At 71.3% G+C, this 54,377-nt stretch carries 48 protein-coding genes; 17 read left to right on the top strand and 31 right to left on the bottom strand.

The features are described 5' to 3' along the window. Window positions 1-222: 222 nt before the first annotated feature. The 3 genes from RMN98_RS01475 to RMN98_RS01465 are packed head-to-tail and all read right to left on the bottom strand — an operon-like array spanning window position 223 to window position 4,197. The gene (locus RMN98_RS01475) at window positions 223-1,665 is read right to left on the bottom strand and encodes a carboxyl transferase domain-containing protein (protein WP_309647026.1); all 1,443 of its coding nucleotides are present in this window, start codon (window positions 1,663-1,665) and stop codon (window positions 223-225) included. Then, window positions 1,662-2,849: a CoA transferase gene (locus RMN98_RS01470; RefSeq protein WP_309647025.1), complete on the bottom strand. Its 1,188-nt coding sequence runs from the start codon at window positions 2,847-2,849 to the stop codon at window positions 1,662-1,664. The genes RMN98_RS01475 and RMN98_RS01470 overlap by 4 nt, the downstream gene beginning before the upstream one ends. Window positions 2,850-2,877: 28 nt before the next feature. Continuing rightward, window positions 2,878-4,197, bottom strand: coding sequence for an SLC13 family permease (locus RMN98_RS01465; protein ID WP_309647024.1), 1,320 nt, complete (start codon window positions 4,195-4,197; stop codon window positions 2,878-2,880). A gap of 103 nt (window positions 4,198-4,300) precedes the next feature. Between RMN98_RS01465 and RMN98_RS01460 the strand changes: the two genes are divergently transcribed. Beyond that, window positions 4,301-5,005: a FadR/GntR family transcriptional regulator gene (locus RMN98_RS01460; RefSeq protein WP_309647023.1), complete on the top strand. Its 705-nt coding sequence runs from the start codon at window positions 4,301-4,303 to the stop codon at window positions 5,003-5,005. Further along, on the top strand, window positions 5,002-5,769 hold the full coding sequence (locus RMN98_RS01455) for a sulfite exporter TauE/SafE family protein (RefSeq protein WP_309647022.1): 768 nt from the start codon (window positions 5,002-5,004) through the stop codon (window positions 5,767-5,769). The genes RMN98_RS01460 and RMN98_RS01455 overlap by 4 nt, the downstream gene beginning before the upstream one ends. Here RMN98_RS01455 and RMN98_RS01450 read toward each other — a convergent pair. Genes RMN98_RS01450 through RMN98_RS01440 form a run of 3 tightly spaced genes read right to left on the bottom strand, consistent with a single transcriptional unit; the run spans window position 5,698 to window position 9,629 of the window. Next, window positions 5,698-6,663 carry an SDR family NAD(P)-dependent oxidoreductase gene (locus RMN98_RS01450; RefSeq protein ID WP_309647021.1) on the bottom strand — a complete coding sequence of 322 codons (966 nt, stop codon included), beginning with the start codon at window positions 6,661-6,663 and terminating at the stop codon, window positions 5,698-5,700. The genes RMN98_RS01455 and RMN98_RS01450 overlap by 72 nt on opposite strands. Window positions 6,664-6,675: 12 nt before the next feature. Further along, on the bottom strand, window positions 6,676-8,322 hold the full coding sequence (locus RMN98_RS01445; protein WP_309647020.1) for an FHA domain-containing protein: 1,647 nt from the start codon (window positions 8,320-8,322) through the stop codon (window positions 6,676-6,678). Beyond that, window positions 8,319-9,629 carry a protein kinase domain-containing protein gene (locus RMN98_RS01440; protein ID WP_309647019.1) on the bottom strand — a complete coding sequence of 437 codons (1,311 nt, stop codon included), beginning with the start codon at window positions 9,627-9,629 and terminating at the stop codon, window positions 8,319-8,321. Before RMN98_RS01440 ends, RMN98_RS01445 begins: the two co-directional genes overlap by 4 nt. 115 nt (window positions 9,630-9,744) lie before the next feature. On the opposite strand from RMN98_RS01440, the gene RMN98_RS01435 reads away from it, so the two are divergent. Both RMN98_RS01435 and RMN98_RS01430 read left to right on the top strand, forming a co-directional pair. After that, window positions 9,745-10,443, top strand: a complete 699-nt coding sequence (locus tag RMN98_RS01435; protein WP_309647018.1) for a VWA domain-containing protein — start codon at window positions 9,745-9,747, stop codon at window positions 10,441-10,443. Then, complete coding sequence (locus RMN98_RS01430) at window positions 10,440-11,303, top strand: protein phosphatase 2C domain-containing protein (RefSeq protein WP_309647017.1); 864 nt, start codon at window positions 10,440-10,442, stop codon at window positions 11,301-11,303. The genes RMN98_RS01435 and RMN98_RS01430 overlap by 4 nt, the downstream gene beginning before the upstream one ends. Here RMN98_RS01430 and RMN98_RS01425 read toward each other — a convergent pair. Together RMN98_RS01425 and RMN98_RS01420 are read right to left on the bottom strand one after the other, a co-directional pair. Next, window positions 11,272-12,894, bottom strand: coding sequence for a hypothetical protein (locus RMN98_RS01425; protein ID WP_309647016.1), 1,623 nt, complete (start codon window positions 12,892-12,894; stop codon window positions 11,272-11,274). The genes RMN98_RS01430 and RMN98_RS01425 overlap by 32 nt on opposite strands. 13 nt (window positions 12,895-12,907) lie before the next feature. Continuing rightward, window positions 12,908-13,708, bottom strand: coding sequence for a serine/threonine-protein kinase (locus tag RMN98_RS01420; RefSeq protein WP_309647015.1), 801 nt, complete (start codon window positions 13,706-13,708; stop codon window positions 12,908-12,910). A 112-nt stretch (window positions 13,709-13,820) separates the two neighbouring features. Here RMN98_RS01420 and RMN98_RS01415 point away from each other — a divergent pair, with 112 nt between their 5' ends. Genes RMN98_RS01415 through RMN98_RS01405 form a run of 3 tightly spaced genes read left to right on the top strand, consistent with a single transcriptional unit; the run spans window position 13,821 to window position 17,179 of the window. Beyond that, on the top strand, window positions 13,821-15,413 hold the full coding sequence (locus tag RMN98_RS01415) for a hypothetical protein (RefSeq protein WP_309647014.1): 1,593 nt from the start codon (window positions 13,821-13,823) through the stop codon (window positions 15,411-15,413). A 10-nt stretch (window positions 15,414-15,423) separates the two neighbouring features. After that, window positions 15,424-15,849, top strand: a complete 426-nt coding sequence (locus RMN98_RS01410) for a hypothetical protein (protein WP_309647013.1) — start codon at window positions 15,424-15,426, stop codon at window positions 15,847-15,849. A gap of 1 nt (window position 15,850) precedes the next feature. Further along, window positions 15,851-17,179 carry an FHA domain-containing protein gene (locus RMN98_RS01405; protein WP_309647012.1) on the top strand — a complete coding sequence of 443 codons (1,329 nt, stop codon included), beginning with the start codon at window positions 15,851-15,853 and terminating at the stop codon, window positions 17,177-17,179. Window positions 17,180-17,199: 20 nt separating this feature from the next. Here the strand turns inward: RMN98_RS01405 and RMN98_RS01400 are convergent, their stop codons facing one another. From RMN98_RS01400 to RMN98_RS01380, 5 genes are read right to left on the bottom strand one after another with little or no spacing between them, the layout of a single operon-like run. Then, entirely contained in the window at window positions 17,200-19,191 is a 1,992-nt protein-coding gene (locus tag RMN98_RS01400) for a cation:proton antiporter (protein ID WP_309647011.1), read from the bottom strand. Between the two features lie 58 nt (window positions 19,192-19,249). Continuing rightward, window positions 19,250-20,653, bottom strand: a complete 1,404-nt coding sequence (locus RMN98_RS01395; protein ID WP_309647010.1) for an amidase — start codon at window positions 20,651-20,653, stop codon at window positions 19,250-19,252. A gap of 38 nt (window positions 20,654-20,691) precedes the next feature. Next, a complete protein-coding gene (locus tag RMN98_RS01390; RefSeq protein ID WP_309647009.1) occupies window positions 20,692-22,539 on the bottom strand; it encodes an ABC transporter ATP-binding protein in 1,848 nt (615 codons plus the stop codon). Further along, complete coding sequence (locus RMN98_RS01385; protein ID WP_309647008.1) at window positions 22,536-24,302, bottom strand: ABC transporter ATP-binding protein; 1,767 nt, start codon at window positions 24,300-24,302, stop codon at window positions 22,536-22,538. Before RMN98_RS01385 ends, RMN98_RS01390 begins: the two co-directional genes overlap by 4 nt. A 53-nt stretch (window positions 24,303-24,355) precedes the next feature. Beyond that, a complete protein-coding gene (locus RMN98_RS01380; protein WP_309647007.1) occupies window positions 24,356-29,254 on the bottom strand; it encodes an NAD-glutamate dehydrogenase in 4,899 nt (1,632 codons plus the stop codon). A gap of 83 nt (window positions 29,255-29,337) precedes the next feature. On the opposite strand from RMN98_RS01380, the gene RMN98_RS01375 reads away from it, so the two are divergent. Both RMN98_RS01375 and RMN98_RS01370 read left to right on the top strand, forming a co-directional pair. Then, complete coding sequence (locus RMN98_RS01375) at window positions 29,338-29,820, top strand: DUF2505 domain-containing protein (protein WP_309647006.1); 483 nt, start codon at window positions 29,338-29,340, stop codon at window positions 29,818-29,820. Then, a complete protein-coding gene (locus RMN98_RS01370; RefSeq protein WP_309647005.1) occupies window positions 29,817-30,302 on the top strand; it encodes a DUF2505 domain-containing protein in 486 nt (161 codons plus the stop codon). The genes RMN98_RS01375 and RMN98_RS01370 overlap by 4 nt, the downstream gene beginning before the upstream one ends. Here the strand turns inward: RMN98_RS01370 and RMN98_RS01365 are convergent. Beyond that, window positions 30,287-30,454, bottom strand: coding sequence for a hypothetical protein (locus RMN98_RS01365; protein ID WP_309647004.1), 168 nt, complete (start codon window positions 30,452-30,454; stop codon window positions 30,287-30,289). The two genes, RMN98_RS01370 and RMN98_RS01365, sit on opposite strands and share 16 nt — an antisense overlap. Before the next feature lie 59 nt (window positions 30,455-30,513). Between RMN98_RS01365 and RMN98_RS01360 the strand changes: the two genes are divergently transcribed. Then, window positions 30,514-31,587 carry an alkene reductase gene (locus tag RMN98_RS01360; RefSeq protein WP_309647003.1) on the top strand — a complete coding sequence of 358 codons (1,074 nt, stop codon included), beginning with the start codon at window positions 30,514-30,516 and terminating at the stop codon, window positions 31,585-31,587. Window positions 31,588-31,662: 75 nt separating this feature from the next. On the opposite strand, the gene pruA is transcribed toward RMN98_RS01360, so the two are convergent. Genes pruA through RMN98_RS01345 form a run of 3 tightly spaced genes read right to left on the bottom strand, consistent with a single transcriptional unit; the run spans window position 31,663 to window position 35,133 of the window. Continuing rightward, the gene (pruA, locus tag RMN98_RS01355) at window positions 31,663-33,291 is read right to left on the bottom strand and encodes an L-glutamate gamma-semialdehyde dehydrogenase (RefSeq protein ID WP_309647002.1); all 1,629 of its coding nucleotides are present in this window, start codon (window positions 33,289-33,291) and stop codon (window positions 31,663-31,665) included. Between the two features lie 55 nt (window positions 33,292-33,346). Beyond that, window positions 33,347-33,685 (bottom strand): DUF6912 family protein, encoded by a 339-nt coding sequence (locus tag RMN98_RS01350; protein WP_309647001.1) that lies wholly within the window; start codon window positions 33,683-33,685, stop codon window positions 33,347-33,349. Further along, on the bottom strand, window positions 33,682-35,133 hold the full coding sequence (locus tag RMN98_RS01345) for a wax ester/triacylglycerol synthase family O-acyltransferase (protein ID WP_309647000.1): 1,452 nt from the start codon (window positions 35,131-35,133) through the stop codon (window positions 33,682-33,684). Before RMN98_RS01345 ends, RMN98_RS01350 begins: the two co-directional genes overlap by 4 nt. Before the next feature lie 126 nt (window positions 35,134-35,259). On the opposite strand from RMN98_RS01345, the gene RMN98_RS01340 reads away from it, so the two are divergent. Together RMN98_RS01340 and RMN98_RS01335 are read left to right on the top strand one after the other, a co-directional pair. Next, window positions 35,260-35,616, top strand: coding sequence for a hypothetical protein (locus RMN98_RS01340; protein ID WP_309646999.1), 357 nt, complete (start codon window positions 35,260-35,262; stop codon window positions 35,614-35,616). Continuing rightward, window positions 35,617-36,942 (top strand): hypothetical protein, encoded by a 1,326-nt coding sequence (locus tag RMN98_RS01335; protein ID WP_309646998.1) that lies wholly within the window; start codon window positions 35,617-35,619, stop codon window positions 36,940-36,942. Here the strand turns inward: RMN98_RS01335 and RMN98_RS01330 are convergent. After that, window positions 36,905-38,179: a hypothetical protein gene (locus tag RMN98_RS01330; protein ID WP_309646997.1), complete on the bottom strand. Its 1,275-nt coding sequence runs from the start codon at window positions 38,177-38,179 to the stop codon at window positions 36,905-36,907. The genes RMN98_RS01335 and RMN98_RS01330 overlap by 38 nt on opposite strands. Beyond that, a complete protein-coding gene (locus RMN98_RS01325; RefSeq protein WP_309646996.1) occupies window positions 38,179-38,856 on the bottom strand; it encodes a hypothetical protein in 678 nt (225 codons plus the stop codon). Before RMN98_RS01325 ends, RMN98_RS01330 begins: the two co-directional genes overlap by 1 nt. Before the next feature lie 100 nt (window positions 38,857-38,956). Between RMN98_RS01325 and RMN98_RS01320 the strand changes: the two genes are divergently transcribed. Beyond that, window positions 38,957-39,193, top strand: a complete 237-nt coding sequence (locus RMN98_RS01320) for a helix-turn-helix domain-containing protein (protein ID WP_309646995.1) — start codon at window positions 38,957-38,959, stop codon at window positions 39,191-39,193. 2 nt (window positions 39,194-39,195) lie between these two features. Here the strand turns inward: RMN98_RS01320 and RMN98_RS01315 are convergent, their stop codons facing one another. The 3 genes from RMN98_RS01315 to sigE are packed head-to-tail and all read right to left on the bottom strand — an operon-like array spanning window position 39,196 to window position 41,669. Then, window positions 39,196-40,560, bottom strand: coding sequence for a trypsin-like peptidase domain-containing protein (locus RMN98_RS01315; protein WP_309646994.1), 1,365 nt, complete (start codon window positions 40,558-40,560; stop codon window positions 39,196-39,198). Between the two features lie 33 nt (window positions 40,561-40,593). Next, complete coding sequence (locus tag RMN98_RS01310) at window positions 40,594-41,049, bottom strand: zf-HC2 domain-containing protein (RefSeq protein ID WP_309646993.1); 456 nt, start codon at window positions 41,047-41,049, stop codon at window positions 40,594-40,596. After that, window positions 41,034-41,669 carry an RNA polymerase sigma factor SigE gene (gene sigE / locus RMN98_RS01305; protein WP_397208522.1) on the bottom strand — a complete coding sequence of 212 codons (636 nt, stop codon included), beginning with the start codon at window positions 41,667-41,669 and terminating at the stop codon, window positions 41,034-41,036. The genes RMN98_RS01310 and sigE overlap by 16 nt, the downstream gene beginning before the upstream one ends. Window positions 41,670-41,858: 189 nt before the next feature. Between sigE and RMN98_RS01300 the strand changes: the two genes are divergently transcribed. After that, window positions 41,859-42,464 carry an O-methyltransferase gene (locus tag RMN98_RS01300; RefSeq protein WP_309646992.1) on the top strand — a complete coding sequence of 202 codons (606 nt, stop codon included), beginning with the start codon at window positions 41,859-41,861 and terminating at the stop codon, window positions 42,462-42,464. Between the two features lie 34 nt (window positions 42,465-42,498). Here RMN98_RS01300 and RMN98_RS01295 read toward each other — a convergent pair whose 3' ends face one another. Continuing rightward, window positions 42,499-44,055, bottom strand: a complete 1,557-nt coding sequence (locus RMN98_RS01295; protein WP_309646991.1) for a leucyl aminopeptidase — start codon at window positions 44,053-44,055, stop codon at window positions 42,499-42,501. Beyond that, entirely contained in the window at window positions 44,052-44,219 is a 168-nt protein-coding gene (locus tag RMN98_RS01290) for a DUF3117 domain-containing protein (protein ID WP_091115820.1), read from the bottom strand. The genes RMN98_RS01295 and RMN98_RS01290 overlap by 4 nt, the downstream gene beginning before the upstream one ends. 127 nt (window positions 44,220-44,346) lie before the next feature. Between RMN98_RS01290 and RMN98_RS01285 the strand changes: the two genes are divergently transcribed. Beyond that, complete coding sequence (locus RMN98_RS01285) at window positions 44,347-45,123, top strand: PaaX family transcriptional regulator C-terminal domain-containing protein (RefSeq protein WP_309646990.1); 777 nt, start codon at window positions 44,347-44,349, stop codon at window positions 45,121-45,123. 21 nt (window positions 45,124-45,144) lie between these two features. Beyond that, a complete protein-coding gene (locus RMN98_RS01280; protein WP_309646989.1) occupies window positions 45,145-45,939 on the top strand; it encodes an enoyl-CoA hydratase-related protein in 795 nt (264 codons plus the stop codon). Between the two features lie 16 nt (window positions 45,940-45,955). On the opposite strand, the gene RMN98_RS01275 is transcribed toward RMN98_RS01280, so the two are convergent. The 5 genes from RMN98_RS01275 to dapE are packed head-to-tail and all read right to left on the bottom strand — an operon-like array spanning window position 45,956 to window position 49,355. After that, window positions 45,956-46,774, bottom strand: a complete 819-nt coding sequence (locus tag RMN98_RS01275; RefSeq protein WP_309646988.1) for a M14 family zinc carboxypeptidase — start codon at window positions 46,772-46,774, stop codon at window positions 45,956-45,958. Window position 46,775: 1 nt separating this feature from the next. Beyond that, window positions 46,776-47,204, bottom strand: a complete 429-nt coding sequence (locus tag RMN98_RS01270) for a hypothetical protein (protein WP_309646987.1) — start codon at window positions 47,202-47,204, stop codon at window positions 46,776-46,778. A 15-nt stretch (window positions 47,205-47,219) separates the two neighbouring features. Next, complete coding sequence (locus RMN98_RS01265; protein ID WP_309647028.1) at window positions 47,220-47,534, bottom strand: DivIVA domain-containing protein; 315 nt, start codon at window positions 47,532-47,534, stop codon at window positions 47,220-47,222. Between the two features lie 13 nt (window positions 47,535-47,547). After that, a complete protein-coding gene (locus tag RMN98_RS01260) occupies window positions 47,548-48,276 on the bottom strand; it encodes a TIGR00730 family Rossman fold protein (protein WP_309647027.1) in 729 nt (242 codons plus the stop codon). A gap of 8 nt (window positions 48,277-48,284) precedes the next feature. Next, window positions 48,285-49,355 carry a succinyl-diaminopimelate desuccinylase gene (gene dapE, locus RMN98_RS01255; protein ID WP_309646986.1) on the bottom strand — a complete coding sequence of 357 codons (1,071 nt, stop codon included), beginning with the start codon at window positions 49,353-49,355 and terminating at the stop codon, window positions 48,285-48,287. Between the two features lie 87 nt (window positions 49,356-49,442). On the opposite strand from dapE, the gene RMN98_RS01250 reads away from it, so the two are divergent. Then, window positions 49,443-50,288: an LLM class F420-dependent oxidoreductase gene (locus RMN98_RS01250; RefSeq protein ID WP_309646985.1), complete on the top strand. Its 846-nt coding sequence runs from the start codon at window positions 49,443-49,445 to the stop codon at window positions 50,286-50,288. 3 nt (window positions 50,289-50,291) lie between these two features. On the opposite strand, the gene ileS is transcribed toward RMN98_RS01250, so the two are convergent. Then, window positions 50,292-53,582 carry an isoleucine--tRNA ligase gene (gene ileS, locus RMN98_RS01245; protein ID WP_309646984.1) on the bottom strand — a complete coding sequence of 1,097 codons (3,291 nt, stop codon included), beginning with the start codon at window positions 53,580-53,582 and terminating at the stop codon, window positions 50,292-50,294. 195 nt (window positions 53,583-53,777) lie between these two features. Continuing rightward, on the bottom strand, window positions 53,778-54,377 hold a 600-nt coding region (locus tag RMN98_RS01240), incomplete at its 5' end, for a hypothetical protein (protein ID WP_309646983.1).

Raw genomic sequence — 54,377 nt, 5'->3', positions numbered from 1 at the left:
CCATGATGGGCACGAGCGGATGCTCCCCAGGTTTGATATCGAAACCGGCTTGCGTGATCGCCTTGCGGAAGAAGTGCGTGTTGGCGGCCAGCTTGTCACGCAGCGCGCTTGAACCTTCGAGCAGGTCGAGCACTGCGATCGAGGCGCCGACGATGCTCGGCGCGGACGTGCAACATCGCGCCGACTCGGCGCCCCCGCTGCACCATTGCGCCGGCTCGGCGATCAGGCACTCCGTCGTACGGCGGTCATGCGGCGCAGCTGCTCCCCGATCTCGGCGGCGACGGCGACGGCGAGGTCCCGGGACGACTCCCCGGCGACCTCGGGGACCACGTGCTGGACGGTGCCCCCCGCGAGCAGATCGGCCGCACCGACGCGCTGTGACGCGGCCATCTCGGCCGCGTGGCTGACGTCGCCGTGGACGATCACGCTCGCGCCCTCGGGCGGGAGCGGCGAGAGCCAGGCGTGCTCGGTGGCGATCACGGTGCGGGCCGGGAGCAGCGCGAGCGCTCCCCCGCCGCAGCCCTGGCCGAGGATCACCGACAGCGTCGGCACGGTCATGGTCGTGAGGGTGGCGATGCAGCGGGCGATCTCGCCTGCGATGGCGCCCTCCTCGGCGCGTTGCGAGAGCTCCGCGCCGGGGGTGTCGATCACGGTGACGAGCGGCAGGCCGAGCTCCTCGGCGAGACGCATCGCGCGCCGCCCCTCGCGCAGGGCGGCCGGCCCCATCGGGTGCGTCGCGGACTGGCGCGAGCGGTCCTGGCCGACCAGGACGCAGGGTTGCCCGTCGATCCTCGTGAGCGCCACGATCACCGTCTCGTCGCGCTCGCCCTCGTCGGTGCCGCGCAGCCGCAGCGTGCCGGTCGCGCCGTGGCGCAGCAGGTCGCGCACTCCCGCCCGGTCAGGCCGCCGCGTGACCTCGATCGACTCCCACACGGGCCGAGACGCCGGGGCCGGCACCGGAGGTCGCAGCGGCAACGCCCCCACCGTCGGCGGGTCGACGAGCACGCCGAGCGCGCGGTCGACGAGCAGCGGGAGGTCCTCGGCCGAGACGACGGCGTCGATGACGCCCTTGGCCGCAAGGTTCTCGGCGGTCTGCACGCCCTCGGGGAACGCCTCGCCGTTGAGCGCCTCGTAGACCTTCGGCCCGAGGAAGCCGACCAGCGCCCCCGGCTCGGCGACGGTCACGTGCCCGAGCGAGCCCCAGGAGGCGTAGACGCCGCCGGTGGTCGGGTGCCGCAGGTGCACCAGGTAGGGCAGGCCGGCCGCCCGGTGCGCCATCAGCGCCCGCGAGATCTCGACCATCTGCACGAAGGCCGGGGTGCCCTCCTGCATGCGGGTGCCACCGGAGCTGGTCGTGGCCAGGACGGGCAGTCGCTCGGCGGTCGCTCGCCGCACGGCGCTCGCGATGCGGTCGGCCGACGCCCGGCCGATCGACCCGGCCAGGAAGCGGAACTCGTTGGCCACCACGGCGACCGGGCGGCCGTGGACCCTCCCCCGACCGGTGAGGACCGACTCGTCGGTGCCGGCCTTGGCCGCGGCCTCCTCCAGCTCGCGGCGGTAGTGCTCGGGGTGGCCACTGATGTCGATGGCGGTGTCCCACGAGGTGAAGGAGCCGTCGTCGAGGACCAGGTCGAGCAGGTCCTGGGCGCCCCAGCGACGGCTCATCGGCCCGTCTCCGACGAGAGCCACTCCCGGATCGAGTCGCCGTGCTGGTCGAGCGTCGGCGGCGAGAGGTGGTCGCGCCGCGTCACCTCGTCACCGTTGGGCGCGAAGAACCGCAGCGGCGGGCCGGGCAGGGTGACCGGGCCCAGCGTCGGATGCTCGACGTCGACGAGCAGTCCCTGGCTGATCGTCTGGTCCCAGCTGTAGACCTCGTCGAGCGTGCGGACCTTGCCGGCCGGCACCCCGACCTCGGCCAGCCGGGCCAGGAGCGGCTCGGCGTCCCAGGCGCTGAAGACACCCTCGACCAGCTCGATGACCTGCTCCCGGGCGGCCACCCGCTCCGGGTTCGTCGCCAGGCCGGGGGTGGCCGGGTCGAGCCCGAAACCGTCGCAGAAGCGGCGCCACAGGCTCTCGGAGCCGAGCGCGATCTGCACCGAGCCGTCGCGGCACCGGAAGAGGCCGTAGGGGACGATCGAGGGATGGTGGTTGCCCTGCGCGCGACCGACCTCGCCGGCCACCGTCCACCGCGTGCCCTGGAAGGCGTGGACGCCGACGACCGCGGCCAGCAGCGACGTGCGCACGACGGTCCCCCGCCCGGTGCGCTCGCGCTCGTGCAGGGCGGCGAGGACGCCGTAGGCGCCGTACATGCCCGAGAGCAGGTCGGCGATCGGCACCCCCACGCGCTGGGGGTCGTCGGGGCCCGAGCCGGTGAGCGACATCAGCCCGCCCTCCCCCTGGGCGATCTGGTCGTAGCCCGCGCGACCGCCCTCCGGCCCGTCGTGCCCGAAGCCGGTGATCGAGAGGACCACCAGGCGCGGGTTGCGCTCCTGGAGGGAGGCGATGCCGAGACCGAGCCGCTCGAGCACACCGGTGCGGAAGTTCTCCACCAGCACGTCGGCCCGGTCGACGAGCCGCAGCAGCAGCTCGCGGTCACCGGCGTCCTTGAGGTCGAGGGTGATGGACTCCTTGTTGCGGTTGGTCGAGAGGAAGTACGTCGACTCGCGCGCCCCCGGGTCGCCGACGAACGGCGGGCCCCAGCCGCGGGTGTCGTCGCCTCCGTCGGGCGTCTCCACCTTGATCACCCGCGCGCCCTGGTCGCCGAGCATCATCGTGGCGTGCGGCCCGGCGAGCGCGCGGGAGAGGTCGACGACGAGGACACCGTCGAGGGGGCCGGTCTGTGCGGTCATGGAGTCACCTTCGAGTTCATCGCGGGGGTTACCAGCTGGGCAGGACGAGCGCGGCCCAGACCAGCAGCGGTCCGACGAGGACGACGATCACGCTGTAGGTCAGGATCTGCTGGTAGTAGACCGGCTCGGTGATCGTGTCGGGCTTGTTGGCCAGCATCAGGGCACCGTTGGTGGAGAACGGACTCACGTCCACGATGGTCGAGGACACCGCCAGCGCAGCCACGAAGAGCGCGGCGTTGATCCCGCCCTCGGAGATCAGCGGCACGGCGATCGGGATGATGATCGGCAGCAGCGCGGTCGAGGAGGCGAAGGCGGAGACCACGCCGCCGACGTAGCACAGCACCAGGGCGCCGAGGGCGACGACGCTGAAGCCGGCGGCCCAGGTGCCGACGAACTCAGGCGAGCCGGACGCGGTCAGGATGGCGGCGTACGTGCTGACGCCGGCGACCAGCAGCACCGTCGGCCAGGCGATCTGCTTGACGGCGTCCTTGTGCTCGTGGGGCGAGAGCATCGCGAGGACGACCGCGGCGGTGATCGCGACGAAGCCGATGTTCTTGTCGAAGATCAACGCGATGAGGGCGACCGCCGCGAAGGCGACCAGCGTCAGGACCTGGTCACGACGCACACCGAGGGCCTGGGTGCCGGTCAGTGCGGTGGCTCCGGTGCCCCGGGCGGGCACGCTGGCACCCCCGCGGTGCAGGTCCTCCGTGAGGTGCTCCTCCTCGGAAGCGTCGATCCGACGTGACATCAGCTCACGACCGCCGAGCAGCACGAAGAGGATCGCGGCCATGATCGTGTTGACGACCAGGCTGGAGAGGAAGACCGTGAGCTCGCTGGTCGGCAGGCCGGCGTCCTCCATGACGGAGTTGGTGATGGTGCCGTAGATGCTGATCGGTGAGAAGCCGCCGCCCTGGGCGCCGTGCACGACGAACATGCCCATCATCAGCGGGTTGATCTTGTAGCGCCCGGCGAAGCCGAGAGCGATCGGACCGATGATCGCGCAGGCGGCCGGGCTGGCGGCCCCGATCGAGGTCAGCAGCGCCGTGACGGCGAACATCACCCACGGGATCAGCGCCACACGACCGCCGACGCTGCGCACCGCGGACCTCACGATCACGTCCACCGTGCCGTTGTTGCGGGCGATGGCGAAGAGATAGGTCACGCCGATGAGGGTGAGGACCAGGTCGGCGCTCACCCCGGCGAGGATCTCCTTCTCGTCCAGGCCGAGGGAGTACATCCCGACCAGCCACGCGGCCACGTAGGCCAGTGCTCCCATGTTGATCGGCAGCACTGTGCCGACCACGAACAACGCCACCAGGGCGATGATCGCCACCCATTCCGGACCCATCGTTCCTCCTGCTCCCGAGACCGACCCTGGTGAGCAGGGCCACTTGTTGGACCAGTGGCCTAGCCAATAGGTCAATGGGCCGAAAAGTCAATAGCATGGACGCATGACGGATTCCCCTGTCTTCCCCTCGCGCCTGAACCGCACCCGCCTCTACGAGCAGGTGGCGGAGCAGATCACGGGGTGGATCGACGAGAACGACCTCGGTGCTGGGGACCGCCTGCCGCCCGAGCGGGAGCTCGCCACCCGGCTCGGGGTCAGCCGCGCGACCCTCAGCCAGGCGCTCGTCGCGCTCGAGGTCATCGGCATCGTCGCCGTGCGCCACGGCGACGGCACCGTGCTCACCGGGTCCGGCGGGACGACGCGCATCGTGGAGGCCATCCGCTCCCACGCCGACCGGCTGCCCGAGGTCATCGAGACCCGCGACGCGCTCGAGACCAAGATCGCGGCGCTCGCAGCCACCCGCCGCACCGACGACGACCTCGCGCGCATCGACGATGCCCTCGCGGCCATGCGGGCCGACATCGAGTCCGGTGGACGCGGCGTCGAGGGCGACGAACGCTTCCACGGGGCGGTGACCGCCGCCGCCCACTCGCTGCTGCTCGCCCGGCTCATGGGCGAGATCGCCGACCTGATCAAGGAGACGCGCATCGAGTCGCTGAGCCAACCCGGTCGTCCGCGCGACTCGCTCGCCGGGCACCAGGCGATCGCCGAGGCGATCCGCGCAGGCGACCCCGCCGCCGCGTCGACGGCCATGCACGCCCACGTCACGATGGTGAGCGACGTGGCGCTCCTGCGCGAGCACCCGTGACCGGTCTCGAGCAGCTCGCCGTCCTTGCGGCGGGCCTCGGGGCCGGCATCCTCACCTCGACCGTCGGGGTGGCCTCCCTGCTCAGCTTCCCCGTGCTCGTCGCCGTCGGCCTGCCGCCGGTCGTGGCCAACGTCAGCAACACGATCGGGATGACCCCGGCCGGGCTCAGCGGGTCGTTCGGCTACCGCGAGGAGCTGCGCGAGCACCCGCGCGTGACCGCGACCGTCATCGCCACGTGCGCGATCGGCTCGGTCCTCGGCGCGGTGCTCCTCCTGGCCCTGCCCGCCGGCGTCTTCGAGGCGGTCGTGCCGTGGCTGATCCTCGGGACCTGCCTGCTCGTGGGCGCCCAGCCGACCATCTCGCGGGCGCTCCGTCGCCGCCTTCCCGAGGACCACGAGGCGGCCGTGCGCACGCGCATGTCCCCCGTGACGACCGGCTTCTCGACCCTGGTCGGTGTCTACGGCGGCTACTTCGGGGCCGGGTCGGGCGTGATGATGGTGGCGGTCCTCGGCTTCGGCCTCGACCTCGAGCTGCGCGTCGTCAACGGCCTGAAGACGCTGGCGATCCTCTCGGGCAACGTGATCGCAGCGCTGATCTTCGTCGTCGTGGCCGAGGTCGACTGGCGCGCGGTCGCGCTCCTCGCGGCCGGCTCGGTCGTCGGCGGCTACGTCGGCGCCCGGGTGGGGCGACGCCTACCGCCGACGCTGTTCCGCGTGCTGATCGTGCTGGCCGGCATCACGGCTGCGGTCACGATGCTCGCCTGAGGCCACCCGTGACGCCGCCCCGGACGCCGCCCCGGACGCCGCCCCTGACGCCGCCCGCGAGTCGCCGAACGCCCTGTCGAAGCGGTGGAAGAGCGCGTCGCTCAGCCGGGGTGCGACCAGGTTGAGCACCTCCCCCACCTGGCCCGCGATCGTGTCGACCGTGACGGGTCTGTCCTCCAGCGCCCGGACCACCCGAGCAGCCGCCTGCTCGGCGGTCTCGCCGCGACCGGCGTAGGCCTCGGTCGGCGCGGTCATCGCCGTCTGCACCAGCGCGAAGCGCATGTTGGTGAAGGTGACGTTGTCGCCATAGGTCTCGCGTCCCGCGATCCGCGACCAGGTGTCCAGCGCTGCCTTGGAGCCGAGGTAGGCGGAGAACTTGGGCGCCTTCATCTGCACCCCCCAGCTGAGGATGTTGACCACGTGCCCGAAGCGCTGCGCGCGCATCGCCGGCAGCAGGCCGAGGGTCAGCCGCACCGGTGCGAGGTAGTTGATCGCGGTGGTGCGCTCCACGTCGTGGAAGCGGTCGTAGGACAGGTGCAGCGAGCGCCGGATCGAGCGGCCGGCGTTGTTGACGAGGTAGTCGACGGCACCGTGCTCCGCCAGCACCTGCGCCACGAGGGCGTCGACGGCGTCGCCGTCCACCAGGTCGCAGGCGTACGCCGTCGCGCTGCCACCACGCGCCTCGACCACCGCCCGCACCCGGTCGAGCTCGTCGGCGCGGCGGGCCACGAGCAGCACGTGGCCGCCCCGCGCGGCGACCGCCAGCGCGGTGGCCTCACCGATGCCGGACGAGGCGCCCGTGACGAGGACGGTGCGCCCCGCGAGCGGGCTGGGTGCGCCGGGCCGCAGGGCTCGTCGTACGAGCGCGCGAGGAGTCTGGAGCAGCAGTCCCACGAGAGGAACCTTTCAGTCCTGCGAGCCCGAGGTCTGCGCCTCGGCCTCGGCGATGAGCGGCTTGACGACGTCGATCGACCGGATCCGGCCGGAGACGACCGATGAGCCCTGCTGGGAGAAGGTGGCCGACGGGATCCCGACGATCTCCGCCTCGTTGTCGATCGCCGCTCCCCCGGAGTTGCCGGGTGCGATGCGGGCGTCGGTGTCGATCTCGGAGCGGGGCCCGAGACGATCGTCGTCGAGGAAGGTCGAGATGACGCCCCGGGTGACGGAGACCCTGGCCGATCCGGAGATGCCGGGGAAGCCGAGGACGGTCACGTCCTCCCCGGTGCTCAGGTCGGCCGAGGAGCCGATGGCGATCGTGGGCAGGTCGAGCTCGCCCTCGAGCGGGCCGCCGTCGATGGTGGCGTAGATCTGGATCACCGAGGCGTCCATGAAGCCGTCGCTGACGACGACGCGGGCGCGGAAGGCAGGGGCGGCGGCCGCGTCGTCCGCGTCCCCGATGAGCGCGATCTCGAGGTAGTCGGGGTTGGCCTCGTCGGTCGGGCCGTACTGCTGCGCAAGACCGTCGGCCTGGGGCTCCGCGACGTGGGCGTTGGTCAGGATCATCCCGTCGGGGCTGATGATGGACCCCGATCCCGACCACGACACCGTGTTGCCGTCGCTGTCGGTGGACTCAGCGCTGATCAGCACCGTGGCGACCTTGGCGCTGTCGAGCTCCTCGCCGGTCAGCAGCCCCGGGGTCGACGACGAGGTGGACGAGCGGACGACCCGGGCCGGGTCGGACCGGTCGAGCAGCACGGCGGCGGTCACCCCGGACGCGACGATCACGAGGAGCACCGCGGCGCCACCGCCGATCACCGCGAGGCGGCGAGCCCACCGGGCACGGGCCAGTCGGCGCTCCTCCTCCTGGGCGGAGAGGATCGGGACCAGCGAGACCTCGGGGCCGGCGACCGGGTGACCGAGCCGCAGCGCGACCCGCTCCTTGACGACCAGCCGGTCGACCCTGCGACCGCCGACGAAGGTGCCCTCGCGCGAGGCGTTGGTGTAGATCCACCCCTCGGGGACCGCGTCGACCCGCCCGTGCAGCCGCGAGCAGACCGGGTCGGTCAGCACCACGGCGCAGTCGGGCAGCCGCCCGATCGTGACCCCGGTCGGGTGCGAGAAGCGGTGCTCGCGCCCCTCGGCCGAGACCAGCAGCGCCGGACCGCTGCGGGCAGCCGGGCCCCCCGGGGCCGGACCCGGACGGACGGCCGGCGCGACGACCATCGTGTTCTCGAAGCCGGCGTCCGGGGGCGTCTGCCCGGGAGCGCGCACCGCGGTCGGGCGCTCCTGCTGCACGGGCACGACCCCGTCGCCCGACGCCACCTCGGGCGTCACCGTGAAGACGCTCCCGGTGCCCTCGGGACCGCAGCGCACCTGGGTCTCCCGGGTGAGGCGGAGCTCGGTGACGCGCTCGCCGTCGACGAAGGTGCCGTGGGCGCTCGCGACGTCGACCAGCACCCACCCGGCGCGGGTGGGACGCAGCTCGGCGTGCACCCGCGAGACCGAGTCTCCGGCCAGCAGGACGTCCGACTCGACGGCACGACCGATGCGCAGGAGCCGGGGCGGGTCGACCAGGATCGTGCGGCCGTCGACCACGACGCGCAGTGCGCTCATGCTCCCTGCCAGCGGGTGGCCAGGACCGTCGCCGATTCGACGGCGATGCGCATGCCGTCGGAGATCTCCATGGTGCGGTCCGGCTCGAGCCGCACGACCTGCCCGGCGCCGTACGTCGCCTCCCAGGGACGCGTCGAGAGGTTGTGGAGGCCCCAGCGGGTGGCGTCCTGGGGGTGGGCGCGCACCTGGCCCACCACGACCGAGTCGTCGACGCCCGAGGCCAGGTGGTCGGTGCGCAGGGTCGCCAGGGGGCTGACCGCGACGGTGCGGCGGCCGACCTTGAGGACGTACGGCGGCGCGAGCGAGGTGCCACATGCGCGACACGTCCGGTCGGGCTCAGCGAGGTCCCAGAACCCGGTCGCGCCACACCCGCGGCAGGTGACCATGCCGTCGCGGAGCCGGTCCATCGCCTTGATCCACTGCCCCTCGGTGACCCGTTGCCCGGGGTGGCGGGCACCGGCGACGAAGGCCTGCACGAAGAGGTCCTGGAGGAAGCGGGGATAGATCGCCCAGTACTGCTGGACGATCTCGGACGGCCGGTTGTCGTCGCGGGCCGGGTCCATGCAGAAGACCGGCTCGGTGCCGAAGTAGGTGAGCAGCCACGAGGTGTCGCGCAGGCCGGCGTCGGTGCGGCCGCCCTCGAAGGGGTGCCCGAGGAAGAGCGTGTAGAAGAGCAGCACGGCCAGCGAGTGCCGGTCGGTGTCGGTGCTCGGGAGGGTCTGGTAGGTCAGGTCGCGCACGACCTCGGGCGCCATGAAGAAGGGCGTCCCGAGCACGCGGCTGGTGCCGTCGTCGACCCCGACGTTGTCGTTGTCGCAGATCAGCACGTCGCCGTGCTCGGGCTCGAAGAAGACGTTGCCGAAGGAGATGTCGCGGTAGCACATGCCACGCGCGTGCAGCCGCAGGAAGCTGTAGCTCAGCTGGCGACACATCGCGATGGTCGAGGCGAAGGAGACCGAGAGCGGGTGGCCGTCGCGGTCGGTGTTGGACAGGAGGTAGCTGAGCTCGAGGAAGCGGCTCTCGCGCAGGCGCATGACATAACCGAACGACGGCTGGTCGGCCACCCGGGCCATGCTGATCGGCCACAGGAACCGCTCGTGCGGCGAGCCGGACTCGACCAGGCGCTGCATCTCGTGGAACTGCTCGACCGAGGCGCACTCCGGTCGGTACCACTTGAGCGCGAGGGCCTCGCCGTTGGCGAGCCGGACCTCGAAGACGAACCCCTGGCCGCCCTGCCCGAGGAGCTCGGTGACGTGGGCGCGACCCAGCGGGCCCAGGTCGACCTCGGTCCCGTTGGAGAGGCTCATGGGCGCCGGTCACCTCCGCTCACAGCCGTGGATCACGAGACGACGAAAGCCCCCCGCTGGGAGCGGCAACAGGGTATATCCTCGCCACGGCCGCGGCATCGAAGGCAGGTGGAGCATGAGTGATCGCTTGGGTGGTGCCCTCGGGCGCAAGCCCCTGCACTTCATCTTCGTGCTCGACGTCTCCGGCTCCATGCTCCGTGGCGGCCGCATCCAGGCCCTCAACAACGCGATGGCCGAGGTCGTGCCCCACCTGCGCGACGAGGCCCGCGCCAATCCCCACGCCGAGCTGCTGGTGCGAGTCCTGGCCTTCGCCACCGAGACGACCTGGGTCGTCGAGGAGCCGACGCCGATCGAGCAGTTCCACTGGGAGCGGCTGCCCGCGACGCCCCAGGGGTTCACCGAGCTGGGCAGCGCGCTCTCGGTGCTGTCGAAGAGCCTGCACGAGATGGACAACGCCAGCGGCTACCCGCCCGCGATCATCCTCGTCTCCGACGGTCGCCCCACCGACAGCACCGGCATCAGCTTCGCCGACGGCCTGCAGCAGGTCCTTGACGAGCGGTGGGGTGCGGCCGCCATCCGCCTGGCGCTCGGTGTCGGCCGTGACGCCGACATGCACTCGCTGCGACGCTTCATCGGCAACGAGGACGTCCCCCTGCTGCGCGCCGACAACCCCCAGCAGCTGGTGGAATACATCGTCTGGGCCTCCAAGGCCGCCAGCCGTGGCGCCTCGCGACCGGTCATCGGATCCGCCCCCGTGACCTACACCCCGCCGTCCGCCGCCGGGGGCGACCCGATCTGGAGCACGCTCGCATGAGCCGCCGCTGGACGGCCCTGTCCGGCACCCACATCGGCTCGGTCCACGTCCGCGACGGCCTGCCCCTCCAGGACGCCCACACCGTCCTGGTCGCCGACGACACGGCGGTCGTCGCGGTGGCTGACGGCCACGGTCACCGGCTGCACTTCCGCAGCCACGTCGGGTCGGCGCTCGCCGTAGGGATCTCGGCGGAGCTCCTCACGGCTGCCCTGCCCCGCCTCACCGACCCGGCCACCGCGCCGGTGGTGCTGCGCGAGGTCGGCACCGAGCTCATCTCGCGGTGGACCCGGGCCGTGCACGACCACGTCGCCCAGCAGCCTTTCGCCGGTGACGAGCTCGCGCTGGTCGACCCGGCCGACCCCGGCCTGGTCACCCGCCCCTACGGCAGCACGGTCCTGGCCATGGTCGCCACCGACCGCGTGCTCGGCGTCCTGCAGATCGGTGACGGCGACGCCGTCGTCGTGACCTCTGCGGGCACGTCGCTGCGACCCGTCCCCGAGGACCCCGACCTCGACGGGAGTCGTACGACGTCGCTGTGCCAGCGCGACCCGGGAGCCTCGCTGCGCGTCGGGGCACTCGACGTACGCGCCGAGGACCTGGTGCTCGGATACCTCTGCACCGACGGCTTCAGCACCTCACGCGTGGATGCCGACGGCTGGTGGCGCCAGACCGGCGAGGAGCTGGTCGGCTTCGCCCGCCAGCACGGCTTCGCGTGGATCGAGGAGCGGCTGCCCGGATGGCTGGAGGAGCCGGCCGCCATCGGCGGCGACGACACCACCTTGGCGCTGGTCGCGCTGACCTCGCTCGACCCGGGTGCCGGCCCCGGGGCTACTGCTTCGGCGACTCCCACCACGCGATGAGGGCGTCCTGGTCGTTGGTCGGGTAGTAGGCCTCCATGTAGCACAGGCACGCGGTCTGGTCCCAGTAGCGCAGGACCCGGTCGCCGTCGGCGTAGGAGTCGGCCACCCGACCCTCGACGGCACCCGTGCCGAACATCCAGTCGGGCGGGCTGAGGATCAGCCCGTCGCGCCGGGAGTCGCGCAGCCGGACCTGGCGATACTCGATCAGGTCCTTCTTGCTGGCCATCTTGGCGACGTAGACGACGATCTGGCGGCGCGCCTTGCACCGGCTCTCCTCCAGCTCCCCCGGCGACAGCGTCTGGATCCGGTCGCACTGGTTGGGTCGCAGCCAGAACTGGGCGAACTCGACGAGAGCGGGGTCGCTCATCCGCGACGGGTAGTCGACGAAGCTCCCCACGCTGCCGTAGACCTCCGCCAGCTCGTCGACCTCGACGTCGGCGGTGCCGCCCTCGTAGAGACCGCTCTGCAGGGACCCTTCGTTGTCCCAGTAGAGCGTCGGGCTCGTCGACTCGGTGTCGAAGCTGAAGATCACCCCGAACGAGCCTTCCGCGTAGCGCCCGCCCACGTCGGTGTTGACCGCGCGCGACCGGGCCGCCTGGAGCTCGTCGAGGGTGTCGTAGGTCGTGAGGTCCAGCGTGCCGCGCGGGAACGTGCAGGAGATCGCCTCGGCCTGCCCGGACAGCGCCGAGCCTTCCACGCAGTCCGACTGCCCCGTCGTGACGCGGGTGCCGAGGGCGGAGTAGCGCTGGTTGATCGCGTCGAAGGCCAGGTCCGGCCCCTCGGTCACCCCGTCGGTGGTTCCGTCCGTCGGCCCGTCGGTGGGGCCGTCGCTGGAGGGGCCGGAGCTCGGGTCGTCGCCAGGGCCGACCCGCGGCTCGTCGTCACCACCGGTGAACCGCACGACGCCGAAGACGACCGCCAGGATCACCAGCCCGATCCCGGCGCCGATCAGCAGGGGCAGCAGGCCCTTGCCCTTGCCTGCCCCCTTCCCGGCACCCGTGCCCGGACCGGACTGTCCCGGCGGAGGTGGACTGGACCACTGCCCCATGGACGGGGGCACCGACGGCTGCTGGGGGAACTGCGTGGCCGGCGTCGCGATCCCGAACGGTGGGGTCTGCGGCGGGATCGCCGGGGACATCGGCATCCCCGCAGGAGCCGCCGGCGGCGGACCGGAGGGAGACATCGTCGGTGGCACCGGGCTCGTGGGCGGCGGTGCCTGGCCCTGCGGCGGCGGCGCGGCACCCTGCGTGCGATAACGACGTACGTCGGTGTCGGTGACCCTCCCCACGGCGAACCCGAGCACCGCGACCGCCCACCGGGAGCCGGCGATGTCGGCGCTGCCGCGGTCGCGGGCGAGGAGGTCACCGGCCGACTCGATCGCTCGGGACGGCTCGGCCCCGCTGTCGATGGTCATCAGCATCCAACCGAAGGACCCGAGTCGAACGGCGTCGACGAGCAGGTTGATGTCGCCCGTGGATGCGGCCCCCTCGTCGAGGAAGTCGTCGAGCGCGGCCCGCAGCCCGTCGGCGTCGTCGAAGACGTCACGACCGAAGCTCAGCCCCAGCGCGTAGAGGTTCTCGTGCAGCTCCATGACAGCCCGCCCCTCAGCCCTCGGGGCCCAGCGCCGCGACCCGCGTCGCCACGTCGGCCGCCGTGGGGGGTCGCATCGCCAGGTCGGCGTGGACGCACGCAGCGATCAACGAGGCGAGTCCGGGCGCGACCTCGGGGCGGATCGTGGGGCTGGAGGCGAGGATCGAGCGCACCAGCAGCAACGGCTCCCGCGTCGGGAGGTCGCCGTAGACGCCGACCCCGGTGGCGGCGAAGTGGAGGCTCGCGCCCAGCGACCAGATGTCGCTGGCGCGGGACGCCTGGGCCCCCAGCATGATCGCGGGGTCGGTGTACTCGAGGCCGATCTGGCCCATCCCGGTCACGACCATGCCGGGCGACAGCAGCTGCGAGAGACCCAGGTCTGCCAGACGGCCGCCATCCTCGGCGATGAGGATGTTGGCGGGCTTGATGTCGCGGTGCGCGATGCCCCGCTCGTGCAGCGCGTGCGCGGCCAGCGCGACGTCGGCCACGGCCCGGAGCGCGTGGGCACGGTCGAGGCCGCCCGACGGCTGCTCCAGCGAGCCGAGGGGCAGGAACTCCATCGCGTAGAAGAAGTCGCCACCCTGCCGACCGGCGTCGTAGACCGCCACGAGCTTGTCGGACTCAGCCAGGCTGAAGTGCTTGAGCTCGCGCGTCGCGCGGCGGAACGCGTCGTCGGAGGTCGGGCCGGAGATGACCTTGACGACGACCTGTGCGCCACCGATGCCGAGGCGTGCGGGCGCGGTCGCGAGGTAGTTGGTCCCGTAGTTCGACACCCCGAGCGGCCGGACGAACTCGTAGTCGGCGATCCCGTGCACGAGGTCAGCATGGCACCAAACGCCCCTCAGGTCTCCGCCCAATTTTGCTCTCTTACCACCAGGTCCCAACTGGAGTACGGTCACCGCAGGCAGCGACGTCGAAGGGGTGGCCGTGATCGATCCGTCCGCCGGCACCGTGTTCCCCACACCGGGCGCCCAGAACTACCTGCCCTCCCAGCCCGCCGCAGGCGACCTGACCGACGCGTTGCTGGCCACCGACTGGTGGACCGACGAGCTCGTCGCGTCGGCCGGGATCCCCATCGTGGACGTGCCGTTCGTGTCCGTCGGGGGCGGCATCGGCAGCTTCGTCACCGCCGACTACCTGCGCATCGGCGGCGTCGACACCAGCCAGATCCGCATCCTCTCCGCACTCGACCACCCGTGGGAGACCTACGAGTACCTCACCCGCGTCTCGCAGATCCCGCGTGGCGAACGGCTGCGCTCCGACTCCGCCTCGCGCCCCGACAACATCTGGGGCTTCCCGTCCTACGCGGTCAGCGAGGCCTGGCGGTCCAAGAATCCCGCGACCCTGTGGCAGGTCCTGGTCGAGCCCACCTTCGCCGACTTCTACACCCCCAAGGCCGGCTTCGTCTTCGAGCAGATCGAGCGCGAGGCCAAGCGCATCCGCTACGACGAGATGCTCGCGAAGGGCCTGGTCCGCGTCGTACGACGACGGGCCGGTGGCGGCTACTTCACCATCCTGACGCCTCCCGAGGGCGCCACCGCGACCAAGCGCCTGGCCTTCCGCTCGCAGTACGTCCACCTGGCCGTCGGCTACCCCGGCCTGCGGTTCCTGCCCGACCTCCAGGCCTACCGCACCGAGCACAACGACTACCAGCGCGTGGTCAACGCCTACGAGTCCCACGAGCACGTCTACGAGCGGCTCATGACCACGCCCAGCACGGTGCTCGTGCGCGGTGGCGGGATCGTCGCCTCCCGGGTGCTGCAGAGGCTGATGGACGACCGGCTCCTGCACGGCGCCCAGACGACGATCGTCCATCTCTTCCGCACGTTCATCGACGGCCCCAACGACGGTGCCGGCTCGGCCAAGCCACACGCGTTCATGAAGCGCAAGGGTGCGGACGGCTGGGCCTACCAGGGCTTCAACTACCCCAAGTCCGTGTGGGGCGGTCAGCTCAAGGCAGAGATGCGCAAGCTCGAGGGGGCCGAGCGCGCCGCCAAGTACAAGGTCATGGGCGGCACCAACACCCCCTACCGGCGCTACTGGCAGAAGCAGATGAAGCAGGGCCGCCAGGAGGGCTGGTACCAGCTGGCTGTCGGCACGGTCGGCTCCATGACGCCCCACCAGGGTCGGATCCTCAACCAGGTCAAGACGGCCCAGGGCGTCTATCCGCTCGAGGTCGACTTCGTCATCGACTGCACGGGTCTCGAGGCCGACATCGCCGAGCACCGGCTGCTCAAGGACCTCCTGGACCACGGCGGAGCGGGACGCAACCCGGTCGGCCGACTGGATGTCGACCGCAACTTCGAGCTCAAGGGCACCGTCTCCGGCAACGGCGTGCTCTACGCCTCGGGCGCGACGACCCTGGGCGGCTACTTCCCCGGCGTCGACACCTTCCTCGGGCTCCAGGTCGCCGCCCAGGAGATCCAGGCCGACCTCGCCAAGCGGGGCTTCGGCAAGCGGATCGGCACGGTCCGGTCGACCTCGCAGTGGCTCAAGTGGTTCTCCGGCAAGCAGATCTAGGAGCGCGACGATGCTGCCGACCCTCAACGGACGGATCCAGACCCGGATCTTCATGCTCGTCGTCATGGGCGGCCTGATCACCCTGGTGATCACCCCGGTGCTGCCCGGGGATCCTGACTACGCCATGACCTACACCGTGCTCGCAACGGTCCTGGTGCTCGGCATCCTGTGGGAGCTGGTCTACCACGGCCTCATGCAGTGGCGGTGGGAGAAGGACTGGCCGACGTTGTTCGGCCTGCTCAACGCGATCAACGAGGGCCTGCTCGTGTGGGTGCTGCTCGAGCTCGGCGTCGTGCCGGGCCTGGACTCCGGCGTACCCCTCTCGACGTTCCTCGTGATGTTCCTCGTGATCTGGGTGTCCATCTGGATCTGGACCAACGGACCGATGCGGATCTTCAACGTCCGTTGGCGGTTCTTCGGCGGAAGGCTGGTCTGACGTGACCCCACACTCCCCCTCCCCCTCGTCGGCGCAGTCGCTGGAGTCGGCGGCAGACTGGGCCGCCACGTCCTTCGCACCGCACGCCGGCGCGGGCACGCTCGCGCGGCTGGGCGGCGTCGTGCTGCTGGTCGCCTCGACCGACCCGGCAGCCGTCGCGCCACTGCTCGACCAGGCGCAGATGGTTGCGGCCAACGGAGGCGACGGGCGCCAGCTCGTGCGTGGCTTCGCGCTCCAGCTCTCCTCGAGTGCCGGCGACGAGCCGGCCTTCGCCGCCCTCGCACCGCACGGCAGCGGGCTCGCGGTGATCGTGTCGGGGGACGCCAGCGTGACCGTCGGTGGCGAGACCATCAGCGGCGCAGGATCCCTGTCCTGGGTGGAGCGCCTGGTCCCGTGGCCGGTCGCGCAGCTGGTTGCCACCGTCGACGCGGGCAGCACCCCGCTCGGGGCGCTCTACGACCTGCGCGCCGGAGTGATCCCTGCCGGCGGCTTCTCGGTGAGCGTGGACGAGACACCGACCATGGCGATGAGCCAGGTCGTCGGCGACGTCGCGTCGATCCCCGACCCGGAGCCCGTACCGGCGCCGGTCCCGGTCCCGGCGCCGGCGCCGGCGCCGGTCACCCCGCCGATGCCCGAGCCCGTCCCGGCCCCCTCGCCCGCACCCCCGGCTCCCGCGCCGGCGACGCCGACCGGCGACCGCCCGGTCCTGGCCGCGATGCCCGACGCGTTCGCGAGCTTCGACTCGGTCAAGCTCAGCGACCTCGAGGACGACGAGCCGGTCACGCCGCTGCCGATCGTGGCCGACCAGCGGGACGTGGTCGCCTCCGGGGTGGTCTCGCAGGTGCGGGGCGTCTTCTGCAAGAACCGGCACTTCAACGACCCGCGTGTGCTGTTCTGTGCGGTGTGCGGGATCAACATGGTCCAGCAGACACCGGTGCTGGTGAACGGCGAGCGCCCCCCGCTCGGCGTCGTCGTGCTCGACGACGGGGCGGTCTTCCAGCTCGACACCGACTACCTGCTCGGCCGTGACCCCGACGCCGACGACCGGGTGCGGCACGGTGAGTGTCGCGGCATCTCGATCATCGACACCTCCAACATGGTCTCGCGCGTCCACGCCCGCCTCGAGCTGCGCGGCTGGGACGTCGTGCTCGTCGACAACACCTCGACCAACGGCACCTTCGTCAACAGCCCCAAGGCCGTCGAGTGGCGTCGCATGGCGTCCGGCGGCGAGGAGGTCCTCACCCCCGGCACTCGCGTCCGCATCGGGCACCGCACGCTGGCCTTCAACACCCACGGCGGTCAGTCCGCCGAGGGACAGAGCATCTCCTAGGGCAGCTCCTCGGGCATCTCCTAGGGCGCTGCCGCCGCCGGGGCGGAGCCGAGGTCGACCGCGCTCCAGTCGGTCGGCTCGGCGTCCACCTCGGCACGCACGCCCACGTGGGCCTCACCGCCCGCGACACCCACCGTCAACGCCTGGCCGATCTCGGACCCGTCCACCATCGCGACACCGCGGACGCTCAGCGCCTCGACCATCGGCTCGAAGCGCCGGTGCTCGCGCCCCGCCACGATCCGGAGTCCAGCGCCGAAACAGATGGCCAGCCGGGCGGCCAGCACCACCGCGGCGTCACCGTCGGGGTCGGGCGTCCAGGTGACGTCGACCCGCGCCCGGTCGGCCGGCGCCGGCGCACCCGGGGCGAGCATCACCGTCACGCAGTCGACGACCACGACCAGCGCGGCGGCGCCCGGGTTGTCGGCCGCCACGACGAGCCCCTGGGGCCGCAGCACGGTGGCCAGCTCCACCACGTCGGCGGTGACGTCGGCACTCGGGTGGTTGAGGATCCGGACGGGTACGCCGTGTGCCTGGCCGCGCCGCACCAGCGTCTCGAGGCGCTCCATTGAGGCCGTCATCTTGGCCAGCTCGTCGGTCAGACCGCTGCCCACCTCGAGCTTGGTGGCCTGCTGGGGCTCGAGGGCGGCCACCACGACCTCGGGATTGAGCTCGGCGCGGACCATCGCGATCGCGACGTCGAGCGCCGCCGAGCTGTCCTCCCCCGGGGCTGATACGACCAGCGCCCGCGTGGTGGCCTGGTCGCCCAGCGCCGCACGCTCGGCCTCGGCGATGTCGCGGGCCACCCGCCGCGCTGGATAGGCGAAGTGCAGCAGCGGCCCGGTCATGATCGTCGTGACCACGGCCATGACGACGAGCATCGTGAAGAGCGTGTCGCCGAGCAGGCCGAGCTCGCGGCCCACGTTGAGGATGACCAGCTCGGTCAGGCCCCGGGTGTTCATCAAGATGCCCAGCGAGTTGGCCTGCCAGTGCGGGACGCCGGCGACCCGCGCGCCGACGTAGGCGCCGACGTACTTGCCGCCGATGGCGACGGTGAGGATCGCGGCGAGCTGGACGAGGTTCTCCGAGCTGAGGCCGCGCAGGTTGACGTTGAGCCCGGAGACCAGGAAGAAGACGGGGAGCAGCAGCAGGACCGAGATCTGCTCGAGGCGTACCAGGATCTCGTGCCGCATCGCGGCCGCCCGCTCGTGCGGCATGATCGCGCCCAGCAGGAACGCACCGAAGATGAAGTGGACGCCGAGGTACTCCGTCGTCGCGGCGAAGAGCAGCAGCCCGACCAGCACGATCGACAGGATCCCGGGGGTGAGGCGCCCCGCGACCTCGTAGGCCTTGGTGAGCCGGTTGAGCTGGGGGCGGATCACCAGCAGCGCGAACAGCGCGAACGGGATCGCCAGCGCCACCACCCAGGAGGCGTGGTCACCGCCGCCACCGGCGATGCCGATGACCACGGCGAGCAGGGTCCACGCGAGCACGTCGTCCGTGGCGGCACAGGCGAGGGCGAGGCCCCCGGTCTCGGTGCGGTGCATGTTGCGGTCGGTGAGGATCCGGGCGAGGACGGGGAAGGCCGTGACCGACATCGCCGCTCCGACGAACAAGGCGAACGGCCAGAAGTCGCCCAGGATGTTCTGGTCCTCGAGGAAGCTGGCCAGGCCGAGGCCGAGGCTGAACGGTAGGACGATCGATGCCAGCGACACCGAGACCGCCACCTTGCCGCGACCCTTGATCAGCGAGACGTCGAGCTCGAGCCCCACGACGAACATGAAGAGGATCAACCCGATCTGGGCGAGCAGGGTCAGGAAGGGTCGGGTGTCCAGGGGGAAGAGGTACTCGCTGAACTCCGGGCCCAGCAGGCTCGGGCCGAGCAGGATGCCGGCGCAGATCTCGCCCACCACCGCGGGCAGCCCGATGCGGACGAAGACCCAGCCCGCAGCCCTGGCCAGGACCATGATCAGCGCGAGCTCCACGAGGATGGTGGTGATGTCGGCGGCGTGCATGGGCACACTCCTACGGTCGCGAGGGTGCGATCACAGTAGGGCTTGCGACGTCGTGCGGTCACGCACCAGTTTCAGGGCCGCTCCCTGCCACGACCGGCCAGGGCCGTGCCTGCTCGAGCTGGGCCGACAGGCTCAGCAGCGTCGCCTCGTCGTCGGTGCGGCCGACGAGCTGGATGCCGACGGGGAGACCGTCCTCGGCGGTGCCGCACGGGACGGAGGCAGCCGGGTTGCCGGCGACGTTCCACAGGGCGGCGTAGGCGATGGCGGGCATCGCCAGCAGCGAGGCCGCGAGCGAGCCGCGACCGTCGAGGACGCCCACGCGCGGTGGACGATGGGCGATCGAGGGGGTGAGGAGGACATCGACGTCCTGGAAGACCCGGTTGGCCTTGACCGAGACCCGGTCGCTCGCACGCACCGCCCACTCCTCGACGCGCGGCGTCACCCAGGACCCGAGGCGATAGGTCTCGCGCGTGCGGCGCTCGAGCCGGTCGTAGTGCTCCACGCCGTTCGCGCCGGCCCGGATCCCGCCGAAGAACTGCGGCACGAAGGCAGCGGTCGGGTCGGGGTAGTGCGGATCGATCTCGCGCACGTCGTGCCCCAGATCGGTGAGCAGCCGCGCAGTCTCGTGGACGGCGCGCACGTGGATCGGGTCGGGCTTGATGCCCAGGGTCACCGGCTTGACCGACCAGCCGATCCGCAGCCGGCCAGGCTCGCGGCCGGCGGCCTCCACGAAGGAGCCGCACTCTCCGGCCACGAAGCGGTCGCTGGGCATGCTGCCGCGGATGACGTCGTAGACCAGCGCGCTGTCGAGCACCGTGCGTGCGAGGGGGCCGACCGTGCTCAGGGCCAGCCACAGGTCGGGGTGCGGGGCCGCGGTGACCCGGCCGCGCTGCGGCTTGAGGCCGAAGAGACCGCACATCGCCGACGGGATCCGGATCGAGCCGCCGCCGTCGCCACCGATGGCGACCGGGACCATGCCGCTGGCCACTGCTGCCGCCGTACCTCCGCTGGAGCCGCCGGGCGTGCGCGTCGTGTCCCACGGGTTGCGGGTGATGCCGCGCGACACCGACTCGGTGTAGGGCCAGGCGCCGAACTCGGGCATCGTCGTCTTGCCGACGATCACGGCACCAGCGGCGCGCAGGCGCCGCACGACCTCACCGTCCTGCGCTGCCGGCGTCGCGTTGCCCTCCCCGCCGTAGGTCGTGACGCAGCCCTCGACATCGAGCTCCTCCTTGATGGCGACCGGTACGCCGTGCAACGGGCCCGGTGGGTCGGCCTGCTGGTCGCGCGCGGAGGCCTCGGCCCGCGCCTGGTCGCCCAGCACCACCGAGAAGGCGTTGAGCCGGGGGTCGGCGTGCGCCACGCGGTCGAGCGCCTCGTCCAGCACGACACGGGCCGTGAGGTCGCCCTCGGCGACGAGGTGGGCGGTCTCGGCGGCGCTGGCGCGCATCAGGTCGGTCACGCAGCCGAGGTTAGCGGGAACCTCCCCACGAGACCGGCTCAGGCGAGCGAGGCCAGCCAGGCGTCGTTGAGGTCGGAGAAGTGACCCTCGCCTCCGGCGACGAGGTCGGCGGGCGTGCCGTCCTCGATGACGCGGCCGTGCTCCATGACGATCACCCGGTCGGCGATCTCCACCGTCGAGAGCCGGTGGGCGATGATCAGCGACGTGCGGCCCGAGAGCACGGTGCGCAGGGCCTGCTGGACCAGCCGCTCGGACGGCACGTCGAGCGAGGAGGTCGCCTCGTCGAGGATCAGCACCGCAGGGTCGGCGAGGAAGGCACGAGCGAAGGCCACGAGCTGACGCTGACCGGCGCTCAACCGCCCGCCCTGGTTGGCGACCTGGGTGTCGTAGCCGTCGGGCAGCGCCATGATGAAGTCGTGGGCACCCAGGGCGCGAGTGGCCCGCTCGACCTCCTCGATCGTCGCCGACGGCTTGCCGAAGCGGATGTTGTCGGCGATGGAGCCGGAGAAGAGGTAGTTCTCCTGGGTCACCATCACGACGGCCTCGCGCAGGTTGTCGGCCGTGAGTTCGCGCAGGTCGATCCCGTCGAGCAGGATCCGCCCGGCGTCCGGGTCGTAGAACCGGGTGACCAGCTTGGCCAGCGTGGTCTTGCCGGCCCCTGTCGTGCCGACCAGGGCCAGCGTCTGACCGGCCGGGACGACCAGGTCGAGGCCGGGGAGCACCGGGCGCTCGTCGACGTAGGAGAAGCGCACCTGCTCGAGCCGGAGCTCCCCCTGCGCGTCGTCCAGGCGCGTCGGTGATGTCGGGTCAGGCACGCTCGGCTCCTCGCGGAGCACGCCCGCGAGCTTGTCCAGCGCGGCCGAGGCCGACTGGAAGGTGTTGTAGAACTGCGAGATCTCCATCATCGGCTCGAAGAACTGGCGCAGGTAGAGCAGGAAGGCTGCGAGCACGCCCACGGTGACCTCACCCTGGTAGGCGAGGTAGCCGCCGTAGAGGAGCACGCCCGCGATGGTGATGTTGCCGATCAGCCGGATGCCGGGCATGAACCAGGCGACCAGCCGGAAGGCGACCAGGTTGGCGGCGCGGTACTGCTCGTTGACGTCGTCGAGGATCTCCTGGTTGCGGGCCTCGCGGCGGAACGCCTGGACCGCCCGGATGCCGCCCATCGACTCGACGAAGTGGACGATCACCAACGCGACCTTCTCGCGGGTGACGCGATAGCTCTTGCCCGACTCCTTGCGGAACCAGTTGGTGATCCAGAAGAGGAACGGGCCGCAGGTCAGGGCGACCAGGCCGAGCTTGACGTCGAGGAAGAGCAGGAGACCGGCAGTGCCGACGAGCGTCAGCGCTGCGGTGACGAGGCCGTCGAAGCCGGTCTCCAGCATCTCGTAGATCGCGTCGACGTCGGAGGTCTGGCGCGAGATGACGCGACCGGAGGTGTAGTCGTCGTGGAAGGCGGGGCTGAGCACCTGGAAGTGGCGGAAGACGCGTCGCCGCACCTGGAAGAGCATGTCCTGGCCGATGCGGCCCGAGCGGACCAGGAAGACCTGGCGGGCGAAGGCCTGCGTCAGCGTCGCGACGAGCATGATGCCGACGATCTGGAGCAGCGGGCCGGTGTCGCCGGCGACGCGGATCGGGTCGATGCCGTTGTCGATGCCGAGCTTGACGAGGTAGGGGATCGAGAGCCGTGCCGCGTTCTCGACGACGACGATCAGGATGAGGATCCGGATCGCCTTCCGGTAGGGCCGCAGCAGCTCGCGCAGGAGCTGGCCGGAGCCGCCGGTGAAGCGGCGCTCGACCGCGAGCTCGGCCGCCTCCTCCGCGTCGGTCGCAGCGACGCCGCGCCAGCTGGGCTGGGTCGTGGGCTGGGTCGTGGGCTGGCTCATGCGCGCGCCGCCTCGTGATCGGCGTCGGCCGCGAGGAGCTCGCGGTAGGCCGGGACGCTGCCGAGCAGCTCGCGGTGGTCACCGACGTGGGTGATGGTGCCGTCCTGGATCAGGGCGACGCGGTCGGCGAGCAGCACGGTCGAGGCGCGGTGGGCGACGACCAGCCCCGTGGTGGACGCGAGCACCCGGCGCAGCGCCTCCTCGACCAGCTTCTCGGTGTGCACGTCGAGAGCGGAGAGGGTGTCGTCGAGCACGAGGATCATCGGTTGGGCGAGCACCGCGCGGGCGAGCGCGAGGCGCTGACGCTGTCCACCGGACAGGGCCATGCCCTGCTCGCCGATGCGGGTGTCGAGCCCCCACGGCAGGTCGTGGGCGAACTGGGCCTGCGCGATCTCGAGCGCCTCGTCGATGTCGGCGTCGCTGGCGTCGGCGCGACCGAGCGTGAGGTTCTCGCGGGCGCTCATGGAGAAGAGCGTGGGCTCCTCGAAGGCCGTCGCGACCAGGGTGCGCAGGTGCTCCAGCTCGAGATCGCGCACGTCCACGCCGTCGATGGTGATGCGGCCCGCGGTGACGTCGTAGAGCCGCGGCACCAGCGCGGTGAGGATGGTCTTGCCGGTGCCGGTGGCCCCCACGAGCGCGACGGTCTCGCCCGGGGCGAGCTCGAGGTTGACGTCGCGCAGGACCGGCTCGTCCGGCGCATCGGGGAAGGCGAAGTCGACGTGCTCGAAGCGCAGGTGACCACGCGGCCGGTCGACGCGCCGGTCGCCGCTCACGATGTCGGGCTCGGTGTCGAGGATCTCGAGGACCCGAGCGGCTGCGGTCATCGCCTCCTGGGCCATGGCCAAGATGACGCCCAGCGACGACACGGGCCACACCAGCGAGAGCATCAGCGTGATGAAGGCGACCAGCTCACCCGGCGTCAGCTGGCCGTTGCCGACCCCGATCGCCCCGAGGAGCAGGACGACGACCACGGCCAGGTTGGGGATGACCTCGAGGAACGTCCAGAACTTCGCCGAGAGGCGCACCTTGTCCATGCTCGTGGCGTGCAGGGTGCGAGCTGCCTGCTCGTACTGGCGCGACACGTGCTCGCTGCGACCGAAGGACTTGATGACGCGGATCCCGACGGCACCTTCCTCGGCCAGGGTCGCGAGGTCGCCCTGCTCGTCCTGGACGCGGCGTGAGACGACGACGTAGCGCTTCTCGAAGCGCATCGAGAGCCAGACGATCGGCGCAGCGGTGGCGGCGACCACGAGGCCGAGGGGCCAGTACATGGTGAGGAGCACGACGGTGACGACGGTGACCTGGAGGATGTTGATGACCAGGAACAGCATCCCGAAGCCGGCGAAGCGGCGGATCGCGGAGAGGTCGGTCGTGACTCGCGAGAGCAGCTGGCCCGACTGCCACGCGCTGTGGAAGCTCATCGGCAGCACCTGGAGGCGTGCGTAGAGGTCGCGACGCATCGCGGTCTCGACCCCGAGCACGGCGTTGGACTGCACCCAGCGACGCCAGAAGATCAGCACCGCCTCAAGGACCCCGAGCCCCAGCGCGAGCAGGCCCAGCGGCAGCACCGGGGAGATGTCCCGGTCGGTGATCGGGCCGTCGATGATCGCCTTGGTCAGCAGCGGGATCGCGATCGACAGCCCGACGCCCGCCAGCGACGTGCCCAGCATGATCGACAGGGCGGTGCGGTGGGGCCGGAGGTAGCCGCGCAACCTCCACAGCGAGTGGACACCGGCGGGAGGTTCGGCGACATTGGTTGACATCGTCATCGATCCTATGTCGGACCACCGACAGGGCGCGAACCCTTATCTGGTCCTTACACCTGACCGGTCGCGAGCAGGCCCCGGACGACCCGCAGCCCGACCGACATCCGGGCCAGGTCGGCCTGCTCGTCGGCGCAGATCTCCTGCAACGTGGAGGCCGCACGGCTCACGATGACCCCGTCGGCGTCCTCCCAGTCCGAGATCCGCACGGCGGCGGAGTCATCGGCGGAGGTCGAGGCGAGCACCTGTCCCGTGAGCTGGGCATGGACCGCGTGCAGGTCGTCGCGCAGGGCTGCCCGGGCCATCGTCTGCCACCGGTCGTCGCGCGGCAGCCCGAGGATCCGCTGCACCAGCGAGGGCAGCCCGAGCCGCTCCCCCAACGCGAAGTGCACGCGAGCCACGTCGGCGGGGTCGAGCGAGGAGGCCTCGGAGATCTCGATGATGTTGAGCAGGATGTAGGCCGTCGGCAGCACCGCGACCCGGGAGGCCAGCTCCTCGGGCACGTGCTGGGCGACGAGAGAGCTGCGCCGCGCCTCGTAGGCCGCGAGCTCGCGCCCCACCATCAGCTCCGGCAGCTGGGTCAGGGTCTGCTGCACCGGCCCCGAGAAGAAGTCGACGGTGGCCTGGCTGTCGAGCGGAGGGCGTCGGTTGGTGACCAACCAGCGGGAGGCCCGCTCGACCAGGGTGCGCATCTCGAGGCGCATCTTGGTCTGGACACCGGCGTCGAGGACGTTGTCGAAGGTCGCCAGCTCCTGGCGCAGCGGCAGCGAGGCGAAGATCTCGCGGGCCACGAAGTTGGCCCGGGTCAGGTCCGCGACATCGGCGCCCGTCTCACCGGCCAGGCGCGGCCAGTAGGTCATACCGGCGCCGTTGACGAGGTCGTTGACGACCTGGGTCACGATGATCTCGCGACGCAGGGGGTGGTCGCTGACCTGGCTGACGAAGCCCTCGCGGACCTGGGTCGGGAAGTAGGCGCGCAGGTCCAGGTCGAGGTACGGGTCGTCGGGCAGGTCGGAGGCCAGCAACGCGTCGGCCAGCACGATCTTCGTCCAGGCCATGAGGACCGACAGCTCCGGGAGGGTGAGCCCGTCGTGCCGGTCGAGGCGGCGTCGTACGGCGCGGCTGGAGGGCAGGCCCTCGATCTCGCGGTTGAGGACCCCGTCGCTCTCGAGCTTCTTCATCCAGAACTCGTGGACGTGCAGCAGGGGCACCGCGTTGGCCGCGGCGTTGGCCAGCGCCAGGTTCTGCTCGTAGTTGTCGCGCAGGACCAGCGCGGCGACCTCGTCGGTCATCTCGGCGAGCAGCACGTTGCGCTGCTTGTTCGTCAGGTCCCCCGCGAGCACGACCCGGTCGAGCAGGATCTTGATGTTGACCTCGTGGTCGGAGGTGTCGACCCCGGCGGAGTTGTCGATGAAGTCGGTGTTCATCCGGCCGCCGTTGAGGGCGTACTCGATCCGGCCGCCCTGGGTGAAGCCCAGGTTGCCGCCCTCGCCGACGCAGCGCGCCCGCAGCGCGCCGCCGTCGACCCGGATGGCGTCGTTGGCCTTGTCGCCGGCGTCGGCGTTGGACTCGTCCTGCGACTTGACGTAGGTGCCGATGCCGCCGTTCCAGAGCAGGTCGACCGGCGCCAGCAGGATCGCCCGCATCAGCTCGGCGGGCGTCATGGTGTCGACGGAGCCGACGATGCCCAGCGCAGCGCGGATCTCGGCGTTGAGCTTGATCGACTTGGCGGAGCGCGGGAAGACCCCTCCGCCAGCGGAGATCAGGGTCTTGTCGTAGTCCTGCCAGCTCGAGCGCGGCAGCTCGAAGAGCCGCCGCCGCTCGGCGAAGGACGTGCTCGCGTCGGGAGCCGGATCGATGAAGATGTCGCGGTGGTCGAAGGCCGCGACCAGGCGGGTGTGCTCCGAGCACAGCAGGCCGTTGCCGAAGACGTCACCGGACATGTCGCCGATGCCGACGCAGGTGTGGTCCTCGGTCTGGCAGTCGATCCCCATCTCGCGGAAGTGGCGGCGCACCGAGACCCACGCACCGCGCGCGGTGATACCCATGGCCTTGTGGTCGTAGCCGACCGAGCCGCCGCTGGCGAAGGCGTCCCCGAGCCAGAAGCCGTAGTCCTTCGCGACCCCGTTGGCGATGTCGGAGAACGTGGCGGTGCCCTTGTCGGCGGCCACCACGAGGTAGGAGTCGTCACCGTCGTGTCGCACGACCCGGGCCGGCGGCACGGTCTCGCCCTCGACGAGGTTGTCGGTGATGTCGAGCAGCCCGGAGATGAAGGTGCGGTAACAGTCGACGCCCTCCGCCATCCAGGCGTCCCGGTCCGACGGGTCGGGCAGGTGCTTGCAGAAGAAGCCGCCCTTGGCGCCCACCGGCACGATCACGGTGTTCTTCACCATCTGCGCCTTGACCAGGCCGAGCACCTCGGTGCGGAAGTCGTCGCGCCGGTCGGACCAGCGCAGACCGCCGCGCGCCACCGCGCCGAAGCGCAGGTGCACGCCCTCGACCCGCGGTGAGTAGACGAAGATCTCGAAGCGCGGCCGCGGCTCGGGCAGGTCGGGGATGTGCGACGGCTCGAGCTTGAACGACATGTAGGTGTGAGGGGCGTCCGCAGCCCCCTCCATCCGGGAGACCTGGAAGTAGTTGGTGCGCAGCGTCGCCTGGACGTGGGTCAGGTAGGACCGCAGGATCCGGTCGTGGTCGAGGCTGACGACGTCGTCGAGGGCACGACTGATCCGCTGCTTGATCTCCTCGACCTGGGCCGTGCGTGCCTCGGCGTCGGCAGGGAGGTCGCCTGCGCCGGGGTCGAAGCGGGCCTCGAAGAGCCGCACCAGCAGCCGGGTGATGTCGACGTTGCTGGCGAGGGCGCCCTCGATGTAGTCCTGGGCGAACGGCGAGCCGCCCTGGCGCATGTACTTGGCATAGGCGCGCAGCACCGTGGCCTGGCGCCAGGTGAGGCCTGCGCCGAGCACCAGCGAGTTGAACCCGTCGATCTCGTTGAAGCCGTCCCAGACGGCGCGGAGCGCGTCCTGGAAGAGCGCGCGGGCATCACCCGGGAGGGACTTGCCGTAGCGGAGGCCGAACTCGTAGATGTAGGACCTGCGGTCGAGCCCGAAGAGCTCGTAGGGGCGCTCGTCGACGACCTCGACGCCCATCGAGGACAGCATCGGCAGGATCTCCGACAGCGACAGCGGCTGCCCGATGCGGAAGACCTTGAGCCGCGCCTCGCCACGCCCGGCGTCCAGCTCCTCGTAGAGCGAGAGGTCGATGCCCTCGTCGCCCGCGATCTCCTCGAGCCGAGCCAGGTCGACGGCGGCCGTGCGTGCGGAGAAGTCCTCCTTGTAGGCCTCCGGGAAGGAGTCGAGGTAGCGGCGACCCAGGATCGAGCCGACCTCCTCGCCGTGCTCGGTGATGACGGCGGCGGTGAAGTCGTCGCGCCAGGAGCGGGAGGCCTCGGTGAGCCGACGCTCGAGGTCCTGGGTGTCGATGGTCGGGATCGCGCTGCCCTTGGGCAGGTGGACCACGAAGTGGACCCGGGCGGTGGTCGACTCGTTGATCCGCACGGTGAACTCCACCGAGTCGCCACCCAGGCGGTCCTGGAGGATCTCGGAGAAGCGCTCGCGGACACTGGTGTTGTAGCGGTCGCGGGGCAGGTAGACCAGCACGGAGACGTAGCGGCCGTAGGTGTCGCTGCGCACGAACGTGCGCAGTCCGCGACGCTCCCGGGCGACCATGGCCGCCTCCGCCATCGGCCCGAGCTCCTCGACGGGGGTGTGGAACATCTCGTCGCGGGGGTAGGTCTCGAGGGTGTCCATCAACGCCTTGCCCGCGTGGCTGCGCGGGTCGAACCCGCTGCGCTTGAGCACCGACTCGGCCTTCTCCCGGATCAGCGGGATCCGCATCAGCGACTCGGTGTAGGCGGCGCTCGAGAACAGGCCGAGGAAGCGACGCTCGCCGGTGACCTCACCGTCGTCGCCGAACGTCTTGACCCCGACGTAGTCGAGGTAGGCCGGACGGTGGACGGTCGCCCGGGAGTTGGCCTTCGCGAGGACCAGGAGGCTCTTCTCACGCGCCTTGGCCTTCACCAGGTCGGGGAGCCGACCGAAGGAGGCCGACATCTCCTGGTCGGCACGCAGGATGCCGAGGCCCGTCCCGGGAACGGCGCGCAGCACGTCGTCCTCGGTGCCGTCGATGGTGGCCCGGTCGAGGGAGTACTCGCGGTAGCCGAGGAACGTGAAGTGCTCGTCGGCCAGCCAGGAGAGCAGGGCGGCGGCCTGCGTCACCTCCTCGTGGTCGAGGGGCGGCGGGTCGGAGACCAGGCCGGCCACGATGTCGCGGACCTGGGCATGCATCTTCTCCCAGTCCTCGACCGACTCGCGGACGTCGCGCAGCACCCGCTGCACGTCCTCGACGATCGCGTCCGGGTCGTCGCCCTCACGCATCCGATCGATCTCGACGTGCATCCAGGACTCGCGCGTGGCGCCCTCCGCCGGGATCGATGAGCCGTCGTCGACGGGGGTCACCGTCTGCAGGGCGCCGGTGATGTCGCGCACGACGTCGTAGTTGGGGTGGATGACCAGGTGCACGTCGCGCAGCTGGCGCGAGAGCTCCATGGTCAGCGAGTCGACCAGGAACGGCATGTCGTCGACGACGACCTCCACGACCGAGTGGCCTCCGGCAGTCCACCCGTGCTCGCCCAGGGTCGGCGTGTGGACACGGACGCTCGCCGTGCCCTGCGGTCGGTCCGCGGCCAGCTTGAAGTGCGACGCCAGGGCGCCGAAGACATCCACGTCGCTGCGTCCGAGGACGTCCTCGGGGGCGACGTGGCGGTAGTAGGCCCGGAGCAGCGCCCCCACCGCGCCGTGCGGCGGTCCGCCACTGCCCTTGCCGTGCTGGGCCAGGGCGATGGCCTGGTCCAGGAGCTCGGTCTTGTCCACGTCCTGCGTCGTCGTTGACACCCTCAGACACTAGGACCCCGGTCACACGTGTCACAACACCGGGGCGGCCCGCCGGACCGGGCCAGGGGGTGCATGATGTGGCCATGAAGTTCCGCACCGAGCAGTCCTACGACGCTGCCCCTGATGCCGTCCTCGCCATGCTGTCCGACCCCGCATTCCGCGAGAAGGTCTGCGCCGCCCAGCACGTCGTCTCGTGCGACGTGAGGATCGAGATGGCGGGAGCGGGCTTCACCTCGGTCGTCACCACCGAGCAGAACACGTCCGGCCTCCCCTCGATCGCCAAGAAGTTCGTCGGCGAGACGACGACGGCGATCATCACCGAGACCTGGAAGGACGGCTCCGGAGGAACCGTCGAGATCAAGGCCCCCGGCAAGCCGACCGACGTCTCCGGCGTCATCCGCCTCGTCGAGGCTGGTGCCGGCACCACCGAGGTGGTCGAGCTGGACATCAAGGTCAAGGTGCCCCTCATCGGCGGCAAGCTCGAGCAGCTGCTGGTCGACAGCATCCAGACCGGCTACGACGTCGAGCAGCGCGTCGGATCGGCCTGGCTGGCAGGCGAGCGATGAGCCGCCGCCTGGTCCACGAGCTGACCTACGACGCCCCGGCCGCCGACGTCGCCGCCATGCTGGCCGACCCGGCCTTCCGCCAGGCCGTGTGCGACTTCCAGGGCGTGCTGCGGGCCGACATCTCCATCACCACGCCGACCGACGGCCACACCGAGGTCGTCATCGACCAGTGGCAGTCGACCACGGGCTTCCCGTCGTTCGCCAAGAAGATCGTCGGTGAGGAGACCAACATCGTGCAGGCCGAGTCGTGGTCGACCCCGCTCCTCGGCGACATCGTCGTGACGATTCCCGGCAAGCCCGGTGACATGCGTGGCACGGCCACGCTGAGCGAGTCCGGTGGAACGACCACCGAGACCGTCGACCTGACCGTCAAGGTCGGGATCCCGTTGGTGGGCGGCAAGATCGAGGCGCTGATCGCGGACATGCTGCTCAAGGCGCTGAGGGCCGAGAACAAGGTCGGGCGCGACTACCTCTCCCGCTGACCCTCGACCTGCTCGTGCTCCTCGGCCAGGTCCTGGCGCCGCCGGACGAGCACCACGATCCCGAGGACCACGAAGGGCCCGAATGCCAGGGCCAGCGTGAGGGCCTGCTCGATCGGGTGCAAGGAGCCGAGGTGCAGCGGGGTGACGTTCATCGCCCCTGATTGTCCACCCTCCTCGGAATGCTCGTCCGCGCGACCTGGTTGTGCTGGACATGCCTGATCTCTTCGATGACCTGACCATCAAGTCCTGGACCGCCCCCAACCGCCTCGTCATGGCGCCGCTGACCCGCAACCGCGCCGACGACCAGGGTGTCCCGGGAGACCTCGCCGTGGAGTACTACACCCAGCGCGCCTCCGCCGGCCTGATCATCAGCGAGGGCACCCAGCCCAGTGCGGTCGGCCAGGGCTACCTGCTGACCCCGGGCATCCACACCCCCGAGCAGATCGCCGGTTGGCGTCGCGTCGCCGACGCCGTCCACGCCGAGGGCGGGCGCATCGTCGTCCAGCTGATGCACGCCGGCCGCGTCGCCCACCCCGACAACAAGCACGGCCTCGAGACCATCGCCCCCAGCGCGATCGCGGCCCCGGGCGAGATGTTCACCGCCGACGGCATGGTGCCGCACCCGGTCCCCCGCGCCCTGGAGCTCTCCGAGATCCCCGGCGTCGTCGAGGACTACGTGCACGCAGCCAAGAGCGCCATCGAGGCCGGGCTGGACGGCGTCGAGGTGCACGCCGCCAACGGCTACCTCATCCACCAGTTCCTCGCCCCGGGCTCCAACGAGCGCACCGACGAGTACGGCGGGTCCCCGGCCAACCGGGCCCGTTTCGCCATCGAGGTCACCCGCGCCGTCGCCGAGGCGATCGGCCCCGACAAGGTCGGCATCCGCATCTCGCCCGCCCACAACATCCAGGGTGCCACCGAGCAGGACGAGGCGGACGTCGAGGCGACGTACTCCACCCTCGTCGAGACCATCGCGCCCCTGGGCCTGGCCTACCTCAGCATCCTGGCCGAGCCGCGCCTCGACCTCGTCCAGGACCTGCGCCGCACGTTCGGCGGCGTGCTGATCGCCAACGACGGCTTCTCCGAGGTCACCACGCGTGAGAGCGCCCAGGAGATCCTGGACAAGGACCTGGCCGACGCGGTGGCCGTGGGGCGCCTGTTCCTCGCCAACCCCGACCTGCCGAAGCGCTGGCAGACCGGTGCGGCCCTCAACGAGCCGAACCCCGACACGTTCTACGGCGGCGGCGCCGAGGGCTACACGGACTACCCGTTCCTGGACGCCTGAGGCCTCGCGACCAGCGAACACGACGAAGGGCGGTGACCGACTCGGTCACCGCCCTTCGTCGTCTCGCGAGGTCGCTCAGCCCTGGTAGGGGTAGCGGTAGTCCTTCGGCGGCACGAACGTCTCCTTGATGGAGCGCGGTGAGGTCCAGCGCAGCAGGTTGACCGCTGCGCCGGCCTTGTCGTTGGTGCCGCTGGCGCGGCCACCGCCGAAGGGCTGCTGGCCGACGACAGCCCCGGTGGGCTTGTCGTTGATGTAGAAGTTGCCGGCCGCGAAGCGCAGCGTGGCCCTGGCCCAGCGGATCGCCGAGCGGTCCTGCGCGATGATCGCCCCGGTGAGCGCGTAGGGCGCGAACGACTCCAGCTGCGTGACGACGTTCTCGAAGTCGCCGTCCTCGTAGACGTGGACGGCCAGGATGGGACCGAAGTACTCGGTCGCGAACATCTCGTCGGTCGGGTCGGTCGACTCCACGACGGTCGGGCGCACGAAGTAGCCGACCGAGTCGTCGACCTCGCCGCCCGCGAGGACCGTCAGGTGCTTGGTCCGCTTCGCCCGGGCGATCGCCGCCTGGTGCTTGGCGAAGGCCCGCTCGTCGATGACGGCGCCCATGAAGTGGGAGAAGTCGGTGACGTCGCCCATCGCGATGCCGTCGACCTCGGCCAGGAAGTCGTCCTTCATCCGGTTCCACACCGAGCGGGCGACGTAGGCGCGGGACGCGGCGGAGCACTTCTGGCCCTGGAACTCGAAGGCGCCCCGCAGCATGGCGACGCGCAGCACGTCGGGGTCGGCGGAGGGGTGGGCGACGATGAAGTCCTTGCCACCGGTCTCCCCCACGATCCGCGGGTAGGAGCGGTAGCCCGCGATGTTCTCGCCGACCGTGCGCCACAGGTGCTGGAAGGTCGGGGTCGAGCCGGTGAAGTGGATGCCGGCGAGGTCCGGGTGCGCGAGCGCGACCTGCGAGACCTCCAGGCCGTCACCCGGCAGCATGTTGATGACGCCGGGCGGCATGCCGGCCTCCTCGAGCAGCTCCATGGTCAGCGACGCCGCGACCTGCTGGGTCGGTGAGGGCTTCCACAGGACCGTGTTGCCCATGAGGGCGGGCGCGGTGGGCAGGTTGCCGGCGATCGCGGTGAAGTTGAACGGCGTGATCGCGTAGACGAAGCCCTCGAGGGGACGGTGGTCCGTGCGGTTCCAGATGCCGGGGCTGTTGGCGATCGGCTGGTCGGTGAGGATCTGCTTGGCGTAGGTGACGTTGAAGCGCCAGAAGTCGATGAGCTCGCAGGCGGCGTCGATCTCGGCCTGGAAGGCGGTCTTGGACTGCCCCAGCATGGTCGCTGCGTTGATCCGCTGGCGCCACGGTCCGGCGAGCAGGTCGGCGGCCTTGAGCAGGATCGCGCACCGCTCGTCGAACGGCATGCCTCGCCACTCCGGGGCCGCCTTGGCTGCGGCCTTGACCGCTGCCTCGGCGTCCTTGGCCGTGGAGTTCTTCATGACGCCCAGCACGTGCTGGTGGTCGTGGGGTTGGACGACCGTGATCTCCTCGCCGCCGCCGGAGCGCTTGCGGCCGCCGATGTGGGCGCGCAGCGTCACCTGCCTGCGCTCCTGCTTCTCCAGCTCCGCGACCAGCTCTGCCCGCTCGGGGCTACCGGGCGCGTAGGTGAGGTTGGGCTCGTTGACGGGTGCCGGAGGAAAGGAGATCGCGTCCATGCTCGGATGTTGTCACCCGCCGGACACGCTTGTCGAAAGGGCGGCCCAGCGGGGCCTACCTGTCCTGGAGCAGCTGCTCGATCTCCTGCGTGGCGAACCAGGCCAGGTCGTCGTCGGGGTCGGTGAAGTCCTCGACGTCGGCGTGGACCGCGACCACGCGCCGCAGCCCGATGGGATGACCGTCCGAGGCTCCCTCGGCCACGACGACCACGCGGCGGCCGACGCCGGCGATGAGCTCGGCCGAGGCGTCCGCGGCGGTCATCAGCGCGGCGTACTCGGACTCCTCGTCCTCGTCGACGGCGAGGATCGGCTCCACCGGCCACGGGACCTCGCCGGCACTCGCCCAGGCGGCGAGCAGGTCAAGCGAGGAAGGGACGTAGAGACGTCCGCTCACGACTTCTTCGCCGCCGGTCTGGGGGTGCGCCTGCGACCGCGGGGGGCCCGCGGACGGGTCGCGCTGGAGGCGTCCATCAGCTCGACGAGCGACTCGGTGATGCAGGTCCCGAGGAGGTCTGCGTCGGGCATCTGGTCCCGGTCGGCGGTGATGCCGTAGAACACCCGGCCGTTGTAGGACGTGACGCCGATGGCGAGCGGGTGCCCGGGCAGGAGCGGCGGGACGGGATAGCTGCTGACCATCTCGGCCCCGGCGGCGTAGAGCGGCGACTGGGGCCCGGGGACGTTGGTGATGTTGAGCTGGTAGCTGCGGCGTTCGTCGGCGGCGACGCGCGAGCCGATGGCGTGGAAGGTCGTGGGCGCGAAGCCGGCGATGCCGGCCAACCGGTTGGCGGCGACGCCTCGGCCCGTCTCCCTGTGCGCCTGGAACGAGTAGGAGACCTGGTGCAGACGGATGACCGGGCTCGCCTCCAGGATCGGCAGGTCGACGAAGTGGGCGGCGATCTGGCTGCCCAGCGAGGTCGCCTCGAGCTCGGCGTCGATCACCGAGACCGGCACGACCGCCCGGATCTGACGGATGCCGGCCATGGACTCAGCGCGTGTCATCAGCCAGCCCCGCAGGCCGCCGGCGATCGTGGCCAGGATGACGTCGTTGACGGTGCCGCCGTGGGCCGCTCGGATGGTCCGGTAGTCGGCCAGGGGCGTGTCGACGGTGACCACCCGGCGCTGCTGCGAGAGCGAGCCCGAGATCGGCGACTCCTTCACCGGGCGGCGACCGGTGAGCGCGTTGGCGACCCGTCGGGCGTTGGCCGTCGCTGCACCAGCGGTCCGCCAGGCTGCGTCGGTGCGGGTCCGGACGGTGTCGACGAGCGTGTCGGGCTCGGTGAGCGAGTCCTTGACGGCACCGGCGAGCAGGGTGAACGGCGACGGCGCACGGCGGGCGTACCAGTCGTCGGACTCCATCGTCCTGGGCGTGGGGCTGGTGTCGAGCAGCACCTGCCCGAGGTCGACGGTGTGGACCCCGTCGACGAGCACCTGGTGGGTCTTGGAGAGCAGCGCCACGCGACCCTCGCTGAGGCCCTCGACGAAGTAGACCTCCCACAGCGGTCGGCTGCGGTCGAGCGGCCTCGAGACGATGCGCGACACGAGCTCGCGCAGCTGGTCGAGCGAGCCGGGCCTCGGCAGCGCGGAGCGTCGTACGTGGTAGCCGAGGTCGAACTGGTCGTCGTCGACCCACATCGGGTTGGCGAGCTGCCCGGGGACGCTCTGCAACCGCTGCCGGTAGCGCGGCACGAAGGAGATGCGGTCCTGGATCAGCTCCATGAGCCGCTCGTGGTCGAAGCCGGACTCGCCCGGGTCGAAGATCTCGATCGTGGCGTTGTGCATCGGCGTCTGAGCCGTCTCCTCGGCGAGGAACGCCAGGTCGCGCGGGCGCAACCGCTCACTCATCTCGTTCCTCCAGACCTCGTGCTTGCCGACGTGACCCCCCAGCAGCCACGTCTGCCACGCATGAGATTCTGACAGAGGTGTGCCGCGGTCGTGGCACGCGTCCGCCGAACGACAAGGAATCGCACCATGCGCCGACTGATGGCGGCCACGGCCGTCCTCGTCTCGACGCTCGGTCTGGTCTCCGGTTGCGGTGAGGACACCCCCGCGACCGACGCAGGCGACATCGAGACGATCGAGATCACGTTCGAGGGCGGCACGGTGACCCCCAACGGCGAGCGCGTCGAGGTGGGGACGGGCCAGCCCGTCGACCTCGTGGTCAGGGCCGACGAGTCCGGCGAGATCCACGTGCACTCCGAGCCGGAGCAGGAGTTCGAGTACGCCGCCGGCACCACCACGCTCAAGCTGCAGATCGACCAGCCCGGGGTCGTCGAGGTCGAGTCGCACGACCTGGAGCAGGTCATCGTCCAGCTCGAGGTCAGCTGAGTGAACGGCGACACCCCCTTCGCGCACGGCATCGGTGGCTCCGCCGACCTGCCGATCTCCCCGTCGTTGGCGATCGCCGGGGCCGTCGCAGCCCTGGTGGTGTCCTTCACCGTCCTGGCCGTCGCCTGGCGCACACCGCGCTACGACGAGGCCCAGGGCGGTCGTCAGGCGCCGCCGTGGCTGGACAGCCTGGTGGGCTCCCTCGGCTTCCGCGCGGGTCTGCGAGTCTTCGGCTTCGTCATCTTCGTCTACGCCGTGGTCGCAGCGATCTTCGGCGAGGACCTCCTCACCAACCCGGTCTTCGGCATCTTCTACGTGTGGTGGTGGGTCGGCCTCGTGCCGCTCTCACTCTTCCTCGGACCGTTCTGGAAGGCGATCAGCCCGGTCCGCACCATCAACCTGGTCTTCGCCAGGCTGTCCGGCAGCGACCCCGAGGTGGGGGTCTTCGACTACCCCAGGTGGCTCGGTCACTGGCCGGCTGCGCTCGGCCTCTTCGCGTTCGTGTGGATGGAGCTCGTCTACCCGTTCATGACCGAGCTGGGTCCGGTGCGACTGTGGTGCGCGATCTACGTCGCCGTGATGCTCGTCGGTGGCGCGCTCTTCGGCAACACCTTCTACGAGCACGCCGACCCGTTCGAGGTCTACTCCAGCCTCGTCGCCAAGCTCTCGGTCTGGGGCTCGCGCGACGGCCACCTGCTGCTGCGCAGCCCGCTCGCCAACCTCGACACGGTCGTCGTACGACCCGGGCTGGTGGCGGTGCTCGCGGTACTCTTCGGGAGCACCGCGTTCGACTCCTTCCGCGACTCCTCCGACTGGGTGCAGTACATCCAGTCGACCGAGACGTCGTCCTACCTGCTCAACAACGTGATGCTGGTCGTCTTCTGCGTGGGCACCGGCCTGGTCTTCGCCCTCGGCTGCGTGCTCACCGGGGTCGAGACCGGGACCCGCCGGTGGTCGCTGCCCGACAAGTTCGCGCACTCGATCGTGCCGATCGTCGTGGGCTACATCGTGGCCCACTACCTGACCTACCTCGTGGAGTTCGGCCAGCGGACGCTGATCCAGGCGAGCGACCCGTTCAGCAACGGGTCGGACATCCTCGGCACCGGCGACTGGTCGGTCAACTACTGGCTGTCCTACCACCCGACCCTGCTGGCCAACGTGAAGGTCGTCGCGGTCGTCGTCGGTCACGTGCTCGGCGTCGTCGCCGCCCACGACCGGGCGATCAAGCTGCTGCCCAAGCGGCACCAGCTGACCGGGCAGCTGCCGCTGCTGCTCGCGATGGTGGCGTTCACCGTGGGCGGGCTCTACCTCCTCTTCGCGGCCTGAGGGACGCGGCGGCCCCGGGTGCTCCTGCAGGGCCCACCAGGGCGTCGACCAGCGAGGCGACCGCGCGCACCAGCGGTGAGTCGCCAGTCTCCACGAGCGTGCGACCGGCGACGAGCGCCCGGTCGACCACCGCACGGTCGTCGGGCAGGAAGTGCAGCCCGGAGAGCCGGGCGAAGCCGCCGACCATGCCCGCGATGTCCTTCTCCGACCAGCCCAGGGTCGCGCGCATCCGATTGACCACCACGCGCACGGGCGCGCCTCCGGTGAGCTCGCGCAGGTCGACCAGACCGCGGGCGAGGCGGGAGAGACCCACGGGGTCGGCAGTGCCCACCACGACGACCTCGTCGGCGCACTCCAGGCTCCCCAGGGTGAGCTGGTTGCGCGAGGGGCGGCTGCCGTAGTCCTGGCCCGGGTCGTCCTCGAGGCTGAACCCGGTGTCGACCACGACCTGTCCGTGCTCGCGGGCAGTCTCCAGGACGTGCTCGATCGCTCCGGGCCGCAGCTCGACCCACCGGTCGGCCCGGGGCAGGCCCGTCACGACCGACAGGTGGGCGTCGACCCCGCGCTGGACGGAGAAGAAGCGCTCCGCAAGGTCGCCCGAGGTGGCCAGCCGGCCGGCGGCCAGCAGCCCCGAGACCTCGTCCATGATGCCGAGCTGCTGCGCGACCGTCCCGCCGTAGGGGTCGGCGTCCACGAGGATCGTGCGGTGGCGGCGCCGGGCCAGCTCGGCGGCGATCGCGGCTGCCACGGTGGTGCGGCCGGGGGCCCCGGCCGGCCCCCACACCGCGACCACCCGGGCGCCCTCAGGGGGCGCGGTGGGTGCGTCGGCGACCACGGAGGAGTCCACGTCGGCCCCGACCGGAGGCGGCACGACGGTATCCGCAGGCACCTCCGGGGTGGTGACGACGGCCGGCAGAGCGGCGAGGTCGGTGTCGGCGACGAGGGCCACGATGCCGATCCGGGAGGCCCGCAGCCGGCCCGCGTCCCACGAGTCCGCGCCCACCACCGCCACCGGCCGCACGCCGTGGGCGCGCAGGTGGTCGACGGCTGCGACATCGAGGCCCGGGGCGTCGAGCCCCACGACCGCGACCTCCGCCTGGCCGGCTGACGCCGAGGCCAGGAGGTCGTCCACGTCGACGCAACGCTTGAGGACGACGATGTCGCGGTGCGTCCCGAGCTGGGCCAGCGCTGCGGACTCCCAGCCGGCGCCGGCGGCGACCACCAGGACGACGATCATCAGCCGCGCCGCAGGACGGTGAGCACCGGGCTCTCCAAGGAGTTGAGGAGCTCGAAGAAGGCCTGGGCGTCGGCCTCGGGCACCGCGAGGTCGAGCTGGCGCTCCCCGGAGGTGCCGAAGCTGTCCGCCAGGGGCGGTGCCGCCACCACCGTGACCCCCTCGAGCGCGGCCTCACCGGGACCGATCGGTGCGCGGGCACCGGGCTGGGCGGGGCGCGCCACGATCATCACGTCGACGACCGACCCGGCTCCGATGGAGACCGGCACCCGCTCGGCGGCCACCGAGATCGGCACCTGGAGGACGTCGGAGTCGGCCGAGGAGCCGACGGCCGCCCGGGGGAGCAGCTCCCCGGCCCCCACGCCGCGCAGCAGCTCGAGGTCGGAGGGCAGCCGCTCGTCGGCGGTGAAGTAGAGGTCGAGGCGCTGGGCGTCGGCGAAACGCACGCGCTGGACCACGAGGTCGTCCTCGGACACCACGTCGCCGGCCCCCATGTCGGCGCTCACGGCCCAGAGCGCCACGGTCTCGTCGGCGGAGGAGAGCAGCCGGGCGCCCGCGACGACGGAGACGGCGACGATCGCGATGCCGATCCACAGCCGAGGGTCTCGCCAGCCGGGCGTCGAGGCGCGCACAGCGGAGGGCGGCGCCACAGCGCCCGGGCTCCCGAGATTCCTGGCCACAGGGACATCATGCAATCTCGCGGCGCTCCGGTCACGTGCTCCTCCACAGCCGTTGGCGGCGCCTTGTGGAGGATGTGGCAGGAGGTGCGACGATGGGCGCATGGCCGCCACGCCCCGCTTCCTCACGCTCGCCGACGTCGCCGAGGTGCTCAACACGTCGAGCGCCCAGGTCTACGCGCTCGTGCGTCGCGGCGACCTGCCCGCCATCAAGATCGGCGGCCGCGGCCAGTGGCGGGTCGAGGCGAGCATGCTGGAGGACTACATCGCCCGGATGTACAAGCAGGCCGAGGACTTCGTCGCCCAGCACCCCTTCGTCGACGCCGAGACCACCGACTGACCTCAGCCGGTCTCGCCGTCGAGCGTGATGTCGGTGGTGCGCTCGTCGCCGCCACGCAGGTAGGTGAACTCGATCGTCTGGCCCGGCTGACGGGTGCGGATCGACACGATCAGCGCGATGCCGTCGGTGATGCGCTCCCCCTCGACCGCGACGACGACGTCGCCCTTCTCGAGGCCCGCGGCCTGCGCCGGGCTGTCCTCGAGGACCTTGGAGATCTCGGCACCCGTGCCGTCGCGCACCCCGGTCTGCACCTGGGCGCCGATGACGGGATAGCTGGACTCGCCGGTCTTGAGGATCTGGTCGGCGGTCACGACGACCTGCTCGACCGGGATCGCGAAACCGACCCCGATGTTGCCGGCCTCGCCGCTGAAGGTGCCGCCACCCGTGGTCGCGATGGCCGAGTTGACCCCGACGACCTGGCCGCGGAGGTCGACGAGGGGACCGCCCGAGTTGCCCGGGTTGATGGCCGCGTCGGTCTGCACCGCATTGATGTACGACGACTGGTCGCTGGACTCCCCCGTGGTGACCGGGCGGTTGAGCGAGCTGACGATCCCGGACGTCACCGTGGAGCTGAGCCCCAGGGGCGAGCCGATCGCCACCACACCCTCACCCACGCGCAGCCGCTTGGAGGAGCCGAGCGAGGCGGGCTTCAGCCCGGTCGCGTCCTCGGCGTAGAGCACGGCCAGGTCGTAGACCGGGCTGCGGCCCACGACGGTCGCCTCGTAGCGGTTGCCGTCCTGGTCGACGACCTCGATCAGGCCGTCGTCCTCGGCGGCCGACTCGACGACGTGGTTGTTGGTCACGATGTGGCCCTGGCGGTCGAGCACGAAGCCGGAGCCGGTGGCCCCGCCGTCCTGGCCGTCGAGGGCGGCGGAGATCTGGACGGTGCTCGGCAGCACCTCCTGCGCGACCTTGGCGACCGATCCGGCCGCGTCGCCGGTGAGCGGCGGGAGCGAGACGGTGTCGACGTCGGCAAGACCGCCCGGCGTGGTGCCCGGGGTGTCGGTGCGCAGCTCGTCGTAGGCGACGCTTCCGGCGACCCCGCCGATCACGCCCACCACGAGCGCCACGGAGGCCACCAGCGGCCAGACCCAGCCGCTGACCCGCGGCCGGGCCGGCGCCCGGTGGGCGGGCTCGGCCGGCATCGGCTGCGTGCCCGGGGGCGGGAAGCCGGCCCAGGGGGCCGGGGCCGGGATCGCCGGTGGCGGGGACGGCGGCAGCCATGACGGCGAGACCTGCGGACCCGGTCGGCCGGGCGCGCCCGCCTCGCCCGCCCGGCCCGGCTGCTCCGGCTGTGCAGCGATGGGCTGGGTGGTCTCGCGGTCGTCGGCGTCGTCCGAGTACGACGGCTGGTCAGGCTCGTTCACCCGACCATCATCCCCCGTGGGTGGGCACGGGCGTCAGGGCAGGTCGCGACGCGTGGCCCCGCCGAGCGGCGAGGGGGCCGGGGTGGTCACCGACGTGACCGGCGTACGACGGTCGAGCGACGGCGCGTCCGCGGGTGCGGCCCCGAGGGCCAGGACGCCCATGACCGCGGCTCCGACGGCCCCGCCGCCGAGGGCAGCCAGGCCCACGGTGCGTCGCGAGCGGTGGGGGTCCTCACGGGAGATCGAGAGGTAGAGCTGACCGGGGGTGACGCCGAGCAGGGATCCCTTGAGGTGCTCCGGGGCCGAGTCGGCGCGATGTTGCATGCCGGCCAGGCGCGTCTTGACCCACCCCTCGTGCTCGACGAGGTCGCGGCACTGGTGACAGGTGTGGACGTGGGCCCACGCGCGCTCGGTCTCCTCGGCGGAGAGCTGTCCGTCGAGGAGGGCGGAGATGCGCGGGCCGAGGTGCCCGATCACGAGGCGCTCCACGCAGCAGCCGGGTCGGGAGCGGGACCGGAGTAGCGGGCCCTCCCGTCGGCGGGAGCGCGGTGCGACAGGGCGGTGCGGAGCATGGCGCGACCGCGGTGGATGCGGGAGCGGACGGTGCCGAGCTTGGCGTCGAGGATGCCCGCGATCTCCTCGTAGGTCAGGCCCTCGACGTCGCAGAGCACGACCGCGGCGCGGAAGTCGGGCGGCAGCGTGGCCAGGGCGCGCTCGATGTCGTCGTCGAAGCGCTGGTCGGCGTAGGCGACGTCCGGAGCGGGCGAGGAGCTGGTGAGCCGGTCGGCGCGCTCGTCGGAGAGGGCGTCGAAGCGGATCCGCTGCTTGCGGCGGGCCTGGTCGAGGAAGAGGTTGGTGGTGATGCGGTGCAGCCAGCCCTCGAAGGTGCCAGGGGTGTAGGTCGACAGCGAGCGGAACACCCGCACGAAGACCTCCTGGGTGAGGTCCTCGGCGTCGTGGCGGTTGCCGGTCAGACGGTAGGCGAGGCGGTAGACGCGGTCGGAGTGCTGCTCGACGATCTCGTCCCACGAGGGGACGCCGTGCGTCGTCTCCTGCATGGTCGCTCCCCGGTCGGTGTCCTGCGGCTCTCGTCGCTTGGTGAGTCTCACGCTAGAGGTCCTGTCTGAAGGTTCCCTGTGAACGGGCCTGCTCTCCTCCCAACGGTCGGCGCGCAGGCGGTGTTCCCGCGACTGGGGCCCTGCTGGCGATACGGTGTTGCCCGCTCGATCTTTCGCATCCAGGAGGCTGCCATCACTACCCCGCTCACGCCCGCGAGTTGGTTCTACGCGGAGGCCTTCGTGCCCGAGGACGACGTCCTCGCCGCCGCCCGGGCGCGTGCCGAGGAGGTCGGCGTCACGCCGATCAGCCCCGGCGGGGGCGCCGCACTTCGTTTCCTCGCCTCGGCCATCGACGCCCGCGCCGTGGTCGAGATCGGCACCGGCACCGGTGTCTCCGGGTTGTGGTTGATGCGCGGCATGCGCTCCGACGGCGTGCTGACCACGGTCGACATCGAGGCCGAGCACCAGCGCCTGGCCAAGGAGTCGTTCCTCGAGGCCGGCTTCCCCAACCAGCGCGTCCGCACGATCGCAGGCTCCGCGCTCGACGTCCTGCCGCGCCTGACCGACGGCCACTACGACCTGGTCTTCTGCGACGGCGACAAGGCCGAGTACGCCGCCTACCTCACCGAGGCGCTGCGGCTGCTGCGCCCCGGCGGCGTCGTGGTCTTCGACAACGCCCTGTGGCACGACCGGGTCGCGGACCCGGCGCGCCGCGACGAGGAGACCGTCACGATCCGCGACCTCGGCAAGGCCGTCGCCGAGCACGAGTCGCTGGTCTCGGTCCTGCTGCCCGTCGGTGACGGACTGCTGGTCGCGAAGAAGGAGTGGCTCGCCGAGACCGACTGACCCGCAGCGGGATCAGCCGGTCGCGACGAGGCCGTCAGCGCACCCCGGCGAGCGGGTCCTCGGAGCCGAGCCAGGCCAGCAACGCCCGGGCCCCGAAGCCCGTGGGGCCCTTGCTCCACTCGTAGCGGTCGTCGGGCGAGTCGCCCGCGGACGCCACGTCGAGGTGGGCCCAGGGGGTCGAGCCGACGAAGTGCTGGAGGAACAGCGCCGCGGTGATGGCACCGGCGCCCCCGGCCGCGTTGTCGGCGTCGGCGATCTTCGAGGCGAGCTTCTCCTCGTAGCCGGCGTAGAGCGGGAAGCGCCACAGCGGCTCCCCCGCCTGCTCGGCGGCATCGAAGAGCGCCGTCGCCAGCGCGTCGTCGTTGGCGAAGTAGCCGCCGGTGTGCTGGCCGAGCGCGACCTTCATGGCACCGGTCAGGGTGGCGACGTCGACGATCACGTCGGGCTCGATCTCGGCGACGGCGTAGGCGAGCGCGTCGGCCATCACCAGGCGCCCCTCGGCGTCGGTGTTGGTGACCTCGCTCGTGCGGCCGCCGTAGTGACGGATCACGTCACCGGGGCGCAGGGAGTTGCCGGAGACGGCGTTCTCGGCGGCCGGGACGAGCCCCACGACGCGCACGGAGCAGCCGACGTCGGCGAGCGCGGCCATCGCGGCCATCACGACGGCACCGCCGGTCATGTCGCGCTTCATCGTCGACATGGCCTCACCGGGCTTGATCGAGAGACCACCGGTGTCGAAGGTGATGCCCTTGCCGACGAGCACCACGGTCCTGGTCCTGCGACCGGCCTTGGGCGGGGTGTAGTCGAGACGGATCAGCCGCGGCGGCGTGGCCGAGGCCTTGCCGACGCCGACGATCCCACCGAAGCCGCCGTCCGCGAGCTCCTGCTCGTCCCAGACCCGGAAGCCGAGGCCCGCCTCGGCGGCGAGCTCGGCGGCCTGCTCGGCCAGCCACTGCGGGTTCTTGAGGTTGGAGGGGACCGTGGCGAGCATGCGGGCTCGCCAGCCAGCGCCGCCGACCGCGATCGCACGCCCGAGCACCGCCTTCTGCTCCGCGCTGTCGGCCAGGTCGGCGAGCACCACGTGAGGCACCGGCACCGACGTGGGCGGTGTGGAGCGCCAGTGGAAGCCGAAGGAGCCGAGCATCATCCCGACGACGAAGGCACTCAGGCCCTCGTCGGGGTCGAGCGCGGGGATGGTGGTGGCGACCGCGGTGCGGTCGTGCACCGCGCGGGCCAGGGTCGCGCCGGCGCGGCGGAAGTCGGTCGGTGTCTGCTGCCCGACGCCGACCAGGAGGACGAGCCGCAGGCCGGGGTTGTCCGGCGCTCCCAGCGGCACGGGGACGCTGTGGACCTCCCCGACCGCACCGGTGGCGCGGCTGACCTCGAGGACCCCGAGCAGGTCCAGGTCGAGAGCCTCGCCGAGCTCCACCGCACCGGGACCGAGCAGCACGGAGGCGTCGTCGTCGGCCGGGAGGACCGGCACGGCGACCACGTCGACCCCGAGGATGGAGTGAGGCCGGAGCCCGCTGATCGCGAACTCCGGCGGTGAGACCTGGCTGGGCAGGATGGGGATGGTGGGCGTGCGGGTCACCCGACGACGTTCTGGAGGGCCTCGGCGAGCGAGCCGGCTTCCTCGGCGTTGAGCTCTACGACCAGCCGGCCCCCACCTTCGAGCGGAACGCGCATGACGATGCCCCGTCCCTCCTTGGTGACCTCCAGCGGACCGTCGCCCGTCCGCGGCTTCATTGCCGCCATGCGGCACCTCTTCCTGTTCCCGATCGAAGCACGCAGGTGTCCTGCCGCTCTCTGCCTGATGACGCTGGCGCCCATTATCCCCTATTGCGGGAGTGATCGGGACCACAGCCCTGGCAGACTCGCCGCCATGCACGCACGGTCGGCACTCTTCGACCTCTACGGCGACCACCTCGGGGCCCACGACGGCCAGGCACCGGTTGCCGCCCTGGTGCGCCTGCTCGACCCCGCCGGCATCGCCGCTCCCGCCGTCCGCACCGCGATATCGCGGATGGTCACGCAGGGTTGGTTGGAGCCGGTCCCCCTCGACGGTGCACGCGGCTACCGCGCGACCCAGCAGGCCACCAGCCGCCTGGCCGACGCCGCGGACCGCGTCTACCGCCGCACCGAGCGCAGGTGGGACGGCACCTGGCAGCTGGTGCTCGTCGAGGTCCCGTCGGGCCGAGCGGCACGGGGCCGTGTCAACGCCGACCTCACCTTCCTGGGCTATGCCGAGCTGGCCGACCGGGTGTGGGTCAGCCCCTTCCCGCGCAGCGAGCTCGCCGCGGTCCTCGCGCGCGCCGGCGCCACCGCACGGACCGCCCGAGCGCTCGACGTCGACCCGTCGCCCACCTCGGCCTGGGACCTCGACGCCCTGCGTGCGGCGTACGACGAGTGGTTGGGCGGTGCGCCCGACCTGCTGCGGCGTCACCTGGGGGCGCACGCCGACCCCGACGAGGCGGCGTTCGCTGCGCGCTTCCACCTGGTGCACGGCTGGCGGAAGTTCCTCTTCGCCGACCCGGGCCTGCCCGACGAGCTGCTGCCCCACGACTGGCCGGGTCGCGAGGCGGCCGAGGTGTTCGCGCGCGAGGCAGAGCGTCTCAAGCCGGCGTCCGACCGGTTCGTGGTCCGCTGCCTCTCCGGGTGATGCGGGTGCCAGACTGCCCCCATGACTGATGCTCCCGTGCTCCTGGACGTCACCGACGGCGTCGCCACCATCACGCTCAACCGACCCGACGCGATGAACAGCCTCGACGTGGCGACCAAGGTGCTGCTGCGCGAGATCGTGCAGACCGTCGCCGACGACCCTGCCGCGCGCTGCGTGGTGCTCACCGGCACCGGGCGGGCCTTCTGCACCGGCCAGGACCTCAAGGAGCACATCGGCCTGCTCCACAACGGGGGCAGCGAGCAGCTGTTCACCACGGTGGAGGAGCACTACAACCCGATCGTCACCGCCCTGGCGGGCATGGCCAAGCCGGTCATCGCCGCGGTCAACGGTGTCGCCGCGGGCGCGGGGGCCAGCCTGGCCTTCGCGTGCGACCTGCGGATCGTGGCCGACACGGCGGGCTTCAACCTCGCCTTCGCCAACGTCGCGCTGTCGTGCGACACCGGCGCCAGCTATCACCTGCCCCAGCTGGTCGGTCACGCCAAGGCGATCGAGCTGCTCTACTTCCCGCGCACGATCAAGGCCGACGAGTCGCTGTCGCTGGGCCTCGCGACCACGGTCGTGCCGGCCGACGAGCTCGCGGCCGAGGTGTCGGCCCTGGCGGCCAGGCTGGCAGCCGGGCCGACCGTCGCGCTCGGCGCGATGCGGCGCTCGGTCGCCTACGCGTCGGGCCACACGTTCGTCGAGGCGCTGGAGTTCGAAGGCTCGATGATGCAGCTCTCCGGCGCGACCGCCGACCATGGTGCAGCCGTCGCTGCGTTCGTCGCCAAGGAGAAGCCGGTCTTCGAGGGGCGTTAGCCGCCTCGCCCGACCGTCACGGGTGGGCGGGCTCCAGGCTCTGGGGGCCGCGGTAGGCGCCGAAGACCGACAGCACCTGGTCGGGCGCGACCTTGGTCATGCGCTTGCGCGAGGGGTTGGCGCCGTACTCCACGGTCAGGGCGTTGCCCTTGAAGGTGTGGTTGAACCAGCCGGTCATCGTGCCGTGGCAGACCCCGCCGCAGTCGAGCGTGCGGCGCGGGAGGCGGAGCTTGCGTGCCACCAGCCGGGCGAAGGCCGGGCGCTTGGTGGCGGTGTCGACGCCGAGCAGGGGCTGGTGGAAGCTGAGCACCCGCTCGGGCCGGACGTCCTTGAGGAACGCCATCATCGCCCGGGTCTCGGGCTCCGAGGCCGGCCCGGGGCCGGACTCGTAGTTGCCGTCGAGGTCGGTCCAGCCGTGGGGGTAGTTGCGGTTGAGGTCGACGCCGCGCGCGTTCTTGCGGCTGCCGCGCGCCAGGCCGTCGGGGTTGTAGCTCGGCACGACCCACACGTCGATGCCGTGCAGGGGCGCACCGTCGCGCAGGGTCTCCAGGATGCGGCGGGTGTGGGGCTCGTTGCCGTGCATCGTCGAGATGAGCACGACGGTAGGGACCTCCTCGACGTCCGGCTCGCCGAGGTGCCACGCGACGATGGGGCGACCGCGGACGGACGTGCCGATCACACGCTTCTCGATCACCGCGGGACGCGACGCTGTCGGCGGTGACGCGCTCGCGAGACGCGTGCTGTCGAGGGTCGTGGGCGCGGCGGGGAGCGCGGCGGCCGTGAGAGCGGCGGCCGTGAGAGCGGCGCTGAGGAGGAGCGACCCGAGAAGGCGCACGTCAGACCACGCTGGTGAGGTAGGCCCAGGTGAAGACCCCCACCCCGACGAGCATGCCGACGTGGGCGAGCACCGACAGCCCGGGGCCGTCGGACCAGGTGTCCTCGGTGCCGGTGGCGGCATGCTTGCCACGCGAAGGCAGCCAGCGCACCAGGATCAGCAGGCCGGCGACGACCACGACCCACCACAGGGCGAGGGCGAGGATCCCGACGACGCCCGCGGCGTTGTCGCTCATCGAGCCACCGCCGACCAGGAAGACCAGCCACACCACGAGCGCTGTGGCACCGCTGCCGGTGTGGATGTTGAGCAGCAGCCGACCGACGTGGACGCGTCCCGCGGCACCGTCGTCGCGGCCGAGGCGCAGGCGGGTCAGGACGATGACCAGCGCCGCCAGGGCGGTCAGGACGTAGACGATGACCTCGGTCGACACGGTCGGCAGTGTGCCCTACGGGACGGGGTCGCCGCCACGGGCCTCGCGGGCGGGGGCGCCATCGGTCTGCTGAGGGTGCTGAGGGTGCTCGGCCTGCTCGCGCTCGGTGGCCAGCCGGTCGAGCAGCGCGTCGACCTCGGACATGCGGTAGCCGCGGAACGCCAGCGAGAACCGCACGCGGCGCAGGTCGTCGCTGCCCAGCGGACCCTCGCGCGACGCCAGCGGCGGCGGACGGTCGTCACCCGCCGGCTGGAGCGGGGTGCCACGACCGGCCGCGACCATCGCGACCCCACCCATCGCGAGCACGATCACGATGGCGAAGACCCACATCACGGCCGACTCCTCATGCCTCGGCGCCGTGTGCCTGCGGCCGGGCCTCGACCATGATCCGCACAGCCTCCTCGACGTCGTCGGTGAGGACGAGCCGATCGAGGTCGCCCTGGGAGATCTTGCCGTCGGCGAGCACGGTGTCGCGCAGCCAGTCGAGCAGGCCCGACCAGTAGTCGACGCCGATCAGCACGACGGGGAACGCGGTGATCTTCTGCGTCTGCGCGAGCGTGAGCGCCTCGAAGAGCTCGTCGAGGGTGCCGAGGCCGCCAGGGAGGACGATGAAGCCCTGGGAGTACTTGACGAACATCGTCTTGCGCGCGAAGAAGTAGCGGAAGTTGATGCCGACGTCGACCCACTCGTTGAGGCCGGTCTCGAACGGCAGCTCGATGCCGAGCCCGACGCTGACGCCGCCGGCCTCGCACGCCCCCTTGTTGGCCGCCTCCATGGCGCCCGGCCCACCCCCGGTCATGACGGCGAAGCCCTCCTCGACGAGGCGGCGGCCGACGACCTCCGCGACGGCGTACGACGGGTGGTCGGCGGGGGTGCGCGCGGAGCCGAAGACACCGATCGCCGGCCCGAGCTCGGCCAGGGCGCCGAAGCCCTCCACGAACTCGGCCTGGATGCGCAGCACCCGCCACGGGTCGGTGTGCACCCAGTCGCTGGGGCCGCGCGAGTCGAGCAGGCGCTGGTCGGTGGTGGTGCCGTCGACCTGGTCACGGCGCTGCATGACCGGGCCCTTCATCTTGGACTTCACGAGGTTCCTCCCAGCCACTCGGTCAGCGCGCGCTCGCAGCTGCGGATCTGCTCGACCGGCACGAACTCCTCCTGCTTGTGCGCCAGCATCGGGTCGCCGGGGCCGAAGTTGACCGCAGGCACGCCGAGCGCGGTGAAGCGGGCGACGTCGGTCCAACCGAACTTCGGGTTGACCTCACCGCCCACCGCCTCGATGAACGCCTGGGCGGCGGGACGGTCGAGGCCGGGCAACGCTCCGGGCGCCATGTCGGTCAACGTGACCTCGAAGCCGTCGAAGAAGTCGCGGACGAACGCCTCGGCCTCGTCCTCCGAGCGGTCGGGGGCGAAGCGGAAGTTGACCTCGACCACGCACTCGTCGGGCAGCACGTTGCCCGCGACGCCGCCGCGGACGAACACCGCGTTGAGTCCCTCGTGGTACTCCAGCCCGTCGATCACGGGTCGCCGAGCCTCGTAGGTGGTGAGGCGGGCGAGGATCTCCGCCGCCTTGTGGATCGCGTTGACGCCCTTCCAGCTGCGCGCGGAGTGGGCCCGCTCGCCCGTCGTACGCACGTCCACGCGGAGCGTGCCCTGGCAACCCGCCTCGACGACGCCGTTGGAGGGCTCCATCAGGATCGCGAAGTCGGCCGTCATGAGCTCGGGGTCGCTCTGGCTGAGGTGGTGCAGGCCGTTGAACTCGGTGTCGATCTCCTCGCCCTCGTAGAGGATGAAGGTCAGGTCCCGGTCGGGCCGCGTGATGGTCTGGGCGAGCCGCAGGATGACCGCATCGCCGCCCTTCATGTCGCAGGTGCCGAGGCCGTGCAGCAGTCCGGTCTCCTCGTCGAGCCGGCTCGGGAGGTTGTCGTTGAGCGGCACGGTGTCGAGGTGGCCCGCGATCACCACCCGCTCGGCCAGGCCGAGCTCGGTGCGCGCGATGACGGTGTTGCCGCGGCGGAGGACGGTGAGGTGCTCGAGCGGGCTCAGCGCGGCCTCCACCGCGTCGGCGATGGCCTGCTCGTTGCGGCTCACCGACTCGATGTCGACGAGCTGCTGGGTGAGGGTGACGGCGTCAGCGGTGAGGTCGAGGTGCACGGCGCCAGTCAACCAGCCGGGGGTGGCCGGTCGGGTGCCTGCGTGTCCAGCCTTCCCCAAAACTGGAACACGTTCTAGTGTTCGGGCATGCGCAACGGACTCGTCCTCTTCACCTCCGACCGCGGGATCACGCCCGCCGAGCTGGCCGTGGCCGCGGAGGAGCGTGGGTTCGACACCATCTATGTCCCCGAGCACACCCACATCCCCGTGCGACGCGACGCCGCGCACCCGACCGGCGGCGAGACGCTGCCCGACGACCGCTACACCCGCACGCTCGACCCGTGGATCTCGCTGGCCACCTGCGCCGCGGTCACGAGCCGGATCCGGCTGTCGACCGCGGTCGCGCTGCCGGTCGAGTCCGACCCGATCACGCTGGCCAAGCAGATCGCCACGCTCGACCACCTCTCCGGGGGTCGCGTCACGATCGGCGCCGGCTTCGGGTGGAACACCGACGAGCTCGAGGACCACCACGTGCCGCCGGCCAAGCGCCGCACGGTCCTGCGCGAGTACGTCGAGGCGATGCGTTCGCTGTGGACCGAGGAGGAGGCGTCCTACGACGGTGAGTTCGTCAGCTTCGGCAGGTCGTGGGCCTACCCCAAGCCCGTCCAGCCCCACATCCCGCTGGTGATCGGTGCCGGCGGCGGGCCCAAGACGTTCGAGTGGATCGCGCGCACGGCCGACGGCTGGATGACGACCCCGGTCGAGAAGGACATCACCGGCAAGTCCGACGCGCTGCGCGAGGCGTGGGCCGCCGCGGGCCGCGAGGGCACGCCGGACATCCACGTCCTCATCGCGATGCGCCCCTCTCCCGAGGACCTCGCGTCCTGGGCCGAGGCAGGCGCGACGGACCTGATCTGGGGCGTGCCGGACACGTCGCGCGACGAGGTCATGGTCTACCTCGACAAGCTCACCGCGCGACTCGGCCTCGGCTGAGGATCAGGCCTTCGCCACCACCACGGTCGCCTTCTCACCGTCACCGACCACCACGTCGGTGCCCCCGAGGTCACCGGCCTCGCCCAGCACGTCGTACGACGTCGCGAGGGTCTCGCTGGTGATCAGCTGCTCGTGCGTGCGGGCCGCCTCCTGGACGAGCGTCGAGCCGGCGACGGTCAGCGCGATGCGGTCGGACACGTCGAGGCCCGCGTCGCGGCGGGCCTGCTGGATCGCGCGCACCAGGTCGCGGGCCAGCCCCTCGGCCGCCAGCTCCTCGGTCACCGCGGTGTCGAGCACGACGAAGCCACCCCCGGGCAGCACGCCCGTGGCGGTGTCGGCGTCGGCGGAGCCGGCGACCGTCTCGAGGGCGTACTCCCCCTCGACCAGCGCCAGCCCACCAGCCGTCACGGTGCCGTCCTCGGCCACGGACCAGTCGCCCGTCTTCGAGCCCTTGATCGCGAGCTGCACGTCCTTGCCCAGGCGGGGGCCGGCAGCGCGCGCGTTGACGGTCAGCTTCTGCTCGACGCCGTACGACGCCGCCTCGTCGGAGTCCGCCGCCAGCAGCCGCACGGCCTTGACGTTGACCTCGTCGGCGACGATCGACTCGAAGCCGGCCAGCGCTGCCGGGTCGCCCACGACGACGGTCAGCGTCGAGAGCGGCAGCCGGTTGCGCAGGCTGCCCGCCTTGCGCAGCGCCGACGTCGCGGAGCAGACCTCGCGCACCTGGTCCATCGCCGTCACGAGGGCGTCGTCGGCCGGCAGGTCGCCGGCGAGCGGCCAGTCGGTGAGGTGCACCGAGCGACCTCCGGTGAGGCCGCGCCAGACCTCCTCGGTCGTCAGCGGCATCAGCGGCGCGGTCGTGCGGCAGACGACCTCGAGCACGGTGTGCAGGGTGTCGAAGGCGTCGGTGTTGTCGCCCCAGAAGCGGTCGCGTGAGCGACGGATGTACCAGTTGGTGAGGACGTCGAGGAACGACCGCGTGGTGTCGCAGGCGTCGGCGACGGCGTAGTCGTCGAGCTGCGCGGTCATCGTCTGGACGTACTGACGGCACTTGGCCAGCAGGTAGCGGTCCAGCGGGTCCTGCGAGGCCGTCGACCACTGCGCGTCGTAGCCCTCGCCGCCGCGGGCGGCGTTGGCGTAGAGCTGGAAGAAGTACCAGCTGTTCCACAGCGGGATCATCACCTGGCGCACCGAGTCGCGGATGCCCTGCTCGGTCACCACGAGGTTGCCGCCGCGCAGGATCGGGCTCGACATGAGGAACCAGCGCATGGCGTCGGCGCCGTCGCGGTCGAAGACCTCGGACACGTCGGGGTAGTTGCGCAGCGACTTCGACATCTTGTTGCCGTCGGAGCCGAGCACGATGCCGTGGCTGATGCAGGACTTGAACGCCGGCTTGTCGAAGATCGCGGTCGCCAGGACGTGCAGCGTGTAGAACCAGCCGCGGGTCTGGCCGATGTACTCCACGATGAAGTCGCCCGGGAAGTGCCCCTTCTTCTCCGCCGATCCGTCGAACCACTCGGCGTTCTCGAAGGGATAGTGCGCTTGCGCGAAGCTCATCGACCCCGAGTCGAACCACACGTCGAGAACGTCGGTGACGCGTCGCATCGTCGACTGCCCCTCCTCGGGCGTGCGCGGGTCGTCGGGGTTGGGACGCGTGAGGTCGTCGACGTAGGGCCGGTGCAGGTCGGGGACGCCGTCACCCTTGCCGGGCAGCCGACCGAAGTCGCGCTCGATCTCCTCGAAGCTGCCGTAGACGTCGACGCGCGGGTAGGCCGGGTCGTCGCTCTTCCACACCGGCACCGGGGAGCCCCAGAAGCGGTTGCGGGTGATCGACCAGTCGCGGGCGTTCTCCAGCCACTTGCCGAACTGGCCGTCCTGGATGTGGTCGGGGACCCAGCGGATCTCCTGGTTGAGCTCGAGCATCCGCTGCTTGACCGCGGTCACCTCGACGAACCACGACGAGACGCCCTTGTAGATCAGGGGCTCGCGGCAGCGCCAGCAGTGCGGGTAGGAGTGGTCGTAGGTCTCGCGGCGCAGCAGGACGGTGCCGGGCGTGACCGAGCCGGTCTCCTGAGCCCCGGTGGTCGAGCCTGTCGAGACCGTTGCGGCCTTGAGGTGGTCGATGATCGCCAGGTTGGCGTCGAAGACCTGGACGCCCTCGTAGTCGGTGACCGGGTGGGTGAAGCGTCCGTCCTTGCCGACCGGCATGACGGCCTCGATGCCCTCGCGGTCGGTGACGACCTTGTCGTCCTCACCGAAGGCACCGGCGGTGTGCACCAGCCCGGTGCCGTCGGTGGTCGTGACGAACTCCGCGGCGACGACGCGGAAGGCGTTGTCGTGGCCGAGGTAGTAGGAGAACGGCGGGGTGTAGGTCAACCCCACCAGGTCGGCGCCGACGCCGCGCCAGGTCACCTCGGGCTCGTCCCCGAGCTCACGGGCGTACGACGCCAGCCGGGCCTCGGCGAGCAGGTAGCGGGTGCCCTCGACATCCACGACGACGTAGTCGATGTCGTCGCCGACCATGACCGCGAGGTTGGACGGCAGCGTCCACGGTGTCGTCGTCCAGACGAGGAGCTTCACGCCCTCCAGGCTCTGCCCGTTGACGGGGTCGGACGTCGTGATGTCGTACCCGACCGTGACAGCGGGGTCCTGACGGTTCTGGTAGACGTCGTCGTCCATGCGCAGCTCGTGGTTGGACAGCGGCGTCTCGTCGTTCCAGCAGTAGGGCAGCACGCGGAAGCCCTCGTAGACCAGGCCCTTCTCGTGCAGCTGCTTGAAGGCCCAGATGACCGACTCCATGTAGTCGGGGTTCATCGTGCGGTAGTCGTGGTCGAAGTCGACCCAGCGCGCCTGGCGGGTGACGTAGTCGCGCCACTCACCGGTGTACTTCATGACCGACTCGCGGCAGGCCTCGTTGAACTTGTCGATGCCCATCTCGACGATCTCGTCGGTGGTCTTGATGCCGTTGAGGCGCATCGCCTCGAGCTCGGCGGGCAGGCCGTGGGTGTCCCAGCCGAAACGGCGCTCGACCTTGCGCCCCCGCATCGTCTGGTAGCGCGGGATCAGGTCCTTGACGTAGCCGGTCAGCAGGTGGCCGTAGTGCGGCAGCCCGTTGGCGAACGGCGGGCCGTCGTAGAAGACGAACTCGTTCGCCGCGTCGTCCCCGGCGTCGCGCTGGTCGATGCTCGCCTGGAAGGTCCCGTCCTGCTCCCAGAAGGCCAGCACGCGCTCCTCGATCTCCGGGAAGCGGGGGCTCGAGGGGACGGCGGCGTCGCCGGTCTTCGGGTAGGTCATGGCATCTCCTGCTGGGGTTCGTTGGTTGAGCCTGTCGAAACCCAGGGACGATCCGAGGACCGCGGTACCACCCTGCTTGCTCCCGGAGGAACCTCTCGTTCACGGCGGTGACGGGCCTACCCGTCCGGTTCTACTGAGCACTCACGTGCCGTTCTTCCGGAGGCTCACCGCTGATGACGGCTCAGACGCCTGTGGTCACAGCGTACGGCGGCGCGGGTCGGCCGCGCGAATCAGTTGCGCCCGCCACGCGAGGATCCGCTCCGCGGCCTGCTGGGGGGTCAGCTCGCTGTTGTCGAGCCGCAGGTGGTCGAAGGTGCGCAGGACCTCGTCGGCCGGGGTGGTCGGATCATCGGGGTCGGTGTTCATCCGGTAGCCGGCGTCGAGCTCCCGGACGTGGGCGTCGGACCATGCCAGGTCACGCTTGGACGGCTTGGCGGCGACCCGGTCGGGCTGGGCGTTGCGGACCAGGCGGATCTCCAGACCCGAGTAGAGCTCGACGAAGCGGACCCGCAGCCCGCGATCGACGTACGGCGCGAGGTAGCGGCGCACGATCTCGGCGTCACCGACCTCGTCGACCGGCCAGACGAAGGTGAGGACGAGCGAGACCGCGTGCTCGGCGGCCGCCTCGATCACGCGGATGCGGAGGTCGTCCTTGAGCACGTCGAAGGCCGGGCTGCCGAAGCCGAAGACGTCGGCCAGCGGCTCGATCACGTGGTGGTTGTGGAAGAGCCGGAAGTCGCTCGCGGCACAGATCGCCCTCCCCACGGTCATCTTGCCGACCGCGGGTGGGCCGAT

The sequence above is a fragment of the Nocardioides sp. genome, from assembly GCF_031397825.1.
Lineage (GTDB): Bacteria > Actinomycetota > Actinomycetes > Propionibacteriales > Nocardioidaceae > Nocardioides.
Note: the sequence above shows the minus strand (reverse complement) of the source record. Positions and strands in the feature narration are given on the sequence as shown.

Excerpts from the sequence above, each read along its gene's own strand:
- RMN98_RS01475 (WP_309647026.1), bottom strand. The coding sequence starts at position 1,665 with ATGAGCCGTCGCTGGGGCGCCCAGGACCTGCTCGACCTGGTCCTCGAC.
- RMN98_RS01470 (WP_309647025.1), bottom strand. The coding sequence starts at position 2,849 with ATGACCGCACAGACCGGCCCCCTCGACGGTGTCCTCGTCGTCGACCTC.
- RMN98_RS01465 (WP_309647024.1), bottom strand. The coding sequence starts at position 4,197 with ATGGGTCCGGAATGGGTGGCGATCATCGCCCTGGTGGCGTTGTTCGTG.
- RMN98_RS01460 (WP_309647023.1), top strand. The coding sequence starts at position 4,301 with ATGACGGATTCCCCTGTCTTCCCCTCGCGCCTGAACCGCACCCGCCTC.
- RMN98_RS01445 (WP_309647020.1), bottom strand. The coding sequence starts at position 8,322 with ATGAGCGCACTGCGCGTCGTGGTCGACGGCCGCACGATCCTGGTCGAC.
- RMN98_RS01440 (WP_309647019.1), bottom strand. The coding sequence starts at position 9,629 with ATGAGCCTCTCCAACGGGACCGAGGTCGACCTGGGCCCGCTGGGTCGC.
- RMN98_RS01435 (WP_309647018.1), top strand. The coding sequence starts at position 9,745 with ATGAGTGATCGCTTGGGTGGTGCCCTCGGGCGCAAGCCCCTGCACTTC.
- RMN98_RS01430 (WP_309647017.1), top strand. The coding sequence starts at position 10,440 with ATGAGCCGCCGCTGGACGGCCCTGTCCGGCACCCACATCGGCTCGGTC.
- RMN98_RS01425 (WP_309647016.1), bottom strand. The coding sequence starts at position 12,894 with ATGGAGCTGCACGAGAACCTCTACGCGCTGGGGCTGAGCTTCGGTCGT.
- RMN98_RS01410 (WP_309647013.1), top strand. The coding sequence starts at position 15,424 with ATGCTGCCGACCCTCAACGGACGGATCCAGACCCGGATCTTCATGCTC.
- RMN98_RS01400 (WP_309647011.1), bottom strand. The coding sequence starts at position 19,191 with ATGCACGCCGCCGACATCACCACCATCCTCGTGGAGCTCGCGCTGATC.
- RMN98_RS01390 (WP_309647009.1), bottom strand. The coding sequence starts at position 22,539 with ATGAGCCAGCCCACGACCCAGCCCACGACCCAGCCCAGCTGGCGCGGC.
- RMN98_RS01385 (WP_309647008.1), bottom strand. The coding sequence starts at position 24,302 with ATGTCAACCAATGTCGCCGAACCTCCCGCCGGTGTCCACTCGCTGTGG.
- RMN98_RS01375 (WP_309647006.1), top strand. The coding sequence starts at position 29,338 with ATGAAGTTCCGCACCGAGCAGTCCTACGACGCTGCCCCTGATGCCGTC.
- RMN98_RS01370 (WP_309647005.1), top strand. The coding sequence starts at position 29,817 with ATGAGCCGCCGCCTGGTCCACGAGCTGACCTACGACGCCCCGGCCGCC.
- RMN98_RS01365 (WP_309647004.1), bottom strand. The coding sequence starts at position 30,454 with ATGAACGTCACCCCGCTGCACCTCGGCTCCTTGCACCCGATCGAGCAG.
- RMN98_RS01360 (WP_309647003.1), top strand. The coding sequence starts at position 30,514 with ATGCCTGATCTCTTCGATGACCTGACCATCAAGTCCTGGACCGCCCCC.
- pruA (WP_309647002.1), bottom strand. The coding sequence starts at position 33,291 with ATGGACGCGATCTCCTTTCCTCCGGCACCCGTCAACGAGCCCAACCTC.
- RMN98_RS01345 (WP_309647000.1), bottom strand. The coding sequence starts at position 35,133 with ATGAGTGAGCGGTTGCGCCCGCGCGACCTGGCGTTCCTCGCCGAGGAG.
- RMN98_RS01340 (WP_309646999.1), top strand. The coding sequence starts at position 35,260 with ATGCGCCGACTGATGGCGGCCACGGCCGTCCTCGTCTCGACGCTCGGT.
- RMN98_RS01330 (WP_309646997.1), bottom strand. The coding sequence starts at position 38,179 with ATGATCGTCGTCCTGGTGGTCGCCGCCGGCGCCGGCTGGGAGTCCGCA.
- RMN98_RS01320 (WP_309646995.1), top strand. The coding sequence starts at position 38,957 with ATGGCCGCCACGCCCCGCTTCCTCACGCTCGCCGACGTCGCCGAGGTG.
- RMN98_RS01290 (WP_091115820.1), bottom strand. The coding sequence starts at position 44,219 with ATGGCGGCAATGAAGCCGCGGACGGGCGACGGTCCGCTGGAGGTCACC.
- RMN98_RS01285 (WP_309646990.1), top strand. The coding sequence starts at position 44,347 with ATGCACGCACGGTCGGCACTCTTCGACCTCTACGGCGACCACCTCGGG.
- RMN98_RS01280 (WP_309646989.1), top strand. The coding sequence starts at position 45,145 with ATGACTGATGCTCCCGTGCTCCTGGACGTCACCGACGGCGTCGCCACC.
- RMN98_RS01265 (WP_309647028.1), bottom strand. The coding sequence starts at position 47,534 with ATGTGGGTCTTCGCCATCGTGATCGTGCTCGCGATGGGTGGGGTCGCG.
- RMN98_RS01260 (WP_309647027.1), bottom strand. The coding sequence starts at position 48,276 with ATGAAGGGCCCGGTCATGCAGCGCCGTGACCAGGTCGACGGCACCACC.
- RMN98_RS01250 (WP_309646985.1), top strand. The coding sequence starts at position 49,443 with ATGCGCAACGGACTCGTCCTCTTCACCTCCGACCGCGGGATCACGCCC.
- ileS (WP_309646984.1), bottom strand. The coding sequence starts at position 53,582 with ATGACCTACCCGAAGACCGGCGACGCCGCCGTCCCCTCGAGCCCCCGC.